This window comes from Vibrio sp. NC2 (genome assembly GCF_025195005.1).
GTDB lineage: Bacteria > Pseudomonadota > Gammaproteobacteria > Enterobacterales > Vibrionaceae > Vibrio > Vibrio splendidus.
The window spans coordinates 173,014-230,684 of the sequence record NZ_JANVFC010000003.1 but is presented as its reverse complement, the minus strand read 5'-3'; the positions used below and the strand labels follow the sequence as shown (position 1 = coordinate 230,684).

The window sequence follows — 57,671 nt, the reverse complement described above, 5'->3', positions numbered from 1 at the left end:
CTGGCACCGTTACCTAAAAGAGAACGACGAGAGCTAATGGTTTAACCTTCTCTATTGGTCTTCTTCAATAACAAGCGGCTTAGTGTTTTTCTAAAGCCGCTCTCAGTAATCTTTAAATCCAATGTTTGAAGTGGAATATATCTGAGGCCTTAAACCAGAGTCCTTAAACCAGAGACCTTAAACCTTCACTTTATACTTCAGGTCTTGCGCTTCATCACCGGTCATGCCTCGAAATCCCCAACAGTGTGCAGGCTGTTCCTTGATGGTTATTTCGATATCAATAGGAGAGATAGCTAACTGCTTCTCTATCTCAGAAAATATCTTCTTAATTAAGCGCTTCTTGGTATTGACCGCTCGACCTTCCATCATATTGATCTCTATAACGGTATAGGCTTCTGTTCTTCCTTCTGGATAAAAGAAATCATCTCGCTCCAATGGCACAAATCGATGCGCTCGCTTGTCATCGGGTAAACCCATTTCACTGTTTAAGCACTGTTGCAACACATTAGAGAGCTGCAACTTAATTGGATTCAAGCACTCTTTGATACCATATATAACAATCATGACCATTCCTTTGATGCGATGTCAGGTAAAGAAGAAGGTTAGATAGAAGCATCGTCTGGCGACTACCCATCCGCTTACTATTCGTACATATATTACCTAATGACGCGTATGAAAGAAGGTAAAAACAATGAATTTATGAGCATGTGCAACAAAAAATCATCTGCTTTGGCTCATGTCTGTAGCTCATCACCCAATAACAACAACCACAATCAATTGATCGAACACCACCGAGTCCACGTATATCTTCTCAAATTACATTTGAACTAAGGAGTGCTATGTGCCGAATTCATCGAGCCAGACCACACGGACAGACGCCGAACCAGAGACACTCGTAGAGTCTTCTCTCGAGCTCGCCGTATTTCCCCTTCCGATATTCCTTCTGCCCGGAGGTCGCCAGAGGCTACGCATCTTTGAACCAAAATATCTTGCTATGGTTGCACATGCGGCCCAAGGAGGTGGGTTCATTATTGCCACCCAAGACAGCACCAACTCTGAACATCTCAGTTCTTGGGGAACCAAAGTGTCCATCGTTGATTTCAATATGTCTGACGACCAAATTTTGGAAATCGATGTCGAAGGTCAACAACTGGTTCAGCTTCACGGATCATTTCGAGACGACGATGACCTGATTAAAAGCCAGTTCAGGTTGTTACCTCATTGGCCAGATCTAGAATGCAAAGTACCGAACGTATTTACTGCATTCTTAGTACAGCTGTTTCGAGACCACGATTCAATCAGAACGCTCTACCCCACTCCAGACTTCGAAAGTCCACGATGGATCTGTGCGCGATTACTCGAAATGATGCCTATCCCATTGGAAAAGAAAACAGAATTTACCGAACCCGCTAGCTTTCCTTCTTTAGTTCCTTTTTTGAATCAAATCATTACGGGGCAATAAGCACTTTTCTTCACTATAATTTTGTATAGTGGAAATTAATTTAAATTAAAGTGATCCCGACCTTCTCCTTTCACGTAGTGCCACTCAAATTCGCATGATGGTTAAGTACTATGCAAGCCGAAAGCAGAAGTTCAGGGAACGGCAAGGAGCATGTCATTATCCCCGACAACAAACTACCTAATGAAAATAAGGTACCTACAGAGCTCTCAAGCTGGTTGATTTTGGTTGGTTCAGACCGAGACAAACAAGCCTTCACCTGTTTGTTCAAGTTCTTCGCACCTAAGATCAAGCGTTTTGGAATCAGCAAGTTGGGCAGCGAAGCTGCTGCAAACGAGCTAGTTCAAGACACGATGACTAACGTTTGGAAGAAAGCGCATCTCTACAACGAAGAGAAAGGCGCTGGGACTACTTGGGTCTACACCGTGATGCGAAACGCTGCTTTCGACATGCTACGAAAGGTAAAAGCTAAAGCAGAGCAAACCATCGCTGACGACATTTGGCCAATAGATGCAATGGTCGCGGAATCTCAAAGTGATGAATTACCGTTTGGTGATCATTTGATGAGCCGCCATGTAATGACTCAAATAGAGAAGTTGCCTTTGGCTCAGAAAACGATTGTTAAAGGCGTTTACTTTCAGGAGTTGTCACAAGAGCAACTCGCTCAACAACTTGGCGTCCCACTTGGAACCGTGAAATCACGTCTAAGACTCGCTTTAGCCAAACTTAAGGTTCACATGGGGGAACAAGATCATGATTAAACATCACCCAAATGCCGCAATTTTGAAAGATTTTGTCGATGGCACACTCGCAGACTCAGTTTCTTTGATTGTCTCTAGCCATGTAGAACTGTGTCAACACTGCCAACAACAAGTAAGCATGCTGACGGCGCAAGCTGCTAACTCAGTCTTTGAAAGCGATACATCTGCCTTTGAAAGTGATACCTCAGGGCTTCAACTTTCTGACAGCGAAATGGATGCGTTCTTATCCGATGATGGGGAGTTTGATTTTGATGCGATTGCTCAAATCACTGCTGATTCATCTCAAGCTATCGAAGTGACACCCGAAGTTCAGCAAGTTACGGTTGCAGACACCACGTTCACTATTCCTCGCGCGTTGAATTCAGTGGCGAGAAAAGACTGGATGAACTTAGGCAAAATTTCACGCGCAAGACTCGATTTTGACGACGAAGCACACCACACCAGCTTGCTGCACATCGACAAAGATGGACAAGTGCCTTGCCACACCCACAAAGGCTTTGAGATTACGCTTCTTTTAGAAGGCAGTTTCGAAGACGAAATGGGCGTCTACAACAAAGGCGACTTCATCTGGTTAGATGGTGACCACACCCATCAACCAGCCACCAAAGAAGGTTGTGTGTGTTTAACTGTTTCAAGTGATGCGCTTTACTTCACAAAAGGTGTGAGCCAGTTATTCAACCCACTGGGTAAATACATTTATTAGATTGAAAAGATTTACCGGGTACGTCACAAGACTCATAGAGTTGGCTAGTAAGCAAAGTAAAAACCGAACTAAAGTAATGTTTAATAAGCAACAAAACACACAATATAAGAATAACAACGAGCAATGAGCGTAAGGAATTGACCAATGGATAAAAAAATAAAAATAGGCATTAGTGCATGTGTCGCCGGTCATAAAGTTCGGTTCGATACTGGTCATAAACGTTCGCGCTTCTGCACCGACGATCTTGCAGATTACGTAGAGTTGGAACCTGTTTGCCCAGAGATGGGCATTGGGCTTCCAACGCCTCGACCAACCATTCGCCAAGTTCGTCAGCAAGACAATATCATTCACGTTTCTAGACCTGACGGTTCTGGTGATGTGACCAATGATCTGATCGAGTTTGGACAAAACTATTCAAAGAGCAACCAGCACATCGCAGGATTCATTGTGTGTCAAAAAAGCCCAACCTGCGGTATGGAAAGAGTAAAAGTGTACCACCACCACGGTCGCGGCTCTGAATCGACAGGCGTAGGCATGTTCACCAAACAAGTGATGGAAGGCAACCCATTACTTCCAGTTGAAGAGAATGGTCGCCTCAATGACCCTATTTTACGCGAAAACTTCATGACACGTGTCTTCACTTATCAGAAGTGGCTCAACCTTGTTGACGAAGGCGTAACTAAACACAAGCTGATTCAATTCCACAGCGCTCACAAGTACTTAGTAATGTGTCACCACATTGAAGGCTATAAGAAACTTGGGAAATTATTAGCAAGCAACGATCTTGAAATCGATGAGTTGGCAAAACAATATATTGAAGGCTTGATGACGGCATTATCTCACCACGCGAACCGTGGTAGCCACGCCAATACTCTGCATCATTTGCAAGGTTACTTTAAGAAACAATTGAGTAGCGCGCACAAGCAAGAGCTTACCAATCAGATTTCATCATTCAGAGAAGGTCTTGTTCCTCTGTTAGTTCCACTAACACTGATTAACCACTACTTGATGGAATATCCAAACGAGTACCTTGAATCACAGGTTTACCTAAACCCGCACCCACAAGAACTTAAGCTGAGATACGGATATTGAGCGACATTCTATGGATAAGACGAGACCTGAGGATTCACGATAACCCAGCGCTCGTCGCGGCAGTTGAAAACGGCGTCTCTATCGCCGTTTTTATTTCAACGCCACAGCAATGGCAGCAACACCACCTTGCGCCAATCAAAGCCGATTTAATCTATCGTCACCTGCAGCAACTTGAATCCCAACTCGCTGAATTTGGGATCGATCTTTTGCACCTCAAAGCCACAGACTTTGACGACCAAGCCGCACAACTCACTCATCTATACAAACAGCTTGATGCGACGTGTGTTTACGCAAATTCTGAGCCTGAAGTAGACGAGCAGTTACGTGACAAACGCTTAATCGCTAGCGGTATAAAACTGAAGATAACCGACTGCGATACGATTCTGCCATTAGGTAGCGTGCTGAATAAACAAGGTGAGATGTTCAAGGTTTTCACACCTTTCAAAAACGCATGGTTAAAAGAAGTGCAAGCGAAAGGCATCATTTGCAGCCACGCTCCAGTGCATTCAACAGGATCAGCGCAAGCAGGTTCATCTGAAACGGATTCGCTTCAGAATCCATCACAACTGAAACAATCGTTAAGTGGTTTTTCTGGCGAGTACGATTTCGACTTTCCGCGTACCGATTCAGAGCGTTGGCCACTAAGCCAAGACGTGCTTGAGAGCGTGATCCCCAATTTCTTAGCCAATAAAGTTAACGACTATTCTCGCCTTCGAGACATTCCCTCGATAAAAGGCACGTCTGGACTATCCCCTTATTTGGCGATTGGCGCTGTAAGCCCACGTTGGTTAGCGATTCAGTTGATACAGCAACAACCCGATTTGTTGTTTGACACACAACTGCCAGCCTTTTCTTGGCTTAATGAATTGATTTGGCGAGATTTTTATAAGCATTTGATGTTCCATCATCCTAAGCTGGTTAAAGGTGCGAACTTTCAGCAGAAATACAACGGCTTAGATTGGTATCACGACAACCCTAGCTTCAAGGCGTGGTGCGAAGGAAAAACCGGATATCCATTGGTTGATGCAGCAATGCGTCAATTAGTTGAGACAGGCTGGATGCACAACAGGCTAAGAATGGTGGTGGCAAGCTTCCTAACCAAGCACCTGCTGATCGATTGGCGTTGGGGTGAGCGTTTCTTTATGTCGCACCTTATCGATGGTGATTTCAGCGCGAATAATGGTGGCTGGCAGTGGGCTTCAAGTACTGGCTGTGATGCTCAACCCTACTTTCGAATTTTCAATCCGATCACTCAGAGTGAAAAGTTTGATCCAAAAGGAATTTTTATTCGTAAGTACATACCAGAGCTGCAAAATATCCCAGATAAACATGTGCATTTCCCACATGACTTTATCACTAAAAACGGAATAGACAGCGAATACTGGCAACCCATCGTTGAGCACAAAGAAGCACGATTGAGAGCCTTAGCCTTCTTCAAATAATTAGAGTGAATATTATGGATAACTCTCTATGGCTTGATAACTTTCTCAACATGTATCGAGAACTCGGAACCGACAATTTCGACGTGCTTAAGACGGTTTATCACCCTGATATTGAATTCCAAGACCCGCTGCATCATGTCAGCGGTATTTCGGCGCTTACGCACTACTTCGAGAACCTCTACACCCAGGTAACGAGCTGTTACTTTCATATCGAACACACTTTCGAAGTGAACGACGAAGCTTCGGTGTATTGGACGATGCAATTTTCTCATAAGCAGCTGAACGGTCAAAAGCCAATCGAAGTACAAGGACACAGCCACCTTAAGATGCTCGACGGCCAAGTGGTTTATCACAGAGACTATCTTGATGTCGGCTCTATGTTGTACGAACACATTCCAGTTCTGGGCTGCGCCATCAAATCCATCAAAAAGAGAGCGAGCCAATAATGCATATTATGATCACAGGCGCGACCTCAGGTATCGGCCAATCACTGGCTATCGATTACGCTCAACAAGGGCATCAGGTGATTACGTGTGGCCGTAACCCAGACAAGCTGCAAGCCTTAGTTGATTCTCACGAGACAGACATCGCGCATTCATCCATTACGCCGCTCTGTTTCGACTTAACCGATTACCATAACTTCCCAGAGCTCGACCAAGACAAGCCGCTCGATCTGCTGATTTTAAATGCGGGTGATTGTGAATACATCAACGACCCAGTGAATTTTGATGCTGAGCTTTTCGAGCGCGTCATCAACATCAATCTAATTTCAATTGGCTACGCCCTTAAAGCCTGGCTAAAAAACATTAAGCCGGGCGGCCGTTTGGTTTTAGTAAGTTCCAGCGCCAGCTTTTTACCTTTGCCAAGAGCCGAGGCTTATGGCGCTTCAAAGGCAGCCCTCACCTACTTAGGCAGAACACTGTCGGTTGATCTGGCCGAGCACAATATTCATGTCTCAATTGTGCACCCAGGCTTTGTTGAAACGCCATTAACCGAGCGAAATACCTTCTCTATGCCTATGATTATTAGTAGTGAGGCCGCAACTCAGCGAATCGTAAATGGTATTGCTCAAGGAAAGAGTGAAATCGATTTCCCAAGACGATTCATCATGTTGATGAAGCTACTAAGAATGCTTCCAACTCCAGTTTGGCAAAAACTCGCTTCAAGGATGGTATAACAATGAAGAAAATCGCCATTATTGGGTCAGGTATCTCTGGACTCACTTGCGCACACATATTAGATAAGCACCACGACGTGACCGTATTCGAAAAGAACGATTATGTTGGGGGCCACACCGCGACCGTTGATATTGAACATCAAGGCTCGGCGTTTTCGATAGATACTGGCTTTATCGTATTTAACGATCGAACCTACCCAAACTTCAATCAGCTACTCGAACAACTCGGTATTGAAAGGCAACCTACCGAGATGAGTTTCAGCGTCCACAACACCACCACTAAGTTTGAGTACAACGGTCACAGCATTAATTCGTTGTTTGCTCAGCGAAGCAATATTTTCAAACCTCAGTTCTGGTCTTTAGTGTCAGACATTCTCAAGTTCAACAAACTGTGTAAGGCTCAGTTTGAAAGCAATGAATTCACACCAGACGTTACCCTTGGCAGTTTCCTACGCGATAATCAATTTTCCGATTTTTTCAGCCAGCACTATATCCTACCGATGGGCGCAGCAATTTGGTCGACAAGCTTAGAGGAAATGGAAGAATTTGAGCTTAAATTCTTCATTCAATTCTTCTACAACCACGGGCTACTCGACATCGCGAACCGTCCACAATGGTATGTAATTCCTAAAGGGTCGCGCTCTTACGTTGAAATCATCCTTTCAGGTTTGAACAAATCCGTCGCTTTGAACACATCGATCAAACAAGTCACTCGCCATGAAGCGGGCATCACGATTGAATTTGAAGATGGCGGCACACAAGACTTCGACGAAGTGATATTTGCTTGTCACTCAGACCAAGCGTTACGTTTACTCGGCGATGCGACAGAGCAAGAGAAACAGGTACTGGGCGAGATCCCATACAGCCGCAATGAAGTGGTTCTGCACACTGATACCCGATTGTTACCAGACAGAAAGCTTGCATGGGCAAGTTGGAACTACATGTTGGATGGCGACAGTAAACGACCTGCCTGTGTGACTTACAACATGAACATTCTGCAAGGCATCGAAAGCCAAGACACCTTCTGTGTCACCTTGAATCAAAGCGAAGCCATCGACCCAAAAAAAATCATTCGCAGCTTTGTTTATCATCACCCGGTACTTAATTCGAACACGGTCGAAGCTCAGCACAAGCGTGAGCAGATTTGTGGCAAAAACCAGACGCACTTTGCCGGCGCGTACTGGTACAACGGCTTCCATGAAGACGGTGTCCACAGTGCACTCGATGTGACCAAACGCTTCGGTTTAGATTTGAGTACGAGTTCAGCGCTATGAACAGTCAAACCCTGACATCCGAAATAGAGATCGCATCCGAAAAGAGTGAAGAGCTCAGCGGGATCTATTGGGGCAACGTCAGACACCGCCGCTTTGGCGACATAACTCATGAGTTCAGCTATCAGCTGTATATGATGGGGTTAGATCTCGACGAACTGCCCCAAACCACAGCGCGTAGTGTGCTGTTCGGAACTCGATGGTACAACCCAATTCGCTTCGTCGAATCGGATTATCTCGCTGAAAAAAAAGAAAATGCCACCACGGATGAACCAAAATCACTTAAACAACGTATAGCTTCCAAAGTACAAAAACTTGGTGGGGTTTGGTCTGATTCAAACCGTGTGACGATGCTGGCTCAGTGCCGTTGTTTAGGTATCTATTTCAGCCCAATCAATTGTTTCTTCTGTTACGACGAAACAGGAGATTGTAAGTACATGCTGGCCGAGGTGAGTAACACGCCTTGGCGAGAAAGACACTACTACCTGATCGACATGCACCAAGAATTAAAGGTTAAGAAAGAGTTTCACGTTTCGCCGTTCATGGATTTGAACATGACTTATTTTTGGAAAATTAAGCCACCAGCGAAACGCACGTTAGTTCATATCGAAAGCCGCCGAGACGACAAGCTTTTCGATGCGACACTGGCTCTGACGAAACAGTCAGTAACCAAGACAAACATTAGACGAACGGTATTTAAGATTCCGGCGATGACGATAAAAGTCGTGATGGGCATTTATTATCAGGCTCTCAAATTATTCCTGAAGAAAGTACCGTTTGTGGGGCACCCAGACTCAACGTCTTAAGTGTCTTCACAGCAACTAAATAATAGAATTCGACCCTAGCTTGGGTTCGCTCCAACCAAGGGCATAACCCAGCTTAGTTGGCACAAAATATTAGAATGAGTTATCAGCGAGGTTTACATGGAACAGCTTGCCAAACAAAACAACAACATTGAACAACAAGCTAAAGCCGTTGCTGTTTCAAGCAACTGTAAATATCGAGCTTTAATCTTTAAGGTTCTAGAAAGCCTGCAATTCGCGACGCTTGAGATCATTGAGCGCGACCAGCATTCGGTGTTCGGCGATCGAGAAGCCGATTTGAAAGGTCGAATCGTGATTCACGATGCAACCTTTTTTAGAGATGTCGTGATTGACGGCAGTATTGGCGCATCTGAGGCCTACATCGATGGCAAATGGACAAGCCCAGACCTCACCAAAGTAATTCAAATTATGGCTCGAAATCAATCCCAACTCGACGAGCTTGACGACAAAACGCAATGGATTTCTCGCATCAAAAACCTATTGCTGCGTCGTAAGAATGCCAACACAGAACAAGGCTCTAAACGTAATATTCTTGCGCACTACGATATTGGCAACGAACTGTACGAGCGCTTCCTAGACAGCTCGATGCAATACTCTTCCGCTATCTACAGCGAAGAAGCAGAAACCCTATCCAAAGCTCAGCAAAACAAAATGAAAACCATCTGTGAGCGATTAGAGTTGTCAGAGAACGATAACGTGGTCGAGATAGGCACAGGCTGGGGTGGCTTAGCTATATTCATGGCGCAACACTACGGATGCCATGTCACCACTACCACAATCTCAGATGCCCAACACGCGCTTGCAGAACAGAGAGTAAAAGCGCTTGGCTTAACCGACAAAATCACCTTGCTTAAAGAGGATTATCGTAACCTCACTGGTGAGTATGACAAGTTGGTCTCTATCGAGATGATTGAGGCGGTCGGCCATGAATATCTACAGACCTTCTTTGAGAAATGTTCTTCACTGTTGAAACCATCAGGCAAAATGCTGATTCAAGCAATCACCATCGCCGACAGTCGTTATGACAAATACCGCAAAGGCGTCGACTTTATTCAGAAGTACATTTTCCCGGGCGGTTGCCTACCTTCGGTCTCAGTGATGACCCAACACCTTGCGACCAGTACAGATCTTGTGGTTCAAGAAATCGATGACATTGGCCTGCACTACGCTCGAACGCTTAACGATTGGAATGTTGCCTTTGAAAACAGTTGGGAAGAGTTAGAGTCTCTCGGCTATTCAGAAGAGTTTAAGCGCTTGTGGATCTTCTACTTCTGCTACTGTGAAGGTGCATTCAAAGAGCGCGTGATCAGTACTCATCACTTAGTTGCTAGAAAACCTCGTTACTTTGGAGTAAAAGATGAAACGGTTTTGGATTATTAATCTCGTTCTGTTTCAAGCGACCTGGGTTTGCAGCGCATTCTTTACCGCGCAAGCCCCGTTCGTGGCGCCACTGATTGTGGCCGTTCACTTCCTTCTCTCTCCTACTCGCAGTAGCGATCTGAAAATACTCATTTTATTACCATTGGGGCTGTTGCTTGATAGCCTCTTACTTCACTTCGGCGTGTTTGCCGTCGACTCTGAAATTGCAAATCAATCTTGGTTCCCAGTGTGGCTAGTCTGCCTGTGGATCATGTTCTTAATCAGTTTTAACCACAGCCTAAATTGGCTTTTAAAATGCTCGAAAGTGATCTTGTTTGTCATAGGGTTCGTAGCAGGTACTAGTAGTTATTGGGGAGGCATCAAAGCAGGCGCCCTTCTGACTACTTGGCCAGACGCATCGGTGTTAGCTGCCCTTGCAATAAGTTGGGGGATTTTGTTGCCCTTACTGGTGGCCGCTTACTCCAACTTAGTACAACCCAAAATGGCAACAACGAGGTGACTTATGGCTTTTCCACGCAACCCTACGCAAGCATTCAAATCTGAGAGCGATGTTAGTCGCGTTCGCACTCAAACAAGCGAGCAATCAAGAAACCGACTATTTAGCTTAGTCACCCTAACCCTCATTTGCGCAGCACTCCTTTTTACCGGGAATGCCAACGCTTCTGCTGTCGATGATTTAAACAAGCGTGGCCAAGGTGAGATGAGTTACTTATTTTGGACTTTGTATTCTGCAGAGTTCTACACCACGCCATCTAACTCTGAGCGTGCTTTGAAACTTGAGTACTACCGAGCAATTGACAGCAAAGACCTTGTAGACGCAACCAAAGACCAGTGGAGCAAACTTGGTTACTCCAACAACAATATCCAGCGTTGGTTGAAGCCTTTGTACGCAATGTGGCCCAACGTTGAGGAAGGCAGCACGCTGACTATCCGAGTTGCTGAAGACAACGTAAGTCGCTTCTATTTCGATGAACAACCCATCGGCACCATCCAAGACAAGCAATTTGGTGAAGCCTTTCTCGCGATTTGGTTATCTGAAAACACATCTGAGCCAGGTCTACGCAAACAACTATTAGGTTTGAACAAATGAATCCAAAAACAACAATAATAAAATTTGCTTTGGCACTGTTTTCACTCACTTGGCTAGCGGGTTGTGGCTCTGCAAGTTTAGAAAACCACGTAGACACTACGCCAGAGCTCAAGCTTGAAACCTTTTTCAACGGCGAGCTAATGGCATACGGCATGGTACTCGACCGCTCTGGTAACCTACTACGCCGTTTTGACGCTAAGCTCGTAGCGACTTGGGACGGTGACAAAGGAGAAATCAAAGAGTGGTTCTCTTTTGCTGATGGCGAGCGCTCAACACGCGTTTGGAACCTGATAAAAACCGGCGAAAACACCTATTCAGGCACTGCTAATGATGTAGTCGGAACCGCTTATGGCGAGACTCTAGGTTCTGCTCTGTATTGGAAATATGACTTAGAAATCGAAGTAGACGGTAGCACCTATGAAATCGTATTAGACGACTGGATGTTCTTGATGGACGACAAACGCTTGTTCAACAAAACTGAGATGTCTAAATTTGGTTTCAAAGTAGGCGAAGTGATCTTATATATCGAGAAGATTTAATCTAACCGCTCTTTCCTGTTCCCATTTTCATCAACGGTAACCGTTACCCCAAAAGACACTTTCAGCCCAACATATAATCTAAGCCCGCAAACAATTTCAGCCCACAATGCAATCTCAACCCACAACAGAAAATTGTGGGTTGTTCTGTGTAATCCCTCGAATAGCATACCTGCATGCTCAAGCCTTTGTGCTAAGATGCGCCACCAGCATACAAATGGGCTAAACTCAGTTGAGCGGATGTGATACACAGTTCCACCAATTCAGAGCACTTCCCCATTGTTTCGCTAAGCGTAGATTCCCTACCATGAATAATTGAAAAGGCTTTAAAGCATGAGCAAGTTGACCTCAGCGGAGCGTAAAGCTCGCGACAATGAACGTTTCTCACAACGTGTAAACGACCGCAGAGAAAAAGGCGAAGACGTAGTTGCTTACGCACTGACCAACAAGAAAGCTGTAAAATTTCTGACTAAGTCGGAAAAGAAACGCTTCAATGAAGCGAAAGTCATTCGCCAAGAAGAACAGCGAGTGAAAGATCAAGAAGAACTCAACAGAATCGAAGACTCATTCACGACCAAACAGTTCGACGAAGAGTAATCTGATTTCAAAAGCGCTGGCTCTATGCCGGCGCTTTTACCTTTACGTGCTTTACCTTTAGGCATTTTTCCTTTCTGCTTTTCTTGTTATCTTCCTATCTTCCTATCTTCCTATCTTCCTACGACTTTCTCAAACCTCTGTTTTATCGATCTTACTCATGGATCTCTGCATCTTGGTCTTAGATCTCAGCAAACAGGTATTCAAAGCCTTACTATCTCGATTCAATTCAACAATTCCGAGTCACCATGATTTTAATCACCGGATCAAGCAGCGGTTTAGGCGCAGCTTTAGCCAAGCAATATGCGAACACATCGAACAGCCATCAGCGCTTAATGATCACTGGCCGCAGCTCCCAACGTTTAGCTGAATTAGCGAAAAATCTGCCTGCGAATACTGTTAGCCAAGCCTGTGACTTGTGCGATCCACAATCAGTGAGTGAGTTATTGGATGCGTTGCCTGAAACACCAAAGCTGGTGGTTCATAGCGCAGGCAGTGGGTACTTCGGTAAAATTGAACAACAAGATCCCGCCGCCATCAGCGACATGCTGAAAAACAACATCGAGTCTTCGATCTTTTTGATTCGCGAGCTTGTGCAGCGCTACAAAGATCAATCAGTCACCATTGCAGTGGTGATGTCGACCGCGGCTCAAGGCGCTAAAGCAGAAGAGTCTACTTACTGCGCAGCCAAATGGGCCGTTAAAGGCTTTATCGAATCGGTCAGGTTGGAGCTCAAAGGTCACCCGATGAAGATCGTTGCAGTTTACCCCGGCGGGATGGCAACCGAGTTTTGGGGAACCAGCGGCAAAGCAATGGATACCTCAAGCTTTATGACCGCACAAGAAGCCGCTCAAATGCTGCAGCAGGCGTTAACCAGTACCGAGCATGGATATGTGTCAGATATCACGATAAACCGCGGTTAACGGCTAATGAGAGCAGCGAACAGGTAAACCGAGCTATTCCGCTAATTATTTGTGAGGGTGAGCACGAAAGTGTGCGACAATGCTCAGCGTAAATTCATATTCAAGGTTTATTATGAAACTTCTAGTTCGTAACCTATCGCGCTCTACTGCAGAGCAAGACATCCGTGTTCTATTTTCTGAGTTCGGCTCAGTAAAAGAGTGCAGCCTAGTTTTAGACCAAGAAACTGGCGAATCTAAAGGCTTTGCATTTGTTGAAATGCCAGAGCACGAAGAAGCTAAAGCGGCACTAAACAAGCTGAACTTGTCAAAGCTTGGCAGCAACACGATTCGTGTAAAAGTAGCTAACTCTTAATCGAGTAAACGCTTTATAAGCCACATGGCTTAGCTTAAGCAGCACAAGCACAGATGATAAAGCCCGTAACGATATTGCGCTGAAAAACGTAATATCGTTACGGGCTTTTTGCTGCTCGCGATTCTCTTTTCACACGATTCGAATACGCCTACAGCCCTTCATGTTCATCAATGGCACGCCTTGCTTCGGCCATTGAACATCCAGATTCCATCACCAGTTGAGCGACGGTCATGGAGGGTGTCGCGGCCAACAGAGATGCCAAACACACCACAGGTTTAGGCAGCACTTTGTCGATTGCGATTGCTATCCAACCGTCTTTTTCGTGAGTTAACATCGTTTTAAATTCAACGAGTTGATGCTCTTGAGCGACCAACAGCCAATTGCGCGAACGACGAACTCGCTTCAACTGGCATCCACATTCTGCAGCATGCGCCATCACTTGGCTTTTATCACTCACACGATGTACAAAACTATTCAGTGGGACGCTAAACATAACTCTCTGCTAACCAATCTATTCCTACCATTCAAGAGATCGCTACCTATCTCTCAGTACTTTCTAACTGTCACTCAATAAAACCGTACGTAGGATTACACAGACATAAAAAAACCGCCAGTGATGCACTAAGCAGCCTCGCGGTTTTTTGTTCTTTAGAGCCTAACGCTCAGCATCAACAGCTAAGCGTTTTCAATTCAACATGGATAATCAGCAACAGCTTTTTGAATTTCCGCTATCACAGCAGTTTGAACTCTCCTGACTTCCTCGCTCAAAACCATCAATCGCGTCGGCTAAAGCAATAAACGACTTCTCGATATTGTCACGTGACGTTGCGATGTTCATTCGCATGAAGTTAGGGCTTTGCGCACCAAACCAACCACCTGGGGTTAAGCCCATTTTAGCCTGTTCAAACACCACATTTTTTAGCTCTTCTTCCGAAAAATCCAAGCCTGAGAAATCAAACCACACTTGGTAAGTCCCTTGCGGTTGGAAGACTTTTAGCTGAGGAATTCGCTGCTCAGAAAATTCGGTAATCCACTTAACTGTGTCTTGCAGATACACCAGCATGCCGTCTAACCACTCTTCACCTTTCTCAAAGGCAGCCACGGTTGCAAATGTGCTGAACGCATTACCATGGTCGAGATACATCGCTACCACATTGGTTTTGAACGCTTCAAATAACTCATGATTGTTGGTGTACACATAACCATTTGAGATGCTGTGCATGCCGAAGGTTTTCGCCGGAGAGCCTATCAAGGCAATGACCTTGTCGTAATCAAAGCTGCTTAAGCTCGTAAAAGCTTGACCTTCAAAGATAATGTCGGAATGAACTTCGTCGCTGATGATCAGCACATCGTGGCGCTTGGCGATTTCGATGACTTGTTCAATTTCTTGAGGTGTCCACACTCGCCCAGTCGGGTTATGCGGATTGCAGAAAATCATCGCCTTCACTTGCTGTTCGATGATCTGTTGCTCCATACCAGCAAAATCAACCTGATAACTCTGTCCGTCATTAATCAACGGGCTATTCACGACCTGACGACCTGCTTTATTCACCAAATTAGCGAACTGATGATAAGCCGGCGTATGAATAAGTACACCATCACCCTCGTTGGTAAACTGGCGCAGTAACAACGCGATGCCTGGTAATACTCCCGGAACCTGAACGAATTTGTCTGAAGACAGATTTAAACCATGACGCTTTGAATACCATTGAGATAGCGCCTCAAACACCGCCTGTTCATTGAACTCATACGAGTACACTCCACGCTCAACCAAACGATTCAGCTCTTGAGTGATCGGTTCGGCTACCTGAAAATCCATGTCGGCAATCCAGTAAGGAAATACATCGACAGTGTTGTAAATGCTCTCTAGCATCTCTGGTTTGCTTTTGATAAACGCATGTTCACCGTAATTCGATGCACTGTTAAACGCTGTCATGGAGGGTTCCTCAAATAGTGTGCTTGGTTCTTTTGCAATCAACTGGATTGCCTGAATACCCTTAAGACGATAGCGAGATAAAAAGGACGAAGCTTTTAAAGAAATCTTGTGATTAATTAAGATTAATCTCGCATCTCGACCACAATTTCAGTCTTGACCGAGTTCGCGATAAAGCAGTTTTTGTGCGCCAAATGATGCAGTTTGTCGAGTTGTTTAGCAGTTGGTATCTTAATGCCCGAAAACACAATGTCAGGTCGCAGAGTCACCTTAGTGACAGATGAGCGACCGGATTCATCTTCTTCCAGTACACCAATCGCATCATCCACGTAAGAGTCGATCACGTACTGCTGCTTTGCGGCAATGCCCAAAAACGTCAGCATATGGCAGCTAGAAAGTGCCGCGATAAAGGCTTCTTCCGGGTCAACGTTCGCTTCCACCGAAAACGGCAGTGGCACAACATGAGGAGAAGATGAAGCTGGCACAGTGATACCACCATCGAAATCCCACGTATGACCGCGACTGTATTGGTTGTCGCTAAAGGCTTCATCTTCCGCTTTTTGCCAGCGAATGACCGCTCCATATTCAGACATAATTAATTCCTTTTATATTGTGTAACGACTTAGCGATCAGCAGGGTGATTAACGCCATCGTTGGTCACCACATCACCAATATCAAAAGGGTTCACCCCTTCCAAACAGCCGATGTTAAAACCGTATTCATTTGGGCTTGAGCGGCGTTGGTGATGGGTATAGATACCGCAGTTTGAGCAGAAGTAATGCTTCGCGGTGTTGGTATTGAATTGATAAAGCTTAAGATGCTCCGCACCTTTGAGGATCTTGATACCATCCAGCGCCACAGAGCCCACAATCGCCCCTCTACGACGGCAAATAGAACAATCACAACGACGTGGTTTTTCTATCCCGTTAGGTAAGCTGAGCTCTAATTCAACCGCACCGCAATGGCAGGTTGCCTTATGAAAAGGTTTGATAACCGTATCTCCGACCTGTTTCATGAGCACTCCTTGTTCTGGTTGCTGGTTACTTTTTGCCCATCATATCCTGATTTGTTATTTTGGTAAAAAAATGTGTTTTCCAACAAATATATAGCGCATGTTTTCAACACATAATTTAAGCTAAATCTCGGCACCACTGACTCTACCATCATCGACACAACGATCACTGAGTCGTATTCAAACTATTTAATCTCTTTCTACAGAGCACACCTATATGAATCTCAATCTGATTAAACACTTTCTCGCAGCTTATGACTTCAAGAGTATTTCTAAGGCAGCAGAACATATGAATATGACTCAGCCATCAATGACCGCCGCGATCAAAAACTTTGAAGAGCAGAGCGGAAAGATCATGTTTTATCGCACCAGTCGTTCAATTCAGCCGACAGAAGATGCGCATTATCTTGCTGAGCAATGCCGAGAAATATTAGGTCGGCTCGACTCAGTATTTAAAGAAGAGAGAAAGCTAAAAATCTGCTGCCCAGAAGTGATCATGCAGGCACTCCCTGGCTATGAAGGCGTCTACTTTGTTGAAACTCCCGCCATCGAATACAGCATTTTGGACAAACTAAGAACCGGAGAGGTGGATATTGTTGTCGACGATATCTCTGTTACTGATCACTCCTTTATTGTCGAATCGATCGGCTCCCAAAAGCTCGCACTTGCGTGTCGTAAAGACCACCCAACGATTGGCGATACCATCTCCCTTGAGCAGTTCAAAAACGCCGAGCACATCATGCTGCGCCTAAAAGACAAAAATGTAAGCGCACTAGAAACCCGAACTGAAGAGGCATTTGAGCGTAACGTGGTTCGAGAAGTTTCCGGTCAATCGAATCTACTGCTGAACGCTCGTAACTCTGACGCGGTGTGCATTGTCAGTGAGTCCATGTTTAATTTAGCAGAAGAGCTAGGGCTAAAAGTCCTCGAACCGCCATTTGCGTTGCGTAACTACGAAATGAAAATGATTTATCACAAACGCAGTATTCAAGATCAGCGACATGCTCAAGTTCGAGAACACATCAAAAAGCATCTAACACCACCTTCCAAGAAATAAACAAAAACTATGCAAGCAATGATAATTCTTAAATAAAGGCAAAATAAACCAAATTACATAGATAAAATCTATGTGTTTTATAGTTACTACCCAATGGTTCGCCGCTTAAAAACTGCCTAAGATATCGTCATCAACGAGGTCTATTGCACACCCTCGTATCCTTCAACTTTTGAAGAACGACGAAACAGGATGGATTCTGAGTCTGATTCATACGAAATACAGAACCAGGGTAACACTATGAAAAAAACCATTATTGCTCTCTCAATCTTAGCGTCTTGCAATGTGATGGCTCACTCTCATCACGCATCAGAGCGTTTAACTCACGGCGACCATGACCACTCATTCGATATGAGCGAGTACGATGTTGTGCTTTCTAATAACTATGACCCGTTTGCTAATGGCATTGAGTTTCTCTCTCCAACCATGTCTGCTGAGCAGCAAAGTTACTTCCCTTTATCTGAAAATGCCTCGACAAAACTAGCGGGGTCATTCCCAGAAATAATCTGGCGAGGTGAACCTCTATTCACGCCGGAATACAACAAAGAAAACATGGAAAAGGCGCTGCAAGAAGGCAAAATTCATCCAGAGTTAGCAGCGATGGAAGAAGCAATGACCAACCCTGTGATCTTTAAGCTATCAGACCGCATGTACAACGCATTTGGCTTTGAGGGAGCTTCGATCACCTTCCTTCAGGGTGACAAAGGACTGATCATTATCGACGCTGGTTCAACGGCTGAAACCGGTGAAGCCATGCTGTCGGCTTACCGTGACGCAACTGGAGACGAGCGTGAGGTTCATACGATTTTCTATACTCACCACCACCCAGATCAATGGGCAGGAACCGAGGGGCTAGCAACGCGTGAAGACTTCGAATCTGGCAAAATTAATGTCATCGCTCATGTTGATTTCCAGAAAAAAATGAATGAAGAGTCTGGCATTTATCTTAATCAACAGTCGATTCGAACCGCGTATGCATTTGGTGCCTTTATCCCTCATAACAATGACTACGATAAAGGGGTAAACCAAGGTGTTGGCTACCCAGCAGACATCGTGATGCAATCACAAAACAAATCCTTCTTCGCGCCAAATATCTTAGTCGACGATCTGATGATCATGAAGGTAGATGGCCTTACATTGGAGTTTTTCCACACCCCAGGCGAAGCGCCAGATGGTGTTGCACTCTATGTACATGAAACGGGAGACATGGTCGGTGGCGATACCATTCAAGGTGAAACCATTCCAAACCTCTACACCATTCGTGGTACCGAGTACCGTGACGGCCTTGAATGGGCAGACTCTATAGACCGTATGCGCCGCTATCAGCCAAAAACGCTTTCCCTACACCACGGCCGTTCTGCAGTAAGCCAAGAGCGTGTTGAAGATGTAATGAAAGCCTACGCGGATTCACTGCGCTACATGCAAGATCAAACGGTTCGCCATATCAACAAAGGCTATACCATGCATGAGCTTTCGGACAGTATCCGTCTGCCTGAAGAACTCAAAGATCACGATTACCTTCGCCCGTTGCGTGGCTCAGAATATCAAAATGTTGCCAATATCTATGCGGGTAATGTTGGTTGGTTCAATGGTGATGCCAGTGAGCTTGCGAAGCCTGCACACAAAGACATGGCGCAACTTTACGTTGATATGATGGGTGGCTCAGACGCCATTAGAAAGGCTGCGGATCGCATGATCGAGAAACAACAGTACGGTGAAGCGATGCAGATCCTAACGCATGTTATCCGAGTCGATCACAACGATATGTATGCTCGTGGACAAAAAGCCGTTGCGCTAGAGCGTTGGGGTTGGGAACAATCGACCCCGGGTTGGCGTCACTGGGCACTCACAGGTGCAGCAGAGCTTCGCGGAGAACTAGATGGCGTACTCGATACAATGAACTTTTTTGGCGATGCCAGCAAGTTCGTTGAGGCACCAACCGATGATGTGATGTCACTGATTCCAACTCGCCTAATAGCCGAGCAATTGAACACCAACGAGACGCACGTCATCAACCTTGTTGTGGATGGAAGCCCATACCTTGTCAACGTGTCTAACCGCACAATGGCTGTCGACAATGGTTTTAGCTCTGAGAGCGCCGATCTCACCGTCGATATGTCAAAACAAGACCTTGTTCACTTGTTCTTAGTTAAAGACATCAATGTTGAAGAATCAACAGCGAAAGCAACCAAGGGCGATATCAAGCAACTTCAACGTTTGGTTGATGTGATTGATACCTTCTCTCCGTTCTACCTACACCTTCGTTAACCCAAAAAAATAACCCGTGCCTCATTCATTTGAGGCACGATAAGAGGTGCCCATGATAGACAAAGATACTTTTATCCCAAGGGCGTTAGCGGTTGCCATCGTTGTATTTCTTTTACTTGTTTAACTCGGAAATTAACGACTCGAGCTGACGTAATCGCCAAAGCGCTCAAACAGAAAATCCAGAAACAGTCGGATACGCTTCGGCTGATATTTCTTGCTGATGTACACCACATTCAAGTCGGCGCTCGACACCGACATCGCGGTATTGAAGTTTTTCATGTAGCCATTAAGCAGAGTAACAAGGCGTTGGTTATTGATGTCGTCTTGCACATCCAGCACCGATTTAAGCGCAATGCCCTCACCTTTTAATGCCCAGTACCGAATCACTTCGCCATCGTCTGAAAATCGCTTCGGCACAACCGTCACCGACTTCTTCATATCATTATCTTGGAAGTGCCATGTCTTGAGCTCTTCATTACTGCGCAGCATCGCCAAGCAGTCGTGCTCAACCAAGTCTTGTGGTGTTAACGGTGTTCCATGTTTAGCAAGATATTCAGGAGAAGCGCACAACACGCGTCGGCTTGGCGATAAGCGTCTGGATATCAAACTGCTGTCGACCAGTTCACCATAACGGACCACGATATCCATGCCAGATTCAGCAATGTTCGAGAGGTTATCGTTCAAGTACAGGTAAGGAATAACATCCGGATACTGCTGGCAAAACTCCGAAAGAATAGGAAGAATGTACTGCTTTCCGATGTCTTTTGGCGCGGCGATTTTTAGCGAGCCTTTGACTTCTTTTACGCCATTTTGAATCAGGTTTTCGGCCTCACTGACGTTGTCTAAAATCTCCAAACATGCCTTGTGATACAGCTCGCCAGAGTCGGTCAAAGACACATGTCTTGTGCTTCGGTTCAGCAATTTCACACCATATCGTTCTTCAAGTGCCTGCAACCTTGCTGTCATCGTCGCAGGAGAAAGCCCTAACTCTCGCCCCGCCGCTGCTAACCCGTGATGCTTAACAATGCTCACGAACATCGCCATATCTGAAAACTTATCCATACGATTCTCGCTTCCACCTCTTCGTCTTACTTCTCGATCTTAATGCTCGATTTGAATACCCAGTCACACTATTCAGATTAACCGAATAATGAATTTATATTTTAACCAATTATCAAATTTAGTCGAATAAATATAATGGCAAACATCAACAGAACAACGCAGGAATTCAGAGCATGACTAACGAATCGACTAAACAAGAGCAACACACTTTCGTCATCATTGGTGGCACATCAGGTATCGGCAAAGCACTAGCGATGCAACTAAGAAACGAGAACAACACGGTACATATTGCCAGCCGACACACAGGCGTTGATATCACCGATGAAAAGTCGATTTGTGAATACTTCGAATCGATTGGCGTGTTTGACCACTTAATCGTAACGGCTGGCTCATCCGCTCCCGCAGGAAAAGTAACAGACGTAGCAACCGCAAACGCTAAGACAGCTTTTGACACTAAGTTTTGGGGCAGCTTAAACGTAGCCAAACATGCCGCACGCTACATGACGCCAAACGGCTCTATCACCTTCACAACTGGTATGTTGTCACGCAAAGTTGTTGCTGGTACTTACGTAAAAACCGCCATCAACGCCGCACTAGAAAGCGTAACCAAAATACTGGCGAAAGAGCTATCACCCATTCGAGTCAATGCCGTTAGCCCGGGTTTAACCATGACGGAAGCCTACAAAAACATGGACGATTCCGCTCGTGCAAACATGTACGACAACGCCAAAAACAACCTACCCGCAGGTAAGGTTGGCGAGCCTTCAGAGATAGCCATGGGTTACCTGTTCGCAATTAATAACCCATACGTCACTGGGTCAATCATCGATATCGATGGCGGCGCTCTACTCGGCTAACACTCCGCAAAGAAGCAAAGACATAAAGAACAATCGTTAGGGCGTGTATCTCACGTCCTAACAAACAAGAATTTACATAGGTAGATCATCATGAAACAAGAAACCGTCAACCAAGAAACTATCCATAAAGAAACTACCCATAAAGAAAAGATTCCATTCCAAGTTTGGATACTGACACTCGCTGCATTTGCAATCGGCACGGCTGAGTTTGTTATCGCAGGCATTCTTCCACAGATCGCCACATCACTTTCAATCACAGAAGGCCAAGCTGGCTACCTTATCAGTGCTTACGCGTTGGCTATCGTTATCGGCGGCCCGATCTTAACCATCTACCTTGCACGTTTTAACAAGAAGATGGTGCTGATTGGCTTAATGGCACTGTTCATCATCGGTAATGTCTTATCAGCCCTTGCTCCTAGCTACCCACTTCTACTTGCCAGCCGTGTTATCGCAGGCTTAGTGCAAGGCCCTTTTTATGGTATCGGTGCGGTTGTTGCAACCAACTTAGTGTCTGAAAAAATGGCAGGTCGTGCCGTTGGCCAAATGTTCGCAGGCTTAACACTCGCTAACGTTCTTGGCGTTCCAGCTGGTACATGGGTCAGCTTGCAATTCGGCTGGCACACTACTTTCTTTACCGTGGCAGCACTTGGCACTATCGCGATGCTTGCCATTCTGACTTCGATTAAATCGACCGGTCACAGTGAAGCGAAAGACATCAAAACTCAGCTTCTAGCATTCAAAAATCCAATGTTACTGATCAGCTTAGCAATCACCGCTTTTGCTTGGTCTGGCTTCATGACGCTTTACGGCTACCTTGCGCCAATCGCCATGCACATCACAGGTTACAGTCAAGAATCAGTGACTTGGATCTTAGTGATTGTGGGTGTTGGCTTAATCATCGGTAACACCTTGGGCGGACGCTCTTCAGATAAAAACCTAGGCAAAGCTTCAATGTTTTGGGCTATCGCGATGATCATTTCATTGGTGGTAGTTGGCCTTGTGGTAGACAACAAAATCCTATTCGTTGCAGCTGCATTTGTCTTTGGTATTGCATCATTTGCGAACGTCCCTGCCATGCAACTCCGAGTAATGAACCACGGTGGCGAAGGGCAAGAGCTAGCAGCAACTGCGAATATCTCAGCGTTTAACTTAGCCAATGCCTTTGGTGGATTCCTTGGCGGCATGGTACTCGACAGCCAACTAGGCGCAGGCATGATTCCGTTCGCAGCCGTTGTGGTTCCTATCGTCGGCTTATTCTTAATCGCTAAAGCTAACCGAAAAGAGAAACCACAAAGCAACTCAATATTTGCACCAACAGAAGCTAAATAATTTAAGAACTCCGTAACTTCAAAGTGCCAATTCATTATCAAACTGGAATTGGCACAGCACTAAAAATTCATAAAGGTAGAGATCATGAACAAGTTATTCGAAACATCAGAACTGAAAGGCCTAGAGCTGCAAAACCGTGTCGTTATGGCACCCATGACACGCGCTCGCACTAGCCAACCTGGAAACGTGCCAAACGACATGATGGCGACTTATTACCAACAACGAGCAAGTGCAGGGCTTATCATCACTGAAGCCACACAAATTTCAGATGACTCTCAAGGTTACTCATTCACACCCGGCGTTTATACCGATGCGCAAATCGAAGGTTGGAAATCAGTAACAACAGCAGCAAAAGAGCAAGGTGCCGCGATATTCTGCCAACTATGGCATGTAGGCCGAGTATCACACCCTACCTTTCAAAAAGGCGAGTTGCCGATTGCACCTTCAGCACTGGCACCTATAGAAACGCAGGTTTGGATCTCTGATGAAAATGGTAACGGCAACATGGTGGATTGCATCCAACCAAGAGAGATGACCCAAGCCGATATCGATCGTGTTGTTCAAGATTTTGCTCACTCAGCGAAAAAAGCCGTCCAGGCAGGGTTCAACGGAGTGGAAATCCACGGTGGTAATGGCTACCTCATCGATCAATTCCTAAGAACCAATTCAAATAAGCGCACCGACAACTATGGTGGCAGTCGTGAGAACCGACTTCGCTTTCTAATTGAAGTCGTGGATGCGGTAATTGAAACGATTGGTGCTGACAAAGTGGGCGTACGTTTAGCCCCATTCATCACCTTCAAAGACATGAACTGCCCAGACATCGTGCCAACGATTTTAGAAGCATCAAAGGAACTGCAAGCTCGTAATATCGCTTATCTGCACCTTTCAGAAGCCGATTGGGATGACGCGCCTGTGATACCTGAAAGCTTCCGTGTCGAACTAAGAGAGTTGTTCTCTAACACCATCATCGTTGCTGGCAGCTACACACCAGAACGCGCCCAAGAAGTGTTAAGCAAAGGCTACGCCGACCTGGTCGCATTTGGTCGCCCATTCGTTGCTAATCCAGACCTAGTTTCACGCCTACAAAACGGCAACGAACTATCCGATCTCGACGGCGCCACTCTGTTTGGCGGCAACGAAAAAGGCTACATCGATTATCCAGCGTTGTAGTCTTCCGAGATAAGTTAAAGTCTTAAGTGGCACTAGTATATTAGATTTATCAAAGGTATAGTTCTCTAGACTTTTAAACCGTTGGTCCGGATGAGAAAGTCATTAAGAGCTCTTCGGGGCTCTTTTTTACTTTCAGGGAATGAGAAAATTATGAGTTTAAGCAAAACTAAAACATCTTTTTATCGACGCCTACTTTTAGCCTATCTAGTCGACAATGGCTTTAATACCCTCCCCAAAATACAAGCTGAGATAAACATTCCACGCAGAACAGCACAAGATACTATTGCTGCGCTTCAAGAACTTGATATCGAGTGTGTGTTTGTGGGCGCATTAAAAAACGGCCACTACCAAGTAGAATCATGGGGGCCATTTGATAAAGTTTGGATAAGAGAAAACATACAACGAATTAGGGAAGCTCTAGACTATTGATTTGTGCCGTCGCTCTCTTTCTGAAGTTCTAATTTTTGGCGCGCTTTAACATCATTCCATGTTTCATTTGAAGCGCGTTCAGCCACTCGTTCTGAGTATTTTTTTACAGCTCGTCGAAAGACTCTCTCTTTGTCTATTTTTTTGTCTACTTCCAAATGTTCAATTAGACAAACAAAGTTCCAAAGCAAATCGCCTAATTCATCCTCTAAAAAAGCTTGCCTTCCTAATGTTATTTCTTCTTTAACTTCAGTAACTTCCTCTACAAGAGCATCTAAATAGGTTGAGCTGCCTTTAAACCAAGAGCCTTGTAGATCTCGTTGAGATTTTATAATCGCAATGTCTTGCAATTGTTTCAGCAGCTCTCCTGACTTAATTTCCATAGGCTTTCTCAAAGTTAAAATCAAAAGTAGGTGACGACGAGACTAAATTTGAATCCAATACCTTTCCGAATTCTTCCTTTACAATTTCAGAAGTTATCTTCGGTAATTCTTGGTACAACTCATCAATCGCATCAGCCCGCCCGGTTAGTAATTCATAAAACGATCGACCATCAATCTGTCGGATATCTTCACGAGAAGCTCTGCGTTGTTTAGTTTTATTGTCCGATGGTGAAAAAGGTGTGTTATATGCTTTTTGGCCTTTTGGTAAAATTTCTACATAGTAGCCAATATAACCAGATCGTTCAGCGACTGCTTGTGCCAAATCATCATAAATAGCGACCTTATGGTTACCTTTTGTAGTGTTGTGCTTATTTTTTATTTCTGCTACAACTTTTTTCTCATGTGAAACTATATCAATTAGTTGCCCGACAGGAAGATTGCTAACCCAAGCTATAGAGCCAAGAATTTCTTCATGTAAGCTACCAATAGCATTCTGCTTGGTTTTTTGAATTTGACGTTCTTTTTCTTGTTTCATCCACTCATCTAGACTGATCCCTTGCACTACGGAATCAATAGAAGCTGAAAAGCAATCTAAGGTGTTGCGGTACAAATCCAATTTTGTGTTTTGTGCTTGATAAATACGTTTGATACTGCCACGTATCGCTTCTTTTAACTCACTTCTGTCGAATGCTTTCATCATAACCTCTTAATATGAATGGGCATTATGGATCGAAAACTTAAGAGTTAGTACATGTAAAAAAAAACAGCTAAAATAGTGGACCTTCGAACAGAAATACTGTATATTAAAACAGTGCCAATCAATTAACGATTTAACTATATGGAAGCGTCATATGTTTGATGTCCAAAATGAAAAAGAAATAAAATACAGTGTTGAAGTCCTAGCAGATATTCTATCGCAATCTAAAGCAACGATTGGAGCTCGAATCAAACGTGGAGAGATCACACCGTGCCCTAAGTCAGGCATGATCCCTCTAGAGCAAGTCGAAGAGCACCCTGAGATCCAAACAATGGTTCAAACTCAGTGGGACGATGAACATGCGGTGAAATCGAATAGAACTTATAACTTGGTTGAATTATTTGCAGGTGGTGGTGGCCTAGCTATTGGTATGGAGCAAGCTGGCCTAGAAAGCGTTTTACTTAATGAAATGGATAAACACGCCTGTAATACACTTCGCCACAATAGACCCAATTGGAATGTGGTTGAGGGCGATATTTCAAAAGTCGATTTCACACAGATAACAGAAAAAGTCGATATCCTTACCGGTGGTTTTCCTTGTCAGGCTTTTTCATACGCTGGCAAAAGTTTAGGCTTTGAAGATACACGCGGAACCTTATTCTTCGAAATGGCGCGTGCGATCAAAGAAACTCAGCCCAAAATATTTATGGCTGAAAATGTAAAAGCACTGTTTACCCATGATGAAGGCCGCACCCTTGAAACCATCAAGTCTGTAATTAATGAGCTTGGCTACGAATTAGTTGAGCCTAGAGTTCTAAAAGCAATATTCTATAAAGTTCCTCAAAAGCGCGAACGTCTTATCTTAGTCGCTATCCGAAAAGATCTTGCTCAAGATGTAAAATTCCATTGGCCGTCTCCTTTCAAACGAGTAATGACATTGCGCGATGCTTTATATGCAGGAGAGCTATACGATACTGATGTTCCGGAATCACCAGGGCAAGAGTACCCCGAGCGTAAAAAAGAAATCATGAAAGAAGTGCCTCAAGGTGGTTATTGGCGAGATCTCTCAGATGACTTACAGCGTGAGTATATGGGAGGAAGTTACTTCTTAGGGGGTGGCAAAACAGGCATGGCACGTCGACTCTCATTAGAAGAACCAAGCTTAACGCTGACAACTTCACCGGCTCAAAAACAAACCGAGCGTTGTCACCCTATTCACACTCGTCCTCTTCAGGTTCGAGAGTATGCACGAATTCAAACTTTCCCTGATAACTGGGAGTTTCAAGGTTCCAAGAACGCCGCGTATAAGCAGATAGGCAATGCTGTACCTGTGAATATGGCAAGAGCACTTGGACATTCTTTGGTAAGACTGCTGAATGACATTGAAGCTTTAGATACTTCCTCGCTAAACAGTAATGACAACCATGCTTTTGAAAACGTTGATGAGGTAACGCACCTTAAAGATCAGCTTGTTAAAAAAGATATTTTAATCAAAGAATTACAGGCTAAAAATTGTACTCTTGCACTTGAAACTACGAGCTTAAGAGAGAAAATAAAATCAATCCAAAGCATTATTGCTGATTAATATCTTTCGTTACTTCAAGGGCATCATTGGTGCCCCTGAAGTAATCAGCTTAAATACCATGTTACTTTTTATAAATACCGTTGCTATATAAACATTCAAAAATAGAGTTATTCAGATCGAAAACATAACTTCCTGATGAATCACCTGATGAGTAAAGTTCACCATTACTTACTGTATACCCTCTAGAAGCTATACTTTTTACAATACCATTCATCGATAGTCTTGGTTCGAACTTGATTAATTCATCTACCCATCGTTTGTCTTCATCATTAAGACAGTTAAAATCATATTCAGGAGGTTGACGAAATTTTTCATTATACCAATGAATGGGAGGGTGGTTTAATTGTTCAAACCTACGTAATTCAGAAAACTGGACTTTCCAAATTCCAGCCAATTGTTTGACCGGCTCGTAATGCTTAGTATAACGCTTCTCATCGTTTTCCTTTCTATACATACTCATGGATTGTGCAGCCCATTTGACCCAAATATAGATTGAAATGTCGATTCCTCTATCAAGGAACTTGGAATAATGAAAAGAGTCTTTCAAGTCCATAGTCAAAGCAAATTGAGGGGGAATACCATACTTGTTAGCAATAAACAGGGGTGAAGCTTTTGATTTTAACTCCCCTAACTGTAAGCCATTAACAGCTAGATCTGGGTGGTAAGGGTTTACCTCTTTCTCTGGATGAATTTCAACACTACAGCTTGTATTTAATACACCTTCATTTTTCAACCTTTGAAAAGTATGTACAAATAACTCTTCTTGGGACTCCCCGTGCTTACACGCAAAAGACTTTTCATTAAGTTCATAGAACTCGATGACATTGTTTTTAAAATCCCTTAACTCATATGGCATATCTGATGTATCACCCTAAATCAATCAAAGTGGTTAGAAAACTGTGCTCCAAAACCTTCATTGCCTAGCTTCTTAAACGTAGATTCTATGATTTCAGTAGTACCTTGTATTCCTGTCAAAACATCCCAAAACTCATCAGCGACGAATGCTTCTTGCCTAGGAATTAAAGGGGCGACTTTTCCAGACTCTCGTCTCCAAAAATTACCTTTATGTGGATCAAAAGGAAAAGCCAAAAAGCACTTCATATTTTTGATACCTAACAATGCTCCATAGGAATACCAACACAGGATATTACGTAAAAATTTAGGACCGCCCCCTGCGTTCAACTGAGTCGTCTTCAAATCAAAAAAGTAATAAATATCATCTTTTAACAAAATGACATCGACGCCTTGTCCCTTGGGTATCGAGGAAAATTCAAGTACGCTCCGATCAATGTTACCTTCAACAAATTCATTTACCTCTATCCAAAATTGAGACAACGCTATCGTAGGATTTCGAAGCTTTCTCTCTTCCCAATTAGCAATGAAATTCAAAAGATTTTGAGGAATAATTGGCACTTTATTGTTGAACGTTGCTTCATCAAATACGGTATAGCCATTAGTATCCGCAAATGATTTCGCAAGAGGTTCCCAGACTCTCGTTCCCATCGACGTCTCTAAACCGCCAATAAGAGAACGAATCTTTCGCTCTCTAGGAAAGATATGATCCAACATATGAGTGACTTTAACTTCCTTTCCTTCAAAAAAACTATGAATACTCTGGCTAACCGTAGTTGATATAAGTTCTTGAATTTGTTTATGAGTTAACAATATTTTGATCACAAGCAATAAAAAAGTATGGTAAAAGTATCATATTTACATACGGGAATCACGCAACCCACAACCTATTGGTGGGAAGAACAACAATGAAAAATAAACCATTTAATATTTCTGGCCTGCATTACAGCATTGAGGTTCTAGCTGACATTCTATCTCAATCAAAAACAACAATTGGAGCCCGCATAAAGCGCGGAGAACTCACACTATGCGCTCAATCAGGCATGATCCCTTTAGAGCAAGTCAAAGAGCACCCAGAGATCCAATCAATGGTTCAAACTCTGTGGGACGATGAACATGCTGTAAAACCCAAGCGTACCTATAACCTCGTTGAACTGTTTGCCGGCGGTGGGGGTTTAGCTATTGGTATGGAGCAAGCTGGGTTAGAAAGCGTGCTTCTTAACGAAATAGATAGACACGCTTGTAATACGCTGCGCCACAATAGACCCAATTGGAATGTAATTGAAGGCGATATCTCAAAAGTTGATTTTACACAAATCAAAGAAGACGTAGATATTTTGACTGGCGGCTTTCCTTGTCAGGCTTTTTCATATGCGGGTAAAAGCTTAGGCTTTGAAAATACACGTGGAACTTTATTCTTTGAAATGGCACGTGCAATAAAAGAAACCCAGCCAAAAATATTTATGGCTGAGAATGTGAAAGCCCTATTTACGCATGATGAAGGGCGAACTCTAGAAACCATTAAAAGTGTTATTGATGAATTAGGGTATGAACTTGTAGAGCCACGAGTACTCAAAGCTATATTTTATAAAGTACCTCAAAAGCGTGAGCGTTTGATCCTAGTTGGGATCAGAAAGGATTTGGCCCAAGACGTGAAATTTCATTGGCCATCACCCTGTAAGCGAGTAATGACTCTGCGTGATGCCCTTTACGCCGGAGAGTTATACGATACTGATGTTCCGGAATCACCAGGGCAAGAGTACCCCGAGCGTAAAAAAGAGAGCATGGCTGAAGTGCCTCAAGGCGGTTATTGGCGCGATCTTTCTGATGAATTACAGCGTGAGTACATGCAAAAGAGCTACTTCTTAGGTGGTGGTAAAACAGGTATGGCACGCAGACTCTCACTAGAAGAACCAAGCTTAACGCTGACGACATCACCGGCTCAAAAGCAAACAGAGCGTTGTCACCCCATTCACACTCGTCCTCTCCAAGTCCGAGAATACGCGCGAATTCAAACTTTCCCTGATAACTGGGAGTTTCAAGGTTCAAAGAATGCCGCGTATAAGCAGATAGGCAATGCAGTACCCGTAAATATGGCCAGAGCACTCGGCCACTCTTTAGTAAAACTCCTTAATGACATTGATGGGAAAAATATTATGAGCCCTTTAGATATTAAAGTTAAACAACAATTAGAAAAAATATTGAAACTTGATTCTCGTATCGATGAAAAACTAAATGACATAAAAAATGGAGATGTTAGTCCATATTTTCTAAGTTTAATGGGACTAGAGACAACACTGACATATAAATTATCAGTATCGTTATCAACGACATTTGGGATGAGTTTCTATGAACAAGTATGCGAAATTTTAGCTAAAGAAGCTGGCTATGAAGTTAAAAGGCAGCACAAGATTTTGGGTGAAGTAAGTACAGAAGTGAATGAGTATTTGCAGCAAACACTTGATAACACAGCCTATATACCAGATAGAGAAACGGAGCTACTTAAAATAGCTGAATTAGCTGGAACAGGAGTAGAAAAAGAACACCCAGATAGTACTGTTGATGTATTTATCAAACTGCCTGATGGCACAGAAGTTTATATTGACATAACCACAGTAAAACCAAATAAAAAAGAATTTCGAACAATGAAGCGAAAACTCCTTACCTGGACTGCTATGCGACTAAGTGTCGACCCAGAAGCAAAAGTATGCGCTTATATGGCAATACCATACAACCCTGAAAGTGGTAGTTATTCCAGATTTTCAAATTGTTATCACAGAAAAGACCTACTTGTAGAAGATGAGTTATGGGAACTAGTATCTGGTGGAAAATATAATTCCAAGAAGATTCAAGAAGTGTTCAAGTCGCTAAATCAAGAAGTAACAAGCAAAGTTAAGAATAAACTCGATGAGGTTTTTAATAGAAACTGACCGTCACAGCTCTAATGTATTCCGACAGGCAAAAGAAAGGCTCGCATGACTAGTGCGAGCCTTATGCAGTTTAGGGGGTAAACCACAATCTAGTTTAATCTTAAGATTAATTATTTAACTTATGAGCCATTATGCACTTGTGCGCATTGATATTCTATTTTTAAATGATTCACTGCAATTAATCAATCGATAAAAGTTAGCGTTTGGTCAATTTAAACCACATAAATAACAGTGATTTAGTGAACGACGTCTAGAAAATCATCATAAAATCCATAGAAATCATATTTATAGACTTCTCATTTGCCAATACCCTTCACCATTAGTCGCGAGTTGGCTGTGTAAATAATCAAGCGTATCCGCGACCGTTCCCGCAATGCCTTGGGGAGGATTGAACAACAGCAAACCACTACCGATCAGGCGATCATCACCCTTAGGATCTCGAAGGCGAAGTTCCGACTTAATCGGACTTGGCAGCAAACCATCTTTCACTGCGGTCACACAGTGGTTCAAAATCAGTGAGCTCTTGTCATCCGTGTAGAGCGGGTACCAAATTAGTGCAGATACCTTCTCAGATTGCTGATACGCCTTAACTAAGGCATCAATCACCGCGAGATATTCTGAATCGGTTTCATAGGGTGGGTCGATAACAATCAGATGGTGGTTGTCATGTTTAGCAACATCATCAGGTAACGCTTTAAGCCCATCACCTGCGCTAATCGTAAGCTTGCTTGAAACATCTAGGTTACATTGTAACTTCTCAATATTGGTTTGCAGTAAATCAGCTTCATCTTGCTGAATGTCTGAAAAATAGAAACTATCTTGGCTGCGACCTTGTTGGTAAGTGATGGCGGCAGAACCCGGATACAAAGAGATAAGTTGATTTGGATTGTAGTATTCCAGTACCGACATAAAAGAAGCGAATGCCGGAGGAAGATAAGCCTTATTGCGCCACAAGTACCCGACCCCTTCAGCAAACTCACCTGCATGATTGCTTGGTGCAGTAGTGAGGTCATAACACCCTGTACCTGAGTGCGTGTCGATAACATTGAGGCGTGAATGTTGCTGCATTAATGACTGAACAAGTGCACTCAATACTGGATGCTTTAGCGCATCACCATGGTCGCCTACATGACATTGATGTCGATATTCCATTCCCTTGCCTCATTTCTACGAACGTCATCTAAACATACTTCATATCATGAGGGCTTGCCTGCTCAATCCATCGTTTTTTGAAATAGGCTCACTTTTCTCTAACCAATTGACTCTTATAAAAAATAAAGCCCCTGAGCTTACTTAGGGGGCTAAGTGAGTTCAGGGGCTTTCATTATTGATTTAGGTTAATAGCGTAAGTAAATCGGCCTAGCGTGCATAAGCTAGCTTAGCTTGACTAAGGGTACTCACCCTCAACTTCCACTGGCGCTTTCACTTGGTAGTGACAAGGCTGTAGGCCAAGTAACTTAGGCAGTGTGATGCCGACAGAAACTGAAGACCACGTACCGCTGACAATGCCAACCACGAGTGCAATAGCGAAACCTTGCAGCGCAGCGCCACCCAGTAGCCAAAGCGCTGATACGGTAATTAGCGTTGTACCTGAGGTCACCATGGTGCGTGAGAAGGTCGCTTTAACCGATTCGTTAAGCAGGTTATCAGTATCACCGTTTGGATTGCCGCGCAGCATTTCGCGTACACGGTCGGCGATGATGATCGAGTCATTCAATGAGTAACCGAGAATCGCTAGCACGGCCGCCAATACGGTCAGGTTGAACTCAAACTGAGTAAAAGCGAACAGACCCAAGATAAGCGTCACGTCATAGATGATCGCGGCAAGCGCACCCAGAGCCAAACGCCATTCAAATCGCACACTCAGGTACAGCATGATCATTAGGAAACATACCAATACCGCCAAGCCACCTTGGTCAACCATATCTTGACCTACTTGAGGGCCAACTACGCTGCTGTTAAGCACTTTTACTTGGTCACTTACCGATGACAAAGCATCCACTAAGTTTGGCTGTGGAGCGTCTGTCAGTTGGCTGTAACGAATAGTCCAGCGATCCTGTTCTGCCATACCAACCACTTGAACGTCTTGTTGAAAAGCCGTGTCGAGCTTGGTTTTTAACGCATCTTTGGTTACTTGATCAGAGAGTTGAACCTCGGCAACCACACCGCCAGTAAAGTCCAAACCCCAGTTAAAACCTTTCACTGCCACCAGCATCACAGAGCTCATGAACAGCACAATAGAAATCACAGACATCACCTTACGAAGGCGAGTCATATTGCTATTTGAAAAATAGCGGTCTGAAATAGTCATTTTTGAAGTACTCATGCTTAAATCCTTACATCGTGGCGTTGGTCACGCCCCCAAACCAAATTGATGATCGCTCGTGAAGCAAAAATACCCGTAAACATACTGGTTAGAAGACCTAAGCCCAGTGTCAGAGCGAAGCCCTGAATCGGTCCATTACCAATGGTATATAGAGCCACAGCAACGATCATGGTAGTGACGTTAGCATCGAAAATTGACGAGAATGCGCTATCGAAACCACGGTCGATAGAGCTAGCAAAGCTGCGCCCTTCTTTCATCTTGTCTCGAATACGCTCGAAGATAAGCACGTTGGTGTCCACCGCCATACCAACGGTCAGTACTAAACCCGCAATACCCGGCAGAGTTAATACCGCACCCGGTAGCAGCGCAATCAAACCAAATAATGTGGTCATGTTAACCACCAATGCACAGTTCGCGACCCAACCTAAGCGGCGGTACCATAGCGCCATAAACGTTAGCGTAAGGCCAAGACCAAGTGCCAAAGCAGCAAAGCCGTTGGTTACATTTTCAGCCCCCAAAGATGGGCCAATGGTACGTTCTTCAATGATGGTCACAGGCGCAGTCAATGACCCCGCACGCAGCAGTAACGCAAGCTCTTGCGCATCAGCCAAGCTGCCAGCGCCTGTGATTCTGAAGCGGCTACCCAGTTGAGATTGGATGTTTGCCACACTAATCACTTCGCTGTCTTGCTTGCTGTTGCCCGCTCTATCACGGCTGTATTCGCTGTACACCGTTGCCATTGGCTTACCGATGTTATGACGTGAGAACTCGGACATTTTCTTACCACCAGAAGAATCCAGCGTAATGTTGACTTCTGCACTGCCCATCTCACCAATGCCACTGCGAGCATCAATAATGTGTTCGCCACTCAACACAGCCTTGCGGTCGACTACCACACGGTTGCCGTCTGAATCTTTCAGGGTTTGAGTACTGCGAGTGGCATTGTCGTACACCGAATAGAACGCCAAAGATGCCGTTGCACCAATCACGTCTTTCGCAGCTGCAGGGTCTTGTACACCCGGCAGTTCAATACGAATACGGCTTTCACCTTGACGTTGAATCGATGCTTCCGTGATGCCTAATTCTTCAATACGGCTGCGCATGATTTGCAGGTTTTGTTGAACCGTAAGGTTGCGTAGCGTTCTTTGTTCTTCTTCAGACTGAGTTAACGTTAGCGACTTGTCTGAGCGGTTACGTAGCCATTGTGGGAACTCTTGACGAATCAGCTTCTGGGCTTTTTCGAAATCGGCGTCGGTACGGAAATCAAACTGAACTTGGTTGTTGACCACTTTACCGCGGGCATAACGCACTTCGCTGGTGATCTCGTCGACCATCGCTTGAGCTTGCGCGTGATAAACCGGCTCCATATCCACTTCTAATAAGAACTGCACACCACCACGCAAATCAAGGCCTAACTGAATCGGCGCAAAGCCCATGTCAGTTAGCCATTTAGGTGCTGCTGGTTCCATCGCTAGCGCAACTGTCGCGTTATCCAATAGGCGCTCATTAAGCACCTCTTTGGCTTTCGCTTGTTGTTCAGCATCTTCTAAGATCACGACTAAACGTTGGTCTTTTTGAAATGCAGATTTGGCTTGGATGCCTTCGCTCGCAAGGTATTGAGTAATTTGAGTCGCATCGATTGTCTGCTCAGAGCGATTGCTGATTTGAACCGATGCATTCTCGCCATACCAAGAAGGTAAAGCACTCAGAACCATGATGATAATGGTGGCGATAAGCACCGCGTATTTCCACTTTGAATAGTGGTTGATTTGTTTTCTTGGAATGCGTTTTTTCACAGTCAAGATCTCTTCTTTTTACCAATCACCGTAAATACGAGCTCAAAAATAGCACCGGAAAAAAGCAGTGAACGGGCGTTTAACCAGCTAGGATGACCAGTTATTTACTACGATTGGTATAACTAATGTTTTGCGAACACGATCGATAGCTGAAACCAGAACAAGCTGATTGAATGGTAGTGATGCTAAAGCTGATGTCGCTATGTTTGTCTTGGTTAACTGGCGCGTTCAACGGGCACTAGGCGACCATCGATACGACCAATTTAGGGTCAAACGATTAGCTAAGAAGTTCTCGGAAATGCGAGTATTGGATGTTGCCCTCTTTCCACCCAGAAAGCCGGGAAGACGGAGAACTCACAATACTGGTCCAGTGCAGCTTGGAATCCAACAACGGCGTGTTGAAGAGCAGGGAAGCCAGTATTGAGGGGGGAGAGAAGTCAATCAGTAGATGATAAGCAGGCTCAAGATCAGCCACGCTTTCTTGCTCGTTACTGAGCATACGTCTGAAGTTTGCAGCTTGGAGGCTCGACTCAGTGTCGTGATAGTTGGAACTGTCACCGGAAGGATCGGTGCCAAACTGAGCTTTGTTGCACTCGAAGTAGCTCGACGGATTATCCGTAGCGGCTTGTTTACACTGTTTTATCGAGGAAGATTGTTCATTCTGCGAAGATTGCTCTTGAGCCGAATGAATTTGAAATGGCTTAGAAGGGAACGAATAGCCGTTAGAGTTCACTAAGCCAAAGCTCAGTAAAAACAACATTAAGACTAATCGGGTACCTAATTTAAGCAATCTAATATCCAAACAACATTCTCGTAGATCGTCAATCTACAATACAAATGAAACGCTGTCTTGATTTAAAACATTTTTTTAGAAAATGATACGATGCAACCGATTAGGCACTCACGGCATTTAGATTTATATACCTCAAAAAGAGCTCAACAAAGCTTGGTGCATAGATATTATGAATGGTGTAAAAACAAGAAAGCCAAGCGATGCGCGCTTGGCTTTGGGTTAAGTGTTTCTGTCTGCTTTAGGCTTTAGGCTTTAGGCTTTAGGACGCATGATGTTCTTAACCTTACGGCTATTTTCACCAAAGATGCGTTGGACAAGTTGATTCATGTCTTCCGCAGTGATCGACCTCGCCACTCGCTCAACTTGAGACAAAGCTTCGATGTCGTAACCATGAAGTAAATAACGAGACAAATACCAGGCTTGGTCGATGGAGCTCATCTCGAGAGGCGTGAAGTCAGCTTCAAACTGTTTCACTACCGCTCGCATTTCCTCTTCAGAGACACCTTGTAGAAGGTCGGCAATCACCTTATCGATCGCCACTTCCACTTTATCAACGTTCTCAGGCGCTATCATCGCACCAATAACCCACTCATGACTCAGTTCGCCATCTGCAGACGCCGAATACGTATAAGGTGAGTAATCTAAACTCAACTCTTCACGAATATAAGCATCTAAGCGAGTCGCCAGCAGTCGTTCTAGCAAGTTTTCCGTGAAGATATCTTTTGCCGTCACGCCTTGGTCGGTTTCGGTTGTAGGTTCAGAGATGACTCGTAAGACGTACTCTGCACTATTCACATTATTGATGGCTAAATCAATGCGTGATTCAGATGGCTGCTTGTAGGCCACCTTAAAGTCAGGAACGTCGGCTTTTTCTAATGGAATCGAAGCCAAGTATTGCTCAACCAATGGCTTTAATTCACTTGGGTCGATATCACCCACGATCACCAATTGGTTATGTCTCATTTGACCAAACAGTTGCTGATGAAGATTAGCGATGTCTTCCACAGAAACTGCTTCAACACGTTCTTTACCCACAAAGAGGTGGCCACTGTCCTGACGATAGATGTTCTGGTTTCTTGCGCGTTCAAACTGGCCAACAGGGCTGCTCAAGAAAGATTCCTGACCCTGTGTAAACTCCTGCTTCACTGCCTCTAACTGATCGGGAACAATTTTAGGCGCAGTTATGAAGGTATAAAGCGCAGCAAGCGTGTCTTCAAGCCCGTCTTTATTGATATTAAATTCAATACCATGACGAGTATTACCAATGAAGGAATCGGCGCGAATATTTTCACGATCAAAGTACGCTAAAAGCTCAGAGCCCGTAAACTCACCGGCACCGCTTCGAGCGAAAGTAGGTAATGCGACCTCAACCGCTGGGTACAAGCTCGGATCCAAAGCGGCTTTTCCGCCAAGGCTCATATACATTACACCGACATCATCACCTGCCACATAATCACGCAAGTACCACATATCGATACCATTACTTAACGTCCACTTTTGGATGTATGGATCTACGGACATTTGTTCAGCAAGCACAACCTCGCCTTGCGAGCTAGGTACAGCAAAGGCACTGGCTGTTCCAATCGCAAGCGGCGGAATTCCCGCCTCGCTATACGTGGTTTTTAAGCTATCTAGAGAGTTGATGACCGCAGTTCTGTCTTCATTGTCGTCCATCCCAATAACAATAAAGTAATCATCAGAAAGTAGATTCTTGATGTTGTCGTTAATCACTTCAAGGCTCAAGTTATCAATGAAAGCTTCCAAGCTGACTTGATAGTCTTTCTGTGATTGGACAATTCGATCAGTGACTAACCTGCTCACTTTGTAATTCGCGTGTTCAACGCTGTCCATTTTATCCCAGTCATGCTCAATGTTATCCAGCAAGTCTTGGTAGTAGTGCAGTTCACCAACAATATCCGTTTCCGAAACACCAAAATCACGCAGTGATGCCAATGTAGAAAGCAGATCTTTTTGGATAACTTCGCGGCCTCCAGTCGGAAACCCAACACTTATTGACGAATAGTACAGAGAACCCATTCGATAGCTATCAGACGCTATCCATTGAGTCGGCAGCGCGGCATCATTGAACACCGCTTCTAATCGCTGTCGAATCAATTGTTGAGAGGTTTCATCTAACCTGCGTTGGTTCTGCTGAGCATGATTTTCAACTCTATTTAAACCTCGGTTAAACGTCAGAGTGATGCTTGGCGCTTCTCTTCCTGCGTCCTCAACATAATCATCTTCATTGAATGAGGTCACTTTCTGTTTATCTGGTCTCGGCGTGTCGCCACGTTCCCAGCTAGAAAACTTTTCTTCAATGAGTGGAATCACGGTTTTGATGTCCACATCACCAGAAACGACCAGCTCAACTATTTGAGGTTGATACCAAGTTTGATAAAAGTTGGTGATACCTTGAGGAGTGGCATTCACAATAGACGATTTAGTCCCTAGTGCATCTTGCGATTCGTAAGGGCCGCCTTCAATGAAGTGATCATAATATATATCTCCGAATGACTTATCATCGAGGCGAGCCATACGAAACTCGCCAAGAACCACGCCTTTCTCTTTTTCGACTTCTGAACTTGATAGATCCAGGCCATCACCAATGTCACGCATCCACGTCAGGGCAGACTGCAATTGGACGTTATCTGGCAAATCTAACTGGTAGACCGTCTCTTCATAAGAGGTGTAGGCATTAATATCAGCACCGAAGCTAGCGCCTGCATCTTCAAATAAGCGAATCACGTCATTTTGAGAGAAATTCTTGCTGCCATTGAATGCCATGTGCTCCAGAAAGTGAGCATAACCTTCTTGCTGATGAGTCTCTTGAATTGAACCCGCGTGCACGACTAAACGAACAGATACGGATTCTTCATGATCTGGATAAACATGGTAGGTAAGGCCATTTTCTAGCTGGCCTGATGTCCATGCCGGATCCGGCTGGATTAAGGTTTCAGTGGTTTTTGATGTTGAGCTACAGCCAACCAAAGTTAGGCATAGTGCCGTCGCTAAATAATATGTTTTCATAACAACCTCTTAATGTCATTCATCGACAATATACAGATTGAGTTAACGATTATTATTTAATATTGAACCGGATGAGTATCTTTGTGATCTAGATCTTTATTTTATAAATCACTATACGTTATGTAAGATTGATTGTGCTCGTTTAAAGCAGCGTTTTGATAAGAGCCTAGTACATCCATTTAAACTCGCTAACTACATCCATTTAAAATCAATGGCTACATACATTTAAGCTAGTTTGCTACATACCCTTAAAGAGCGCTTGCGAAGCGCGGCTGATCGGTAACTTCTCTCCTGACACATAAGCAGACATCTGGCCTGAAAGCCCTTTCTTCACTTTATCAATGGCTGACACTTTCACCACCACCGAGCGGTGGATCTGCCAAAACTCATCTGGGTTAAGCTGCGCAATCAGCTCTTTTAGCGACACGCGAAGAATAAGCTCCTCTAGCAAACCGCCTTGGCCTTTTTTGAATATAGACACGTACTTGTCTTCCGCTTTGAAGTAAGCGACATCATCGACTGCGATTAGGTGAATGTCTTCTCCGACACTGGCTTTGAGCCACGTGAGATGTTTCTTCTGCTGTTGATAAAGGGGCTGCGATAGATAAGGAGGCTGCGTTTGCTGGGAAGTCGATTGTGATAGCTGTTGAAGCTGAGCCATTAACGCTGTGATATCAGGTTGTTCAAGGGGATTACCTGTTTGCGTTTGGCTGCTCGACAAACGCGCTTGCACCTTCTGACATGTGGCCAGTAAGCGCTCTTCGTTGATTGGCTTAAGTAGGTAATCCATCGCATTATGTTCAAAAGCTTTGACTGCGTATTCGTCATAAGCCGTAATGAACACAATCAATGGCGGTGAATCTAGCTTGTTTAATTGTTTCGCGAGCGAGATACCATCCAGCTCAGGCATACGAATATCGAGAAACGCCACGTCGGGCTTAAGCTGCTGAATACTCTGCATCGCCTCCAAACCGTTTTGTGCCTTACCGACGATCTCTAGCTCCGGCCAAACCTCAGACAAACTCTTGTCTAGGTGGTGCCTTAACAGTGCTTCATCGTCTGCGATAATCGCCGTTACGCTCGGTTGTACTGCTGGGTTGTTCATGGTTAGTCCTTTAAATTCACACTGTAAATCGTCTATTTTTCGTCACTGTTCTGTGCTTTCTAGTCTGTAATTCTAGGCGGCTGCGTCAGTCAGCGGTAACAAGATCGTCGACACTACCCCGCCTTCAGCGTGTTCAGTAATCGCTAGACTCGCCTTATCACCATAAAGGGTTTCAATTCTTTGACGAATATTGCTTAACCCAACACCGTGACCCGTATTCGCAGAAGGCGTTTTCAGCCCTGCGCCATTATCAGCCACTTCAATTTGTAGCTGCTGGGCTTGTTGAGTAATACGAATATTCACTTGGCCACCAGCGGCTTTGGGTTCAATACCGTGTGTGAGTGCATTCTCGACCAAGGGTTGAATCAAGAACGGTGGAATCACCTGCAAATCGCTAATCTCGTGTATTTCAATCGAGAACGTTAAGCGCTCACCCAAACGTATCTTTTGGATATTAAGATAAGCGTCTAACAAGTCGACCTCTTGTGCGATGGTCGATTGCTCGGTGCGGCTGTTTTTCAAAGTCACGCGCAATAAGTCAGTCAGTTTTTCGAGCATCAACTTGGCTTTCGCGCTATCACTCTCAATCAACACATTGATGGTCGCAAGTGTGTTGAACAAGAAGTGCGGTTCAATTTGGCTTTGCAGTTGCTTGAGCTGACTAAGCACCACCACCTTTTCTTGATCGGCCTGACGACGCTTGGCCACTTCCAATTCGTTATCAGCGCGTAGTTGTTGCTCTCGGGTGTAGAAATAGTAATAGCAAACCGAACAGAAGATCACACCGAGCAAGACTACAGATTTAAGGTCCGAGATATTGGCCCCGAAATATCCGTTCAACCAATAGTGCGCGTTCAAGGTACCAAAGGTCATCGCAATCACCATTGAGATCCCGACATCAAACACCTTTGATTTCCTCTTAAACACCTCAACCAAGATAAAAGAAGAACCCACCGCGCTGTAGCCAAAACCAAAGCTTATCGCGAGATTGACCACAAGATCGCCGCCCCAAATCGTTTGAGTGGTGATGGCGATAACGAAACAAAACAGAGTGGTCAGCGTAAAGCTTTTAATCCATGGAAACTTACTGTTTGAAAAAGTGTTCATTAAAATCGTCCTTTGATATTTAAAAGAATCATATGACTATCGGGTAAGTTGGCGTAAGCAGAATCACTTTTACCGCCTAGAAAGCGTGCAGCAAGTTCCAAATCCAACGATGAATTGCCATTATCTAAAGCCTGATAGTTGAGCCACTGGGTCGCAATAAAGCCGCCGTCTTGAGGAGACAACATCACATCAAATGTCGGCGTGATATCTTCAAACCAGCCATGTGTCGAACCCAGAGACCAGTGAAACATGATGTTGTGCTGAACCAAATTGGCGTGTTGATAACCTTGAGCGTAAGACCCTGCTAGTGATGCTGTCATCGCATTAACAGACAAAAACTCTGCACTTTCTATCGCGCTTTGCCACTCAGAATGACTCCACGCTCGGCTATCAAACCAGTATTCCAACACCACATTGTGGCCGGTGTCATTGGCCCACGTTAATCCTGCTAACGCTTGATAAGCCTCGCCCTGCTCTTCAAGATAAACCGGTTTAAGCAGTAAGTTAGGCTGACTGTAGCCAAGGCTTTGTCGTTGATAGACCACCGAGCCATGAAACTCCCAAGCGAGGTTCAACACCGACACTAAACTCGCCCCAAGCAAGCCGTGGCGTACATCGTCATAATAAGCAACCCACTGATACTCATGATCACCCACTAGGTTGTAACGACGCAGCCCAAAGCCTTGTTGCTGGTTTTGCTTTTCGAATTCATTTACGTCTTGAGAAGTCCACGAAGAATCACTGTAAAGCAGTGTCCATTCTCCTGTCATATCGAACAGTGACGCCGAGGCCACTCCTGCACCCTCTTCTGCAACAATACCAACGGGATTTTGTCGATACGGCTTGATGATGTCTAAAGGTCGATAGCCATAGCCTACGCCCCAATCTAGGCGAACCTTACCGAGCGTGACATCGAAGTAGTGATCACCAACGAGTGAATTGGACAGTTCAACACCACCTTGCCAAAACAACTCACGCACAATGAATTCAGACTCAAAGCTCGCGTCTTGTTGTTGAGGGTTGTTGCTTAGAATATCGTTGGCTTTCACTGCGAACAAACCAAGCCAATTGTTATATCCAACCTCTAGATCCAGCAAGCTATTTAAGGACTGACGATTATCAGACGCTAAAGGGCTGAATGGCGACTCTCTCGATTCAACGGCTTCTGCACTCAGTTGCCAGTCCCACGCCAAGCTCAGGTCATCCGCTTGAATCGTGTTACTCACACAAGACAAGGCAAGTAAAGTAGCGATTGAAGACTTGATGTGGAATCGGCGATTGGAAGCTTTCATGGCATTCACCTACAGCCCAGACACGCTGTTACGCGATAAATAAGCAGGGTTATAGTATTTGTCTGCCAAGGCTTGTTCACTCACCTCGCGGTACTCAATCACGGTTTTCTTGCTTGGCTGAATCTTATCGAGCAAGGTCATCGACACCACTGTTGGTAATCCATCACGCACGCCTTCAGTAAACCATGCTTGTTTCGCCAGTTTTCCTGAACGCAGGTACAGATCCGCTTTAACTGGAAACGCTCGGTCTGCTGTTAACCACAGATCAATCGACTGATAGCTGGCACCCTTGGTTTTCGCAGCGAGCTTTAGGTGATGGGTATCGAGCGTCTCGCCAGTCGGCATCTCAACCTGTTGCTCGGCAACCCACTCACCTTGGTAATCTTCGCTCCAAGTGAGCGTTGAGATGTCCCCTACCGAGGCTTCGCCCAATAGCTTTTGCATCGGTGTAATACGAATTGGGCGACGAGATTTCGGCATCAGCAACCAATAGTTATCTTCAATCATCAGCATCTTTTGACCAGCCTCGACGGCTGATTTAAAGACGACTAATGACTCTCGATTTGGTCTTGTATAGACGTTGTATTCACGGGTTTTATCCAGTTGATCGTCTTGATACAGCGCCACCAGAGACACTACCTTAGAGGCTTGTGCGCTGTTCAATCGGTAACTATCCGCCTTAGCGATCATCTCTGTGACTTGTTGTGAATCGACTGCCCAGCTTGGTGTCGATGCTAGAACCAAAACCAATACAGAACCTAAAACAGTGAGTGAACGAGTAAATTTATACATAAACCAGCGCCTCCGTGATTGGCTTATTCACGCCTTTGCGAGCAGAAAAATAAGCAGCTAGCAAACATATCGTCAGCACACCTAAAGTGGCGTAACCAACTAATTCCAATGAGAAGTAAATGTTGAGTGGGTAGCCTTCGGTTCTGCCTGGAGGTGGCGGCATCTGTATATCAACTACCAGCAATAACAGCGACACTAAACCACTCACTAACGCACCTATTGCACTGCCAATCATCGCCAGTAATCCCGCTTCTTTTAAGAAGCCCGCGACGATTTCAGAGGGGTAACTGCCGAGTGCTGACAAGGTGCCGATTTCACGAGTGCGTTCGGTCACCGACATGGTCATGGTGTTAAACAGCGACACAAACACCACCAATGCCATCACTGCGCCCATGATGCCGAAGATCCGGTCGTAAAGATCTTTAACCTTGGTGTAGAAAAACGCGCGATCTTGCCACGGGGTGATCTCGATCTCTGTGCCTTGCTCGCTTTGACTTGCACTATTTCGATCTAAAGCAGTTTGGATACGCTGTTGAACGGTCGAGGTCTTGCTTGTCTCAAATAGGAACACCGACAAGGTACTGACTTTGTCTGATGCTAAAAGCTCTTGCGCGGTAGTGATGTGTACATATAGCTGACGTTTGTCTAGCTCAGGAACCCCTGTCGAGTAGATACCCTGCACCTTAAAATCAAAAGCATTCAAAGCACCGTCACTGGTGGTCGCGAGCAGTGTCACCCAATCGCCAACCGCAACTTTGAGGTTACGAGCAAGGTCAGTTCCCAGCATCACTTGTGGCTCTTGGTTGTCGTATCTTGGTGACTTCACATCCGACAGGGTTTGCCCACTGCGCACATCAAGGAAAGGTCCTTTCATATCGAACTCACGCTCATTCACGCCCGTTCCCATAAAGATGGTCGATTTGCTGCCGTTAGACACCAAGCCACTAAAATAGACTCGCGGCTGTACGCCACGCACGTCACTGTCGCCAATAATGCTCTTGGTGAGCGCTTGAACATTATCGAGACCATTGCTCAGCGGCATGTCTTCATCTTGCTCAAAATAACCCGGTGTGCTCAAAGTAAGATGACCAGTATCGCGCGCGGTCGATTCTCTCAAAGATTCGTAGGTATAAAGTCCGTAACCACCGGCACTGGTAAGTGCGAAAACCGCAATCGCGATGATCAACACAGAAAGCAAACTACGACGACCGTTTCTTAATAAGTTAAGCCAAGCCAAACGCATCGAAGTTGGAAGTAAAAACGTGCTCATTCTTTGTGTTAACTTGCCCATGAGATAGCCTCCGTTGCTGTGATTTGTGGCGCCAGTTGGCCGTCGATAAGTTCAATCACTCGGTCACAACGCTGCGCCATTCTTGGATCATGCGTTGCGACAATAAAGGTGGTGCCCATTTCGTGGCCGAGCTCTTTCATGATATCGATCACAAGGTTCGCAGTGTGACTGTCTAAGCTGGCTGTCGGCTCATCAGCAATCACCAAGCTTGGGTTATGAATCAGCGCTCTGGCTATCGCAACACGTTGCTGCTGACCGCCTGAAAGATTGTCTGGGCGGTGATGAACGTAATCCCCTAGCCCAACACGCTCTAACATGTCTTGTGCTCTGGTCTGCTGTTCTTGCTTAGAGCATTGGTTCAACATCAATGGATAAGCGACATTCTCAAGAGCCGTCATTACAGGAACCAAATTGAAGCGCTGAAACACAAAACCCAACGACTGACGACGAAAACGCGCAGCGGCGATTTGCTCTGTCGGATACGGCTGGCCATCAATGTTGATCTGCCCTCGATAGTTCATGTCCAACAAACCCAAAATATTCAAAAGTGTGCTTTTCCCTGAACCCGACGGGCCACATAACGCCACCATTTCACCACGTTGGATATGTCCATCGACCCCGTTTAATGCATCAACACGTTGACCGCCCGTGACATATGCTTTGCCGATATCTTTAAATTCAATCATTTCGTTGTCCTCTGATTACCAATCCATTCTCAAGCTATCGCAAGCCGCAATTGAGCTTTCACAGCTGTTATTTGGCTTTGGCAACTGTTACTTGGCTTTCGCTATTAGGGCCTTCGCTGTCATGGTCTCGATGTTTCCGGCATCGGTACTTTCCATTTTTTCAAGCCACACCTGTGCTTGCTCGAAGTCTTCAGCACGAATCGATGCGGTAATGGCATAACGGTAAATCCATGAGGTCGCAGCGAAGTGTTGTTGTTGGAAATCATCTTCCGCGAGTAACGAGAGGAACAAGTCATAACCACGATCGAAATGGTTAAACATGTCTGGCAGAGAGGTGTAAGTAACGGCGGCCATTGCGCGAGTTAGGTAAGAATCTGGCAGCCCTTGAACACGAGGTTGCTCATGAATCGGTTGGTCTTCGTCTTTAAGCAGCACCAGTGATTTATCAATGGTTGATAAGCCTTTCTCCACATACTTCATCTTGTTCCAAGGTAAGAACGCATCACGCCCCATCAGGGTTTCTGTGCTTCCTAAATAAACTAAAGTCAGTGGCGTAGCACCATCTTGTTGTAACGTGTCATTCAGGCGTTCGTAAGCCACCTCAACCAGATCTTCATTGCCTTGCGCGGCTTGATTGTAGATATCAAGAACGTCTGAACTTGGGTTAGCCTGCGCCAAAGTGGGTGCGAATGAAACAAGTGCAACCAGCAATGAACGCTTAAGCACAGAAGTGGTAGAGCCTGAATTTAATGAGTGTGAAGTAGTCATGATTTCTAATCCCTTTCAAATGTTGACGTTGAAAGGTTAACTAGAATTTGTCATGCAGTTTTATCAATGCGACGAATGGTAATTACGAGGAGTGAATGGTTGAGTTAGGGTGTGAGTGGTGGGAGCTGCAAACAAAAAGCACGAGTAGGAAAGGATAAAATGAGTGGGAAAAAACGTATCTGACATTTCCCAATTCAAGCCTTGATCGAAGCTGACTGATTTCTGCCCCAAAGCTTCTTAGCCTCAACGAACCGGTTACCAGAAAAGCATCGCATGAGACCAAACTATTCTAATCCATTAAGTAGCGTTTTATTGCGAATAATTTTCGACACTTTACCCAGAAACTGTCTCTCGATTCATACAATAGTTTGATATGCTTTGAGGCTCACAATTAGTGATAAAAAGATAGACGAAATGCTAACGCGGGAGAAACCCATCTATAAAGCGTTATGCAGTAAATCGGAGACACAATGAGAAAAATAGTAATACCAGTTTTGTTGGTTATGCTGGGTGGTTGCCAGTCACTTAAGCATGCTTACTATAATCGCCTTGATATATCGAATACTCCTGAAAATGTTGAAGCTGTTAAAGTTACCTACGACTTCGACCAATTTGAGAGGGAGGGTTGGTTAACTTCAGATTACTATATGAGTTGGTTTGAAAGTGGCTCTAACGGCATTGCGTATAGATATCGTGCATTTTACAAGTCTGAAAACGCCAATTCGCCGCAATTTATTCAGCTGTACTTCGTGTTGAAATCACCAAATTGGTATTTTATTGACTCTGTTTACAATGAAAATGGTTTCGAGTACCCAGTAACGCTCATTGATAGAGATACAGCTAATGCGGGAAATATATATGAATATTTCGCTATCAAACTGACCACTAGAAATCTGCAGGAACTAACTGATTCTGATCTGCGCCTCAAAATTGTAGGTAAGAAAGGTGAGGAAACATTCCCTCTATCAGCACTCGTTGCACAATCATTTAAGGATAGCCTTAAGCAAAAAGGCGGGCGCTAAATAAATAGCGCTAACAATGAAATTAAGAGTGATTCACAACGCTAGCCGCTTTCACTTCAAGCCAGTTTTGTGCTTATGGCACAATGGTTTAGGTATGATGTCAGCGTTCTTCACCCCTTTATTTGGCGTCAGGTAGCAACCTCAAAATAAGGAGTAACCTTTGAAGTTTAGAAAAATACAAATTAGCACTCCTATTTCACGGGAAATGGAAGATTCACTTGAACTTTTTCAATATAGAGCTCAAGAGCTAATTGAAAATTACGAAAATATAAAGAAGCAGGGCTTTGACATCGGTGGTTCTCAAAGCTTTTCTTTTCAGAATGGGCAGATAAGTGGCGTTGGAATGAGCGTTTGCCGACACCGATTAAAGGGGCTATTTGTCGACTTTCGTTTTTTTGTAGGAAACGACGAACCAACGTACTTTTTTAAGATCCATAAAGCGATAGGGCTTTTAAGTACTGACGTTGGCTATAGAAGAACGTTAAAAGACTTAAAGAGTGGGTGGCAAGAAAAGGGAATGCTCAAAGGTTGGAGCGACATTTCACCACTTGAAATGATCCAAATTTATTTTAATGCGCAAGCTTTTCACGGTGAGCACAAGGGAGAAGTAGCTTTCTTAAAATTGGTTCAAGCATATGATAATAAAACACTAGAGTTTGTATTAGCTATGCATATTAGTGATCGTATTCAGTGCATTAGGCACTTACGTTGGGTATTGGAAAAGGTAAATAAAAATGGATACTTACAAGTCCCTGAGTACCGTTATGAGTAGTCGTCGCACTATCTGCTATACAAACGTTTAAAACAGATTCGAAACAGCTTTACTCAGATACAACTGGCACGTTATTGTCCACAACTTGGATAAACCGATTTTTAACTCGTGGCACTTTATAAATCAAAGTGCCCTAAAACGAGTTCATAATAGATAGCTCATCAAGATAAATACTTCTATAGCCTTATGAACTCATCCCAATAAAGTGTCCGTTTTTTAGTACGCTGATTTGTTTATATAATAATCAGCGACTTTGATGATCGATTTTTTTACCAGAGCAATCTGTTTTGAATGTGGACACCAAAGAGATATGGGAACCATTATTTCTTGTTTGATCTCGTCACATTTTATCTCTACCAAATTTTCAGTCACATATTCAGAGTCAATTATCGATTTTGGTAAAAGAGCCCAGCCAAAATCATCTTGGACAAGCTTAACAATGACTGCTAATTGATCAACATATTCATGTTTTGAAGAAACAACAACCTTCTCCGTCATTTTATCTTCGACCATAGATTTGAGAACAAACTGTCGTAAAGATTTCATCGTTGAGAGTGTCTCGTTTGCTGGCTTAGCCGATAGTTCACTTTCTGCATTAGCAAATGGAACAAAAGGCATATTCCCCAAAAAAGTAAAATCAATACTATTAATCACTTTGCTTTCGTATATGTTCACAATACCAAAGTGAATGCTTCCATCTTCAATCCCTGTTTTTATTTCTGGTTTCGTTCTGACCAAAAAATTAACACGCATGGATGGAAAGTCTTCATCGAGCTGTCGACGAATTTTAGAAACAACATGATGAGGTAAAAAGCTCGCATAGGCTATCGTCACCGATTCCAGCCCGCCAAATGAAAGACTTAATGCAAATCTATCAAGAGTTTTAGCCTGCTCTAGTATTTGCTTTGCGTAATGATAAAGAAGTACTGCATCTTCAGTGGGCTCTACACTGCGGCTCAACCTATCGAATAAAGTGATCGCTAACTGGTCTTCTAAACTCGTGATGACTTGTGCAACCGTTGTTCGATGCTTATTTAATTTTATCGCCGCTTTGCTAAAAGCTTCCTGCTCATATACCGCAACGAAAGTATTTAATTGTTCAAGACTAAAGTTCATATCATGTCCTGCGAGTCCTCATATTCGTTAATAAATTTTACCACCAGAGTCTACATTAACCAACACAGAGCCTGTTTCTCTTATCAAACAACACATCCCTATCACCACGCTCTGACATCAATTAAAAATCTCTCATCGAATACACTTTAAACAGATGAATTAAAATATTTCTTACCAAAAAAACCGAAATCCCCCTTTACCGCAAATGTTTGGATGACAGCGATGGATCGAGCCCATCGCTAGAGAGTTAATGAGTATAAAAACCTTATGTAAAGTTGCGTTATTGCTTCGGCCACTTAACTTAAATAACTCGGGAACGTCTCATGACCAGACTCAAAATGACCGCTTTGTCTACGGCTTTACTTGCTACCATTTCTATTTCAGCATTTGCTGATGACACCCAAAAAGTTGACCCGTCCGATATGACTCGTGCCAGTACCAATATGTATGTGGCAACCAACAACATAGGTGATCTAAAGCTATCGGGAGCTCTATCATATACTTATGACAACGGACAGATGTCTATGGTCACATTGGAAGGTTCGATGGATAATGAGGGGAAATATAAAGACAGCCGAGCTCAATATTTCCATGTATTCAATATAAATAATGCCATTACACCTCGTGTAGCCGCGTCATTAGACATCATTGATAATGCAAGCTTTACTACTGCAGCTGTAGGTGGTGTCGCTATTTTTAGAACTCCAATCGACTCTCTGACCTTTTTTGGCCGCGCGGCAGTGATGGGCGGTGAGTACTCAGACAGCACAACAAGTGCCTTTGGTGTTACAGACAATAGTATCGTAGGTGGTATGGCCGCTGCTTATGCGGTCTGGAAGCCGGGCGCCGATGGTACTTATTTCGCAGCCTACCCAGAATTTACGTACATGGATGGTGATATTGAAACGAGTACCGTTAAAACCACTCTACTCGCAGCGACTCCTTTTTCGGCAGACAAAACACGCTGGGGACAAGTCAAGGTTGAAAATACTTATGGAAGCATGGAATCAACCAATCAAAAACTAGACATTGACGACACCGTGGTTTGGTTCCAATACAAAGTCTTCTTCTAAAACGACCAATAGCCATAATACGTTAAAAGGTGGATCGAGAGATTCGCCTTTTTTTAGTTTTATTTTCCTTACCCCCTCTCACTCTTCTTTATTAAAATAGCCACGATTTACTATTCAGTTCGGGCTTACTTTGAACTGACTCTCTACTTCAACACTACATGTATTGCCGATGAGTACAGGGTAAGGAGCTCTAATGTATCGTCTGAATACAATGAGTAACGGGAAGAAGCTCAAACAATCGTATCTATATAACGTGCACTTCTTTACGCCATGACATCGGTGTGTGTAACCACGAGCCTAAAGCGCATAAAAGCGTTACCACAAGCGATAATGGATAGCAGTGTTGAGATGACCCAAAGATATCGTGATACTTAATCGCGAGCACACAAGAAATAAATAACGAGACTAAATAAACCAAAAAACGCCAGTCAGGCGACTGGCGTTACAAAAAGATAAAACTCTATTCAATGATCAAATCTATCAATGATTAATCACACCAAGTGGCAATCACCGATTGCATAATTAGCGACTAAAATACTTCGCAATCTCACGAGCATAAGTTTCTTCTTGGTTTTTACCGTTACTGGTTGAAAAGAAAGATATAACTAGGTCTTTGTCTGGTGAAATATACACACCTTGACCGCCAACACCTGCTTTGAATAAGTCGCCATCCTCAAAGATTGCATCAAATTGATAACCATTCTTGATGTTTGTGTCGTTGGAGAAAGAGTTTTCCATCATCTTGCCCACATAGCCACCACCGTAAGCTTCTGGGTTACCAGAGTCTTGAATTAACGTAATGACTTCTTTGCTAACACCACCATTACCCAACTTTGTGGCTGACGGAGTAAGTAACATACCGAATTTAGTCATATCTTCAATTGTGGTATTCATTGAGAAAAACATTAAAGGGTATCCCCCTTGTGGAGAAACGACAGTATAAGCGTCATTATTTGCCCCCATTTTCTGCCACATATCACGACTGACAATCTCATTCATGGGTAAGTTACGAACGTTCTCAATAAGTCGAGCTAGAACAAACGTATTAATTGAATTGTATTCGAATGTTTTTCCGCCCGGCGCTCTTCGTTTCATTTCAGCAAGAACTTCGAGTGGGCTTTGGTTGCCTTCACCTTCAAACACGCCAATGGAAACCGCCCATTTAAACCAAGGTTGTTCTGGGTTTATACGTGAGTCTGCTTCTGGCTCATCGTGCTCTGTTGCATTCAAGCCTGTCGCCATATTTGCAGTATCAGAAACGGATACTGTATCCCAGTCAGATCCCTTTAATTCAGGAATGTATTTAGAAATAGGGTCACTCAGGTTAACTTGCCCCTCGTTGACCAATTTAGCCAGCTCAATACCTACTGTAATTTTCGAGTTTGAAAACCAATTATGCTTGTCTGTTTTTCCCATCGTGTTGTAACGCTCAAAGACAACTTCTCCACTCTTTACAACAAGAAAAGCATCGACAGGATAAGAATCTAGGTGTTCGTTTAGAGTCTTATTCTCACCGTGTACAGTCGCTGATATTTCGCCAATATTTTGGTCAATTTGATATGGAAATTGATAGACGGGTCCATCACGTTCAATTTGAGCCGTAGGATAGAAACGGCTTAAATTCTGCCAAGCAAACTTAGACTGTTCAATAGGAAACTGAAGTTTAACGCGATTGCCTTTTTTCAAGAAAAAGTCATGAGTGTTGTAAACATCAACGTTTGTGGATGATTCATTAATGCTCTCATTAGCAAACGCTGAGCCTGCAGATAGAGCCGTTACAATGGATATAGCGATTAAGCTTTTCATATTGGTTTTCCTATTGATATATAGTGCTGTAGTGCGAACTGCATGCAAAAGCTGCGAGCCAGTTGTCTTTGTTAATACAGGCACGTTACAAGGAAAACGGAATAACGCCTCATCGCCTACGATGGATTGCCTCCATCAAACGTTGAAAGTTAGAAGCATGAATGTTCTTTTCTCACTAGTTTCCTGACCCCGAGTGACTCTAATATTTGCGAGGTGTAGGCTGTTATGTGTAAAGCGTAAAGAGAAGTGAGTTAAACGGCACATAACCATCAGATTTAACCTAAAGGTTCCCCGTTAATAACCTGATCATTTTCTTAATTCGTTGATCAGGTTTATTGATAAAGCTCAATATCCGACGCGTCAATGACGTATCCGGTTTGAATATCTTGATTGCCATCAGAAAGTGTAATCGACGTATCAACCGCCCCTGTTTTAATGTTCCCTATCACCCATACTGGTATGTATAAACTTTGCAATTCATGGCCTTCAGGAAATTCGACTAAAATCGTTTGATTTACTGGTGGTGGAGGTGTGTGAATGCAAGCCCCTGCGGTTGGTACTAAAATGAACTGCGTCCCTATTAAGCCTTCCATTTCGAGCGGTACTAAAAAACCGGCCAGTTTTATATCGTTAATACTAAGGTCGGGAACTATATCGTTCGATTGTTGTGTTCTTTGTATAAGCAGTTCACGTACGTTTAAGCCAAACTTTTCAGCTAATACCACACGTTGATTGTACCCATCGTTTTCCATTGGACTTAACTGACGCGTTTTTTGAACGGCTTCATAGGCGTAAATCTCAGAAAGTAGCGCCTTATTCCCAGGAGAAAGAACCTGGTATTGATTCTGCAAAGGTCTTAACGATTCCCAAGATATGGTTTCAGCCGCTTGTGTGAACAAACTAAAACAACAAGCCGTAATCATCAATAATGTATTTTTCATTTCAACATTTTCTAATTAGAACAATAGCTAATGAAAAAATGGCTAAGAAAACCTTAGCCATCGTCTCGTTTTATATCAGTCAATAATATTTGAATTACAGACTTTCGAGGTTATCCATTAGTTGGTAGAAGAACCCAATAGAGCGACCGTATTCTTCAACTAAGATACGCTCGTTCACACCGTGGAAGCCTTCGAATTCTTTTACGCTTTCTAATTGTATCGCCGTCATTGTATATACATCAGGTGCGAAATCACGTGCTTGGAAGTGTTTAGAGTCTGAGCCTCCAATAACAAAGAACGGTGAAACAATCAGGTCATTACCCCAGGTTTGACGAATCGTTTTTTCAAGCATCGCGTAACCAGGGCCACTTGGATCCGCAACATTCGTTGCTGGTGTTGATGCTGATATATCACGTATGGTCATGCGATCATCGCCAATCGCTTTTTTCACATGTTCAATGATCACTTCAGGTGTATCGCCTGGCATCGGTCTAAAGTTTACAACGGCGGTTGCTGCTGGTGGCAATACGTTATCTTTGATACCGGCATTAAACATGGTAACGGCGGTTGTTGTATGAAGCATGGCACGAGTCACTTGGTTTTCCGACATCACCTCAATGAATTTTTGTTCTAAATCTGTCACGGTGTCGTTATTACCGTAAGCAACGGCTTTATAAAGTGGTTGCTGCGCTTCTGGAAGCTCAGGTCCCATGTAGCGGTATTGGTAACGCACCGCATCATGAATTTTGTAAGGGAATTGCGCAGCTTCAACTTTCTCAACCGCTTTTGCTAACGCGACAATATTCGATTCTTCTCCCGGTTGTGATGAGTGTCCACCAACACCATTGATGGCAATCTCTAGACTAACGAATCCTTTTTGAGCAATACCAATCAATGCTGTATTTTCGCGGATTCCAGGGAATATACCAGGGACAAGAGGAGCAGATTCATCCATAACAAAAGCAATTTTTTCATAACGTTGCTCAATGATATCAGCGGCGTGTTTAGCGCCTTCAGGTCCGCCGACTTCTTCATCGTGGCCAAATACAAACAAAATAGTGCGTTCAGGTTGGAAACCCTCTTTGAGTTTCATCTCAGTCGCTTCTAGCAGTGCTTGAAGTTGGTTTTTGTCATCTAATGAACCACGACCCCAGATATAACCGTCTTTAATCGCGCCTGAAAACGGGTCTTCTTTCCACTCATCACGAGACTCCTCTGCAATCGGTACCACATCTTGGTGCGCCATAAAAATAGCAGGAGCGAGTGATGGATCTTTACCTTCCCAAGTGTAAATTAAGCTGAAAGGGCGTGGGTCACCGACTTCTTCTCGCTTGAGTGTTTTGTGCACTAATGGGTATGATTCTTCAAGAAATTGGTGGTAGTCACGAAAAGCTTGCTCATCAAAATCACTGCGGTCTTGGTTAGAGATAGTTTGAAACTGAACCGCTTTCGATAAACGTTGCGCAGCGCCTTCTACATCAACTTGAATGTCGACTTTTTCGACACCTTGCATTTGCATCGAACTAAAGTCTTGCTCATCAGCCCACGCTGAAATGCTAGCGATCAATGCCAAAGCGGAAGCGATACCGGTAAAGAGTTTTGATGGTCTTGTCATGATTTGAAGCCTTAATTGGATGAAAAGTAAATCTGTGTTTTGGTTTATGCGTTAATTATTAACCAACAATACAGACCAAACTAATCCCTAGCGAAGGACTCCACCCATCAGAAGACGTCGGCAACAATTTGTAGTGGATAAGTGAAATTAAAAATGAGTGTGTCGGGGATGAAAAGCTTTTACAGTCACGGAAATGATCCGATATCACCCTGTGACATAAAATTCGTAAAAAGATTTAGTGCAATGGTGAGTTTCAGAACAAACACTTTCTCTGTATTGCTAAATTATCTTATGCAAAAAAATAGCCGCTAATCAGCGGCTATTTTCTAAATGTCTAAGCAAAGCCTTTACTGCTTCTTCGCTGCGACTATTTCTTCGTTTCTTCTACTTCTTAGTCTCTTCAACCACAGCTTTCATCAATACTGATGTATCCATGCGGCCTTGTCCTTGGGCAGACAGTGCCTTGTATGAGTTGTTGGTCTTTTCCGTCAAAGGAAGTTGGATGCCTTGGCGCTCTGCTTCATCTAGGCAGAAACCTAAGTCTTTGATCATCCAATCAATGGCAAAGCCGAAATCGAACTTGTCTTGCGCCATTGTGGTTGCGCGGTTTTCCATCTGCCATGAACCAGCTGCGCCGTTTTTAAGGCAATCAACTAGTGTTGGGATATCCAAACCTGATTTTTCAGCAAGCACCAAGCCTTCAGAAAGGCCATTCAATACGCCTGCAATACAGATCTGATTGACCATTTTTGCGCGTTGGCCTTGGCCGACTTTACCCATCAGAACTGACGATTTTCCGTAAGCTTCGAATACAGGTTGGAGGTCGTTGAATAGCGCTTGTTCGCCACCACACATGATGGTTAACACGCCGTTTTCTGCGCCTGCTTGGCCACCAGACACTGGTGCATCCATAAAGCGAACACCCGATTGCTTAGCTGCTATTTCAAGCTCTTCAGACAGAACTGCAGACGTTGTGGTGTGGTCGACAAGAATCGCGTTTGGCTTCATTGCTGCCAGTGCGCCTGTTTCGCTGGTTGTCATGCTGCGAACGTCGTCATCGTTGCCCACACAAACCAATACCACGTCAGCTTCTGCGACACACTCAGCCACAGATTCTGCCGCTTTACCTTGGTGTTTATCAGCCCAGTCTAGCGCTTTGCTGTGAGTGCGGTTAAATACCGTTACTTCAAAACCGGCTTTGACTAGGTGGCCTGCCATTGGGAAGCCCATAACGCCTAGCCCGATAAAACTTACTTTCATTTCTTTCTCCTTTTATTTGACCAAGTCATCGCTATGAAAAGATCGAACACTCTCAATCAATGCATCAATAAGCAGGGTCAAAGCCTTTGGCTGATATTTTCTTTCTTTGTACACTAAATACGCTTGGCGATCACCCCGATGATACTCAGGGAGCACTTGAATTAAATTCATCTCAGGGGATACATGACGAAAAGGCAATGAAGCAAGCCCCAAGCCTTTTTGCGCTGCGGCCGCCACCGCATGAATATCGTTGACGATGAACTTGGGTTTAATCGTGATCATCCGTTCTAAGCGGTCGGACTTGTAGAGCGGCATATCAAACACATCGTCGACGTTAATCCAGTCTTGATGCTCTAAGTCGTCCGGTTTTTCAATTGTCTCACGCGAATCTAAATATTCTTGGCTTGCGAAAAATCCGTGCTTGGCTTTGAAAAGTGGCCGAGCAATCATGCCTTCCATATCCGAGATCTTAAACGTAATCAGTAAGTCACGATCGGTCTGAGGAATAAGCTGCTGCTGGCTCAGGGTTAGGTCGAGCTGAACGTTCGGATATTGAGTGAGGAATTGCTCTACTGTCGACCGTAGAAAGCCACTATAGAAGTTATGAGGCACTGCGAGCTTAATCTTGCCTTGGATAGCATCACGCTCTTCCAACAAGCTATTAAAGCCGTGATGAATCGACTCCATGCCACTGCTCAGTGCAGCAAAGGCCGCTTCACCGTCTTTGGTGGCCACCAGCTCACGACCTTTCTTTTCTAAAAGTCGGATATTAAGGCGCTCTTCCAATGCGGTTAATCGACGCGACATAGTCGACACAGGCAGTTGCAGCCGTTTCGAGGCCGATAGCAAAGAGCCCTCTTCAACCACTGCACAGAATAAGAACAGATCATCAATGTTTCCAAATATGGAATTCATACTTCTATATGTGCCTATTTTTCTCATTAATGGATAGATGTAACCTTATCTCATCAACAACAGAAAATCACGGGAGAACACTGTATGAACAACAAACAATTTTGGGTAACCGCGATTTTATCCTCCCTGACCATGGCGACCATCATGTCTGGGTTAATTTCTGGCTACAAAATGGGATTCAGCCACGAATGGCCGCCAATCTGGCTTCAAAGCTTTTTGATTGCTTGGCCGTGTGCCATCACGCTCAACCTCACCGTGCTCCCTTTGATCAGAAAACTCTCAGCATGGATTTGTCGCCCGAGAACGCTTTGCGTACCAGAGATCACGGAACGATGATCAAGGGCTAATGTTCATGAGCTATGACCTAGGTTCTTCCACCAAAGAGCTACGATAAAAAAGCTATGTTCACAGATAAATGCCTGAATTACGCCCATAAAAAAACCGAGCACTAGGCTCGGTTTTTTGTATTCTACATTCTACTCACAAGAGCAAAGCTATCAATTATTGATTGATATTACAGCTCAGCGTTGTGGTAAACCTGCTGAACGTCATCACAGTCGTCAAGCATGTCTAAGAACTTCTGGAACTTCTCAGAATCTTCTTCAGCTACTGGCGTAGTTGTTTGAGGAACGAAAGTGATTTCCTCAACGTCTAGCGTTAGCTCAGGGAACGCAGTGTGTAATGCAGTCTTCGTTTTGAAGAACTCAGTCGTTGGAGCGAATACAGTGATAACACCGTCTTCTAGCTCAACGTCAGTCACGTCTACGTCTTCCATCATTAGCGTTTCTAGGATGATCTCGTCATCTTCACCAGCAAACTGGAATACAGCTTGGTGAGCGAACATGTGAGAAACAGTACCTTCAACACCGATTTTCGCGCCAGTTTTAACGAAACATTGGCGAACGTCTTGGAAAGTACGGTTACCGTTGTCAGTTAGACAGTCAACGATTACGCTTGTGCCACCAGGGCCAAAACCTTCGTAACGAGCTGGTTGGAAGTCTTC

The 57,671-nt window shown here is 44.2% G+C and carries 58 protein-coding genes (2 of these 58 only partly in view); 29 read left to right on the top strand and 29 right to left on the bottom strand.

Translation table 11 applies throughout. The features are described from left to right. Nucleotides 1–37, top strand: partial view of a DUF4344 domain-containing metallopeptidase gene (locus NX845_RS06435; protein WP_108091382.1) — the 3' end only. 761 nt of this gene lie to the left of the window's left edge; the window shows 37 of its 798 coding nt (coding positions 762–798); its start codon lies off the left edge, out of view; the stop codon is at nucleotides 35–37. Between the two features lie 140 nt (nucleotides 38–177). Here NX845_RS06435 and NX845_RS06430 read toward each other — a convergent pair whose 3' ends face one another. Continuing rightward, entirely contained in the window at nucleotides 178–564 is a 387-nt protein-coding gene (locus NX845_RS06430; protein ID WP_004732720.1) for a tautomerase family protein, read from the bottom strand. 277 nt (nucleotides 565–841) lie between these two features. On the opposite strand from NX845_RS06430, the gene NX845_RS06425 reads away from it, so the two are divergent. The 16 genes from NX845_RS06425 to NX845_RS06350 all read left to right on the top strand — a co-directional run bounded on the left by NX845_RS06425 (nucleotide 842) and on the right by NX845_RS06350 (nucleotide 13,604). Next, a complete protein-coding gene (locus NX845_RS06425; RefSeq protein WP_108109291.1) occupies nucleotides 842–1,462 on the top strand; it encodes an LON peptidase substrate-binding domain-containing protein in 621 nt (206 codons plus the stop codon). Between the two features lie 110 nt (nucleotides 1,463–1,572). Continuing rightward, complete coding sequence (locus tag NX845_RS06420) at nucleotides 1,573–2,220, top strand: sigma-70 family RNA polymerase sigma factor (RefSeq protein ID WP_108091384.1); 648 nt, start codon at nucleotides 1,573–1,575, stop codon at nucleotides 2,218–2,220. After that, nucleotides 2,213–2,923, top strand: a complete 711-nt coding sequence (locus NX845_RS06415) for a ChrR family anti-sigma-E factor (RefSeq protein ID WP_108091385.1) — start codon at nucleotides 2,213–2,215, stop codon at nucleotides 2,921–2,923. The genes NX845_RS06420 and NX845_RS06415 overlap by 8 nt, the downstream gene beginning before the upstream one ends. Before the next feature lie 144 nt (nucleotides 2,924–3,067). Beyond that, nucleotides 3,068–4,015, top strand: coding sequence for a DUF523 and DUF1722 domain-containing protein (locus tag NX845_RS06410; protein ID WP_108091386.1), 948 nt, complete (start codon nucleotides 3,068–3,070; stop codon nucleotides 4,013–4,015). Next, nucleotides 4,012–5,457, top strand: coding sequence for a deoxyribodipyrimidine photo-lyase (gene phrB / locus NX845_RS06405; protein WP_260256672.1), 1,446 nt, complete (start codon nucleotides 4,012–4,014; stop codon nucleotides 5,455–5,457). The genes NX845_RS06410 and phrB overlap by 4 nt, the downstream gene beginning before the upstream one ends. 14 nt (nucleotides 5,458–5,471) lie before the next feature. After that, nucleotides 5,472–5,903 (top strand): nuclear transport factor 2 family protein, encoded by a 432-nt coding sequence (locus NX845_RS06400; RefSeq protein WP_009846086.1) that lies wholly within the window; start codon nucleotides 5,472–5,474, stop codon nucleotides 5,901–5,903. Continuing rightward, nucleotides 5,903–6,634: an SDR family NAD(P)-dependent oxidoreductase gene (locus NX845_RS06395; protein WP_260256671.1), complete on the top strand. Its 732-nt coding sequence runs from the start codon at nucleotides 5,903–5,905 to the stop codon at nucleotides 6,632–6,634. The genes NX845_RS06400 and NX845_RS06395 overlap by 1 nt, the downstream gene beginning before the upstream one ends. 2 nt (nucleotides 6,635–6,636) lie before the next feature. Beyond that, nucleotides 6,637–7,908, top strand: a complete 1,272-nt coding sequence (locus tag NX845_RS06390) for an NAD(P)/FAD-dependent oxidoreductase (protein WP_017094203.1) — start codon at nucleotides 6,637–6,639, stop codon at nucleotides 7,906–7,908. Continuing rightward, nucleotides 7,905–8,711: a DUF1365 domain-containing protein gene (locus NX845_RS06385; RefSeq protein ID WP_102567568.1), complete on the top strand. Its 807-nt coding sequence runs from the start codon at nucleotides 7,905–7,907 to the stop codon at nucleotides 8,709–8,711. Before NX845_RS06390 ends, NX845_RS06385 begins: the two co-directional genes overlap by 4 nt. 117 nt (nucleotides 8,712–8,828) lie before the next feature. Continuing rightward, nucleotides 8,829–10,109, top strand: a complete 1,281-nt coding sequence (locus tag NX845_RS06380) for a cyclopropane-fatty-acyl-phospholipid synthase family protein (RefSeq protein ID WP_256799191.1) — start codon at nucleotides 8,829–8,831, stop codon at nucleotides 10,107–10,109. Next, the gene (locus NX845_RS06375; RefSeq protein WP_017082959.1) at nucleotides 10,087–10,608 is read left to right on the top strand and encodes a DUF2878 domain-containing protein; all 522 of its coding nucleotides are present in this window, start codon (nucleotides 10,087–10,089) and stop codon (nucleotides 10,606–10,608) included. Before NX845_RS06380 ends, NX845_RS06375 begins: the two co-directional genes overlap by 23 nt. Before the next feature lie 3 nt (nucleotides 10,609–10,611). Next, a complete protein-coding gene (locus tag NX845_RS06370) occupies nucleotides 10,612–11,199 on the top strand; it encodes a chalcone isomerase family protein (protein WP_061021166.1) in 588 nt (195 codons plus the stop codon). Beyond that, nucleotides 11,196–11,738, top strand: a complete 543-nt coding sequence (locus NX845_RS06365; RefSeq protein WP_260256670.1) for a DUF3833 domain-containing protein — start codon at nucleotides 11,196–11,198, stop codon at nucleotides 11,736–11,738. Before NX845_RS06370 ends, NX845_RS06365 begins: the two co-directional genes overlap by 4 nt. 330 nt (nucleotides 11,739–12,068) lie before the next feature. Beyond that, complete coding sequence (locus NX845_RS06360; protein WP_004732701.1) at nucleotides 12,069–12,332, top strand: hypothetical protein; 264 nt, start codon at nucleotides 12,069–12,071, stop codon at nucleotides 12,330–12,332. 245 nt (nucleotides 12,333–12,577) lie between these two features. Then, nucleotides 12,578–13,252 (top strand): SDR family NAD(P)-dependent oxidoreductase, encoded by a 675-nt coding sequence (locus NX845_RS06355; protein WP_260256669.1) that lies wholly within the window; start codon nucleotides 12,578–12,580, stop codon nucleotides 13,250–13,252. Between the two features lie 112 nt (nucleotides 13,253–13,364). Beyond that, nucleotides 13,365–13,604, top strand: a complete 240-nt coding sequence (locus tag NX845_RS06350; protein WP_017084996.1) for an RNA-binding protein — start codon at nucleotides 13,365–13,367, stop codon at nucleotides 13,602–13,604. Nucleotides 13,605–13,752: 148 nt separating this feature from the next. On the opposite strand, the gene NX845_RS06345 is transcribed toward NX845_RS06350, so the two are convergent. From NX845_RS06345 to NX845_RS06330, 4 genes are all read right to left on the bottom strand, one after another. Beyond that, nucleotides 13,753–14,097: a ribosome recycling factor family protein gene (locus NX845_RS06345; protein ID WP_004732696.1), complete on the bottom strand. Its 345-nt coding sequence runs from the start codon at nucleotides 14,095–14,097 to the stop codon at nucleotides 13,753–13,755. A 210-nt stretch (nucleotides 14,098–14,307) separates the two neighbouring features. Then, on the bottom strand, nucleotides 14,308–15,540 hold the full coding sequence (locus NX845_RS06340; RefSeq protein WP_260256667.1) for a MalY/PatB family protein: 1,233 nt from the start codon (nucleotides 15,538–15,540) through the stop codon (nucleotides 14,308–14,310). 122 nt (nucleotides 15,541–15,662) lie between these two features. Beyond that, nucleotides 15,663–16,130, bottom strand: a complete 468-nt coding sequence (locus NX845_RS06335; protein ID WP_260256666.1) for an OsmC family protein — start codon at nucleotides 16,128–16,130, stop codon at nucleotides 15,663–15,665. Between the two features lie 29 nt (nucleotides 16,131–16,159). After that, entirely contained in the window at nucleotides 16,160–16,552 is a 393-nt protein-coding gene (locus NX845_RS06330; RefSeq protein ID WP_017077078.1) for a GFA family protein, read from the bottom strand. 214 nt (nucleotides 16,553–16,766) lie between these two features. On the opposite strand from NX845_RS06330, the gene NX845_RS06325 reads away from it, so the two are divergent. Together NX845_RS06325 and NX845_RS06320 are read left to right on the top strand one after the other, a co-directional pair. Beyond that, on the top strand, nucleotides 16,767–17,606 hold the full coding sequence (locus NX845_RS06325) for a LysR family transcriptional regulator (RefSeq protein WP_017091916.1): 840 nt from the start codon (nucleotides 16,767–16,769) through the stop codon (nucleotides 17,604–17,606). A gap of 237 nt (nucleotides 17,607–17,843) precedes the next feature. Next, entirely contained in the window at nucleotides 17,844–19,871 is a 2,028-nt protein-coding gene (locus NX845_RS06320) for an alkyl sulfatase dimerization domain-containing protein (RefSeq protein ID WP_237297885.1), read from the top strand. A gap of 132 nt (nucleotides 19,872–20,003) precedes the next feature. Here the strand turns inward: NX845_RS06320 and NX845_RS06315 are convergent, their stop codons facing one another. Beyond that, nucleotides 20,004–20,933: a LysR family transcriptional regulator gene (locus NX845_RS06315; protein WP_017090035.1), complete on the bottom strand. Its 930-nt coding sequence runs from the start codon at nucleotides 20,931–20,933 to the stop codon at nucleotides 20,004–20,006. A gap of 173 nt (nucleotides 20,934–21,106) precedes the next feature. Between NX845_RS06315 and NX845_RS06310 the strand changes: the two genes are divergently transcribed. From NX845_RS06310 to NX845_RS06295, 4 genes are all read left to right on the top strand, one after another. Then, the gene (locus tag NX845_RS06310; RefSeq protein WP_260256664.1) at nucleotides 21,107–21,790 is read left to right on the top strand and encodes an SDR family oxidoreductase; all 684 of its coding nucleotides are present in this window, start codon (nucleotides 21,107–21,109) and stop codon (nucleotides 21,788–21,790) included. 90 nt (nucleotides 21,791–21,880) lie between these two features. Next, nucleotides 21,881–23,119 (top strand): MFS transporter, encoded by a 1,239-nt coding sequence (locus tag NX845_RS06305; RefSeq protein WP_065605101.1) that lies wholly within the window; start codon nucleotides 21,881–21,883, stop codon nucleotides 23,117–23,119. A gap of 84 nt (nucleotides 23,120–23,203) precedes the next feature. After that, entirely contained in the window at nucleotides 23,204–24,292 is a 1,089-nt protein-coding gene (locus NX845_RS06300) for an alkene reductase (protein ID WP_260256663.1), read from the top strand. 150 nt (nucleotides 24,293–24,442) lie between these two features. Next, nucleotides 24,443–24,721: a helix-turn-helix domain-containing protein gene (locus NX845_RS06295; protein WP_311319393.1), complete on the top strand. Its 279-nt coding sequence runs from the start codon at nucleotides 24,443–24,445 to the stop codon at nucleotides 24,719–24,721. On the opposite strand, the gene NX845_RS06290 is transcribed toward NX845_RS06295, so the two are convergent. Together NX845_RS06290 and NX845_RS06285 are read right to left on the bottom strand one after the other, a co-directional pair. After that, the gene (locus NX845_RS06290) at nucleotides 24,715–25,101 is read right to left on the bottom strand and encodes a MazG nucleotide pyrophosphohydrolase domain-containing protein (RefSeq protein ID WP_260256662.1); all 387 of its coding nucleotides are present in this window, start codon (nucleotides 25,099–25,101) and stop codon (nucleotides 24,715–24,717) included. The two genes, NX845_RS06295 and NX845_RS06290, sit on opposite strands and share 7 nt — an antisense overlap. After that, complete coding sequence (locus tag NX845_RS06285) at nucleotides 25,091–25,798, bottom strand: Eco47II family restriction endonuclease (RefSeq protein WP_260256661.1); 708 nt, start codon at nucleotides 25,796–25,798, stop codon at nucleotides 25,091–25,093. Before NX845_RS06285 ends, NX845_RS06290 begins: the two co-directional genes overlap by 11 nt. 154 nt (nucleotides 25,799–25,952) lie before the next feature. On the opposite strand from NX845_RS06285, the gene NX845_RS06280 reads away from it, so the two are divergent. After that, nucleotides 25,953–27,383, top strand: coding sequence for a DNA cytosine methyltransferase (locus NX845_RS06280; RefSeq protein WP_260256660.1), 1,431 nt, complete (start codon nucleotides 25,953–25,955; stop codon nucleotides 27,381–27,383). A 61-nt stretch (nucleotides 27,384–27,444) separates the two neighbouring features. On the opposite strand, the gene NX845_RS06275 is transcribed toward NX845_RS06280, so the two are convergent. Both NX845_RS06275 and NX845_RS06270 read right to left on the bottom strand, forming a co-directional pair. Further along, nucleotides 27,445–28,239: a hypothetical protein gene (locus NX845_RS06275; RefSeq protein ID WP_260256659.1), complete on the bottom strand. Its 795-nt coding sequence runs from the start codon at nucleotides 28,237–28,239 to the stop codon at nucleotides 27,445–27,447. 20 nt (nucleotides 28,240–28,259) lie between these two features. Further along, the gene (locus NX845_RS06270) at nucleotides 28,260–29,048 is read right to left on the bottom strand and encodes a TdeIII family type II restriction endonuclease (protein WP_260256658.1); all 789 of its coding nucleotides are present in this window, start codon (nucleotides 29,046–29,048) and stop codon (nucleotides 28,260–28,262) included. A 95-nt stretch (nucleotides 29,049–29,143) separates the two neighbouring features. On the opposite strand from NX845_RS06270, the gene NX845_RS06265 reads away from it, so the two are divergent. Continuing rightward, nucleotides 29,144–31,165: a TdeIII family type II restriction endonuclease gene (locus NX845_RS06265; protein ID WP_260256657.1), complete on the top strand. Its 2,022-nt coding sequence runs from the start codon at nucleotides 29,144–29,146 to the stop codon at nucleotides 31,163–31,165. A 285-nt stretch (nucleotides 31,166–31,450) separates the two neighbouring features. Here NX845_RS06265 and rlmJ read toward each other — a convergent pair whose 3' ends face one another. From rlmJ to NX845_RS06205, 12 genes are all read right to left on the bottom strand, one after another. Beyond that, nucleotides 31,451–32,317 (bottom strand): 23S rRNA (adenine(2030)-N(6))-methyltransferase RlmJ, encoded by an 867-nt coding sequence (gene rlmJ, locus NX845_RS06260; protein ID WP_102447494.1) that lies wholly within the window; start codon nucleotides 32,315–32,317, stop codon nucleotides 31,451–31,453. 235 nt (nucleotides 32,318–32,552) lie between these two features. Next, nucleotides 32,553–33,491, bottom strand: coding sequence for a protein translocase subunit SecF (secF, locus tag NX845_RS06255; protein ID WP_004732672.1), 939 nt, complete (start codon nucleotides 33,489–33,491; stop codon nucleotides 32,553–32,555). A 2-nt stretch (nucleotides 33,492–33,493) separates the two neighbouring features. Next, entirely contained in the window at nucleotides 33,494–35,293 is a 1,800-nt protein-coding gene (gene secD, locus NX845_RS06250) for a protein translocase subunit SecD (RefSeq protein ID WP_017084986.1), read from the bottom strand. A gap of 271 nt (nucleotides 35,294–35,564) precedes the next feature. Further along, on the bottom strand, nucleotides 35,565–36,047 hold the full coding sequence (locus tag NX845_RS06245; RefSeq protein WP_029405832.1) for a hypothetical protein: 483 nt from the start codon (nucleotides 36,045–36,047) through the stop codon (nucleotides 35,565–35,567). A 285-nt stretch (nucleotides 36,048–36,332) separates the two neighbouring features. Further along, nucleotides 36,333–39,107 (bottom strand): pitrilysin family protein, encoded by a 2,775-nt coding sequence (locus tag NX845_RS06240; protein ID WP_260256656.1) that lies wholly within the window; start codon nucleotides 39,105–39,107, stop codon nucleotides 36,333–36,335. A gap of 238 nt (nucleotides 39,108–39,345) precedes the next feature. Next, nucleotides 39,346–40,212, bottom strand: coding sequence for a LytTR family DNA-binding domain-containing protein (locus tag NX845_RS06235; protein WP_102482897.1), 867 nt, complete (start codon nucleotides 40,210–40,212; stop codon nucleotides 39,346–39,348). 72 nt (nucleotides 40,213–40,284) lie between these two features. Further along, entirely contained in the window at nucleotides 40,285–41,319 is a 1,035-nt protein-coding gene (locus tag NX845_RS06230; protein ID WP_102482896.1) for a sensor histidine kinase, read from the bottom strand. Further along, a complete protein-coding gene (locus tag NX845_RS06225; protein WP_260256655.1) occupies nucleotides 41,319–42,611 on the bottom strand; it encodes a hypothetical protein in 1,293 nt (430 codons plus the stop codon). The genes NX845_RS06230 and NX845_RS06225 overlap by 1 nt, the downstream gene beginning before the upstream one ends. Nucleotides 42,612–42,620: 9 nt before the next feature. Further along, entirely contained in the window at nucleotides 42,621–43,403 is a 783-nt protein-coding gene (locus tag NX845_RS06220; RefSeq protein WP_050643573.1) for an outer membrane lipoprotein-sorting protein, read from the bottom strand. Next, a complete protein-coding gene (locus tag NX845_RS06215) occupies nucleotides 43,396–44,694 on the bottom strand; it encodes an FtsX-like permease family protein (protein WP_102511678.1) in 1,299 nt (432 codons plus the stop codon). The genes NX845_RS06220 and NX845_RS06215 overlap by 8 nt, the downstream gene beginning before the upstream one ends. Further along, complete coding sequence (locus NX845_RS06210; protein ID WP_260256654.1) at nucleotides 44,682–45,380, bottom strand: ABC transporter ATP-binding protein; 699 nt, start codon at nucleotides 45,378–45,380, stop codon at nucleotides 44,682–44,684. Before NX845_RS06210 ends, NX845_RS06215 begins: the two co-directional genes overlap by 13 nt. Before the next feature lie 87 nt (nucleotides 45,381–45,467). Beyond that, nucleotides 45,468–46,148 carry a hypothetical protein gene (locus NX845_RS06205; RefSeq protein ID WP_065680977.1) on the bottom strand — a complete coding sequence of 227 codons (681 nt, stop codon included), beginning with the start codon at nucleotides 46,146–46,148 and terminating at the stop codon, nucleotides 45,468–45,470. Nucleotides 46,149–46,618: 470 nt separating this feature from the next. On the opposite strand from NX845_RS06205, the gene NX845_RS06200 reads away from it, so the two are divergent. Both NX845_RS06200 and NX845_RS06195 read left to right on the top strand, forming a co-directional pair. After that, the gene (locus NX845_RS06200) at nucleotides 46,619–47,170 is read left to right on the top strand and encodes a hypothetical protein (RefSeq protein WP_102567580.1); all 552 of its coding nucleotides are present in this window, start codon (nucleotides 46,619–46,621) and stop codon (nucleotides 47,168–47,170) included. A 160-nt stretch (nucleotides 47,171–47,330) separates the two neighbouring features. Next, nucleotides 47,331–47,942 carry a hypothetical protein gene (locus tag NX845_RS06195; protein WP_102567581.1) on the top strand — a complete coding sequence of 204 codons (612 nt, stop codon included), beginning with the start codon at nucleotides 47,331–47,333 and terminating at the stop codon, nucleotides 47,940–47,942. Between the two features lie 216 nt (nucleotides 47,943–48,158). Here the strand turns inward: NX845_RS06195 and NX845_RS06190 are convergent, their stop codons facing one another. Continuing rightward, nucleotides 48,159–49,058: a LysR family transcriptional regulator gene (locus NX845_RS06190; protein WP_102454020.1), complete on the bottom strand. Its 900-nt coding sequence runs from the start codon at nucleotides 49,056–49,058 to the stop codon at nucleotides 48,159–48,161. A 323-nt stretch (nucleotides 49,059–49,381) separates the two neighbouring features. On the opposite strand from NX845_RS06190, the gene NX845_RS06185 reads away from it, so the two are divergent. Beyond that, nucleotides 49,382–50,131 (top strand): hypothetical protein, encoded by a 750-nt coding sequence (locus NX845_RS06185; RefSeq protein WP_017090363.1) that lies wholly within the window; start codon nucleotides 49,382–49,384, stop codon nucleotides 50,129–50,131. Nucleotides 50,132–50,653: 522 nt separating this feature from the next. Here NX845_RS06185 and NX845_RS06180 read toward each other — a convergent pair. The 5 genes from NX845_RS06180 to NX845_RS06160 all read right to left on the bottom strand — a co-directional run bounded on the left by NX845_RS06180 (nucleotide 50,654) and on the right by NX845_RS06160 (nucleotide 56,668). Further along, complete coding sequence (locus NX845_RS06180) at nucleotides 50,654–51,937, bottom strand: serine hydrolase (RefSeq protein ID WP_102463845.1); 1,284 nt, start codon at nucleotides 51,935–51,937, stop codon at nucleotides 50,654–50,656. A 332-nt stretch (nucleotides 51,938–52,269) separates the two neighbouring features. Then, nucleotides 52,270–52,878, bottom strand: a complete 609-nt coding sequence (locus NX845_RS06175) for a DUF3299 domain-containing protein (protein WP_260256653.1) — start codon at nucleotides 52,876–52,878, stop codon at nucleotides 52,270–52,272. 94 nt (nucleotides 52,879–52,972) lie between these two features. Further along, nucleotides 52,973–54,493, bottom strand: a complete 1,521-nt coding sequence (locus NX845_RS06170; RefSeq protein ID WP_102567583.1) for a M20 family peptidase — start codon at nucleotides 54,491–54,493, stop codon at nucleotides 52,973–52,975. 384 nt (nucleotides 54,494–54,877) lie between these two features. After that, nucleotides 54,878–55,753, bottom strand: a complete 876-nt coding sequence (locus tag NX845_RS06165) for an NAD(P)-dependent oxidoreductase (RefSeq protein WP_260256652.1) — start codon at nucleotides 55,751–55,753, stop codon at nucleotides 54,878–54,880. A 12-nt stretch (nucleotides 55,754–55,765) separates the two neighbouring features. Continuing rightward, a complete protein-coding gene (locus NX845_RS06160) occupies nucleotides 55,766–56,668 on the bottom strand; it encodes a LysR family transcriptional regulator (RefSeq protein WP_260256651.1) in 903 nt (300 codons plus the stop codon). A gap of 84 nt (nucleotides 56,669–56,752) precedes the next feature. On the opposite strand from NX845_RS06160, the gene NX845_RS06155 reads away from it, so the two are divergent. Continuing rightward, the gene (locus tag NX845_RS06155) at nucleotides 56,753–57,004 is read left to right on the top strand and encodes a DUF2798 domain-containing protein (RefSeq protein WP_017084971.1); all 252 of its coding nucleotides are present in this window, start codon (nucleotides 56,753–56,755) and stop codon (nucleotides 57,002–57,004) included. A gap of 178 nt (nucleotides 57,005–57,182) precedes the next feature. Here the strand turns inward: NX845_RS06155 and NX845_RS06150 are convergent, their stop codons facing one another. Beyond that, nucleotides 57,183–57,671 carry the 3' portion of a YebC/PmpR family DNA-binding transcriptional regulator gene (locus NX845_RS06150; protein ID WP_004732617.1) on the bottom strand. The gene runs 228 nt beyond the window's last position, so the window shows 489 of its 717 coding nt (coding positions 229–717); its start codon lies off the right edge, out of view — the gene reads right to left on this strand; the stop codon is at nucleotides 57,183–57,185.

Excerpts from the sequence above, each read along its gene's own strand:
- secF (WP_004732672.1), bottom strand. The coding sequence starts at position 33,491 with ATGAGTACTTCAAAAATGACTATTTCAGACCGCTATTTTTCAAATAGC.
- NX845_RS06275 (WP_260256659.1), bottom strand. The coding sequence starts at position 28,239 with ATGCCATATGAGTTAAGGGATTTTAAAAACAATGTCATCGAGTTCTAT.
- NX845_RS06410 (WP_108091386.1), top strand. The coding sequence starts at position 3,068 with ATGGATAAAAAAATAAAAATAGGCATTAGTGCATGTGTCGCCGGTCAT.
- NX845_RS06160 (WP_260256651.1), bottom strand. The coding sequence starts at position 56,668 with ATGAATTCCATATTTGGAAACATTGATGATCTGTTCTTATTCTGTGCA.
- NX845_RS06220 (WP_050643573.1), bottom strand. The coding sequence starts at position 43,403 with ATGTATAAATTTACTCGTTCACTCACTGTTTTAGGTTCTGTATTGGTT.
- NX845_RS06310 (WP_260256664.1), top strand. The coding sequence starts at position 21,107 with ATGACTAACGAATCGACTAAACAAGAGCAACACACTTTCGTCATCATT.
- NX845_RS06365 (WP_260256670.1), top strand. The coding sequence starts at position 11,196 with ATGAATCCAAAAACAACAATAATAAAATTTGCTTTGGCACTGTTTTCA.
- NX845_RS06315 (WP_017090035.1), bottom strand. The coding sequence starts at position 20,933 with ATGGATAAGTTTTCAGATATGGCGATGTTCGTGAGCATTGTTAAGCAT.
- NX845_RS06245 (WP_029405832.1), bottom strand. The coding sequence starts at position 36,047 with ATGTTGTTTTTACTGAGCTTTGGCTTAGTGAACTCTAACGGCTATTCG.
- NX845_RS06335 (WP_260256666.1), bottom strand. The coding sequence starts at position 16,130 with ATGTCTGAATATGGAGCGGTCATTCGCTGGCAAAAAGCGGAAGATGAA.
- NX845_RS06375 (WP_017082959.1), top strand. The coding sequence starts at position 10,087 with ATGAAACGGTTTTGGATTATTAATCTCGTTCTGTTTCAAGCGACCTGG.
- NX845_RS06420 (WP_108091384.1), top strand. The coding sequence starts at position 1,573 with ATGCAAGCCGAAAGCAGAAGTTCAGGGAACGGCAAGGAGCATGTCATT.
- NX845_RS06280 (WP_260256660.1), top strand. The coding sequence starts at position 25,953 with ATGTTTGATGTCCAAAATGAAAAAGAAATAAAATACAGTGTTGAAGTC.
- NX845_RS06170 (WP_102567583.1), bottom strand. The coding sequence starts at position 54,493 with ATGACAAGACCATCAAAACTCTTTACCGGTATCGCTTCCGCTTTGGCA.
- NX845_RS06385 (WP_102567568.1), top strand. The coding sequence starts at position 7,905 with ATGAACAGTCAAACCCTGACATCCGAAATAGAGATCGCATCCGAAAAG.
- NX845_RS06240 (WP_260256656.1), bottom strand. The coding sequence starts at position 39,107 with ATGAAAACATATTATTTAGCGACGGCACTATGCCTAACTTTGGTTGGC.
- NX845_RS06155 (WP_017084971.1), top strand. The coding sequence starts at position 56,753 with ATGAACAACAAACAATTTTGGGTAACCGCGATTTTATCCTCCCTGACC.
- NX845_RS06265 (WP_260256657.1), top strand. The coding sequence starts at position 29,144 with ATGAAAAATAAACCATTTAATATTTCTGGCCTGCATTACAGCATTGAG.
- NX845_RS06185 (WP_017090363.1), top strand. The coding sequence starts at position 49,382 with ATGACCAGACTCAAAATGACCGCTTTGTCTACGGCTTTACTTGCTACC.
- NX845_RS06175 (WP_260256653.1), bottom strand. The coding sequence starts at position 52,878 with ATGAAAAATACATTATTGATGATTACGGCTTGTTGTTTTAGTTTGTTC.
- NX845_RS06290 (WP_260256662.1), bottom strand. The coding sequence starts at position 25,101 with ATGGAAATTAAGTCAGGAGAGCTGCTGAAACAATTGCAAGACATTGCG.
- NX845_RS06415 (WP_108091385.1), top strand. The coding sequence starts at position 2,213 with ATGATTAAACATCACCCAAATGCCGCAATTTTGAAAGATTTTGTCGAT.
- NX845_RS06360 (WP_004732701.1), top strand. The coding sequence starts at position 12,069 with ATGAGCAAGTTGACCTCAGCGGAGCGTAAAGCTCGCGACAATGAACGT.
- NX845_RS06235 (WP_102482897.1), bottom strand. The coding sequence starts at position 40,212 with ATGAACAACCCAGCAGTACAACCGAGCGTAACGGCGATTATCGCAGAC.
- NX845_RS06215 (WP_102511678.1), bottom strand. The coding sequence starts at position 44,694 with ATGGGCAAGTTAACACAAAGAATGAGCACGTTTTTACTTCCAACTTCG.
- NX845_RS06285 (WP_260256661.1), bottom strand. The coding sequence starts at position 25,798 with ATGAAAGCATTCGACAGAAGTGAGTTAAAAGAAGCGATACGTGGCAGT.
- NX845_RS06350 (WP_017084996.1), top strand. The coding sequence starts at position 13,365 with ATGAAACTTCTAGTTCGTAACCTATCGCGCTCTACTGCAGAGCAAGAC.
- NX845_RS06340 (WP_260256667.1), bottom strand. The coding sequence starts at position 15,540 with ATGACAGCGTTTAACAGTGCATCGAATTACGGTGAACATGCGTTTATC.
- NX845_RS06390 (WP_017094203.1), top strand. The coding sequence starts at position 6,637 with ATGAAGAAAATCGCCATTATTGGGTCAGGTATCTCTGGACTCACTTGC.
- NX845_RS06345 (WP_004732696.1), bottom strand. The coding sequence starts at position 14,097 with ATGTTTAGCGTCCCACTGAATAGTTTTGTACATCGTGTGAGTGATAAA.
- NX845_RS06305 (WP_065605101.1), top strand. The coding sequence starts at position 21,881 with ATGAAACAAGAAACCGTCAACCAAGAAACTATCCATAAAGAAACTACC.
- NX845_RS06400 (WP_009846086.1), top strand. The coding sequence starts at position 5,472 with ATGGATAACTCTCTATGGCTTGATAACTTTCTCAACATGTATCGAGAA.
- NX845_RS06430 (WP_004732720.1), bottom strand. The coding sequence starts at position 564 with ATGATTGTTATATATGGTATCAAAGAGTGCTTGAATCCAATTAAGTTG.
- NX845_RS06295 (WP_311319393.1), top strand. The coding sequence starts at position 24,443 with ATGAGTTTAAGCAAAACTAAAACATCTTTTTATCGACGCCTACTTTTA.
- NX845_RS06330 (WP_017077078.1), bottom strand. The coding sequence starts at position 16,552 with ATGAAACAGGTCGGAGATACGGTTATCAAACCTTTTCATAAGGCAACC.
- NX845_RS06230 (WP_102482896.1), bottom strand. The coding sequence starts at position 41,319 with ATGAACACTTTTTCAAACAGTAAGTTTCCATGGATTAAAAGCTTTACG.
- NX845_RS06165 (WP_260256652.1), bottom strand. The coding sequence starts at position 55,753 with ATGAAAGTAAGTTTTATCGGGCTAGGCGTTATGGGCTTCCCAATGGCA.
- rlmJ (WP_102447494.1), bottom strand. The coding sequence starts at position 32,317 with ATGGAATATCGACATCAATGTCATGTAGGCGACCATGGTGATGCGCTA.
- NX845_RS06355 (WP_260256669.1), top strand. The coding sequence starts at position 12,578 with ATGATTTTAATCACCGGATCAAGCAGCGGTTTAGGCGCAGCTTTAGCC.
- NX845_RS06190 (WP_102454020.1), bottom strand. The coding sequence starts at position 49,058 with ATGAACTTTAGTCTTGAACAATTAAATACTTTCGTTGCGGTATATGAG.
- NX845_RS06370 (WP_061021166.1), top strand. The coding sequence starts at position 10,612 with ATGGCTTTTCCACGCAACCCTACGCAAGCATTCAAATCTGAGAGCGAT.
- NX845_RS06205 (WP_065680977.1), bottom strand. The coding sequence starts at position 46,148 with ATGACTACTTCACACTCATTAAATTCAGGCTCTACCACTTCTGTGCTT.
- NX845_RS06380 (WP_256799191.1), top strand. The coding sequence starts at position 8,829 with ATGGAACAGCTTGCCAAACAAAACAACAACATTGAACAACAAGCTAAA.
- NX845_RS06200 (WP_102567580.1), top strand. The coding sequence starts at position 46,619 with ATGAGAAAAATAGTAATACCAGTTTTGTTGGTTATGCTGGGTGGTTGC.
- NX845_RS06325 (WP_017091916.1), top strand. The coding sequence starts at position 16,767 with ATGAATCTCAATCTGATTAAACACTTTCTCGCAGCTTATGACTTCAAG.
- NX845_RS06300 (WP_260256663.1), top strand. The coding sequence starts at position 23,204 with ATGAACAAGTTATTCGAAACATCAGAACTGAAAGGCCTAGAGCTGCAA.
- NX845_RS06210 (WP_260256654.1), bottom strand. The coding sequence starts at position 45,380 with ATGATTGAATTTAAAGATATCGGCAAAGCATATGTCACGGGCGGTCAA.
- NX845_RS06395 (WP_260256671.1), top strand. The coding sequence starts at position 5,903 with ATGCATATTATGATCACAGGCGCGACCTCAGGTATCGGCCAATCACTG.
- NX845_RS06225 (WP_260256655.1), bottom strand. The coding sequence starts at position 42,611 with ATGAAAGCTTCCAATCGCCGATTCCACATCAAGTCTTCAATCGCTACT.
- NX845_RS06180 (WP_102463845.1), bottom strand. The coding sequence starts at position 51,937 with ATGAAAAGCTTAATCGCTATATCCATTGTAACGGCTCTATCTGCAGGC.
- NX845_RS06320 (WP_237297885.1), top strand. The coding sequence starts at position 17,844 with ATGAAAAAAACCATTATTGCTCTCTCAATCTTAGCGTCTTGCAATGTG.